At 62.5% G+C, this 56,751-nt stretch carries 51 protein-coding genes and 2 pseudogenes (2 of these 53 running past the window's edge); 24 read left to right on the plus strand and 29 right to left on the minus strand.

What is annotated here, in order from left to right; all coding sequences use genetic code 11:
• The 4 genes and pseudogenes from THEVEDRAFT_RS08695 to THEVEDRAFT_RS08710 all read right to left on the minus strand — a co-directional run.
• A protein-coding gene (locus THEVEDRAFT_RS08695; protein ID WP_006584360.1) for a DUF3798 domain-containing protein crosses the window boundary here: on the minus strand, positions 1-70 show its 5' end (the start). The gene continues 1,124 nt to the left of window position 1, outside the view; 70 of the gene's 1,194 nt are visible here — the first part of the coding sequence; the start codon lies at positions 68-70; the stop codon falls past the left edge of the window.
• 191 nt (positions 71-261) lie between these two features.
• A pseudogene (locus THEVEDRAFT_RS08700) lies at positions 262-1,456 on the minus strand (DUF3798 domain-containing protein).
• A gap of 291 nt (positions 1,457-1,747) precedes the next feature.
• Positions 1,748-2,287: a type 1 glutamine amidotransferase domain-containing protein gene (locus THEVEDRAFT_RS08705; RefSeq protein ID WP_006584362.1), complete on the minus strand. Its 540-nt coding sequence runs from the start codon at positions 2,285-2,287 to the stop codon at positions 1,748-1,750.
• A 36-nt stretch (positions 2,288-2,323) separates the two neighbouring features.
• On the minus strand, positions 2,324-3,211 hold the full coding sequence (locus tag THEVEDRAFT_RS08710) for a DUF2156 domain-containing protein (protein WP_006584363.1): 888 nt from the start codon (positions 3,209-3,211) through the stop codon (positions 2,324-2,326).
• Positions 3,212-3,756: 545 nt separating this feature from the next.
• On the opposite strand from THEVEDRAFT_RS08710, the gene THEVEDRAFT_RS08715 reads away from it, so the two are divergent.
• Positions 3,757-5,067, plus strand: coding sequence for a tetratricopeptide repeat protein (locus THEVEDRAFT_RS08715; RefSeq protein WP_006584365.1), 1,311 nt, complete (start codon positions 3,757-3,759; stop codon positions 5,065-5,067).
• Positions 5,068-5,108: 41 nt separating this feature from the next.
• Positions 5,109-5,786, plus strand: coding sequence for a deoxyribose-phosphate aldolase (gene deoC / locus THEVEDRAFT_RS08720; RefSeq protein WP_425358261.1), 678 nt, complete (start codon positions 5,109-5,111; stop codon positions 5,784-5,786).
• Positions 5,787-6,000: 214 nt separating this feature from the next.
• On the opposite strand, the gene THEVEDRAFT_RS08725 is transcribed toward deoC, so the two are convergent.
• The 6 genes from THEVEDRAFT_RS08725 to THEVEDRAFT_RS08750 all read right to left on the minus strand — a co-directional run bounded on the left by THEVEDRAFT_RS08725 (position 6,001) and on the right by THEVEDRAFT_RS08750 (position 11,208).
• Positions 6,001-6,795, minus strand: coding sequence for an HAD-IIB family hydrolase (locus tag THEVEDRAFT_RS08725; RefSeq protein ID WP_172634040.1), 795 nt, complete (start codon positions 6,793-6,795; stop codon positions 6,001-6,003).
• 349 nt (positions 6,796-7,144) lie between these two features.
• Positions 7,145-7,828 carry an HD-GYP domain-containing protein gene (locus THEVEDRAFT_RS08730; RefSeq protein ID WP_006584368.1) on the minus strand — a complete coding sequence of 228 codons (684 nt, stop codon included), beginning with the start codon at positions 7,826-7,828 and terminating at the stop codon, positions 7,145-7,147.
• A 25-nt stretch (positions 7,829-7,853) separates the two neighbouring features.
• Positions 7,854-9,866, minus strand: coding sequence for a ferrous iron transport protein B (gene feoB, locus THEVEDRAFT_RS08735; RefSeq protein ID WP_425358262.1), 2,013 nt, complete (start codon positions 9,864-9,866; stop codon positions 7,854-7,856).
• The gene (locus THEVEDRAFT_RS08740; RefSeq protein WP_006584370.1) at positions 9,854-10,153 is read right to left on the minus strand and encodes a FeoA family protein; all 300 of its coding nucleotides are present in this window, start codon (positions 10,151-10,153) and stop codon (positions 9,854-9,856) included. Before THEVEDRAFT_RS08740 ends, feoB begins: the two co-directional genes overlap by 13 nt.
• Before the next feature lie 77 nt (positions 10,154-10,230).
• Entirely contained in the window at positions 10,231-10,461 is a 231-nt protein-coding gene (locus THEVEDRAFT_RS08745; RefSeq protein ID WP_006584371.1) for a FeoA family protein, read from the minus strand.
• A gap of 84 nt (positions 10,462-10,545) precedes the next feature.
• The gene (locus tag THEVEDRAFT_RS08750; protein ID WP_040825961.1) at positions 10,546-11,208 is read right to left on the minus strand and encodes a metal-dependent transcriptional regulator; all 663 of its coding nucleotides are present in this window, start codon (positions 11,206-11,208) and stop codon (positions 10,546-10,548) included.
• Between the two features lie 145 nt (positions 11,209-11,353).
• On the opposite strand from THEVEDRAFT_RS08750, the gene THEVEDRAFT_RS09600 reads away from it, so the two are divergent.
• The 3 genes from THEVEDRAFT_RS09600 (at position 11,354) to THEVEDRAFT_RS08760 (ending at position 12,655) form a co-directional block, all read left to right on the plus strand.
• Complete coding sequence (locus THEVEDRAFT_RS09600) at positions 11,354-11,524, plus strand: hypothetical protein (protein ID WP_006584373.1); 171 nt, start codon at positions 11,354-11,356, stop codon at positions 11,522-11,524.
• Positions 11,525-11,606: 82 nt separating this feature from the next.
• The gene (locus tag THEVEDRAFT_RS08755) at positions 11,607-12,101 is read left to right on the plus strand and encodes a TlpA family protein disulfide reductase (RefSeq protein ID WP_040825455.1); all 495 of its coding nucleotides are present in this window, start codon (positions 11,607-11,609) and stop codon (positions 12,099-12,101) included.
• A 107-nt stretch (positions 12,102-12,208) separates the two neighbouring features.
• Positions 12,209-12,655 carry an Lrp/AsnC family transcriptional regulator gene (locus tag THEVEDRAFT_RS08760; RefSeq protein WP_006584375.1) on the plus strand — a complete coding sequence of 149 codons (447 nt, stop codon included), beginning with the start codon at positions 12,209-12,211 and terminating at the stop codon, positions 12,653-12,655.
• A 229-nt stretch (positions 12,656-12,884) separates the two neighbouring features.
• On the opposite strand, the gene THEVEDRAFT_RS08765 is transcribed toward THEVEDRAFT_RS08760, so the two are convergent.
• From THEVEDRAFT_RS08765 to THEVEDRAFT_RS08790, 6 genes are all read right to left on the minus strand, one after another.
• Positions 12,885-14,582, minus strand: coding sequence for an FAD-dependent oxidoreductase (locus tag THEVEDRAFT_RS08765; RefSeq protein WP_006584376.1), 1,698 nt, complete (start codon positions 14,580-14,582; stop codon positions 12,885-12,887).
• 235 nt (positions 14,583-14,817) lie between these two features.
• Positions 14,818-15,309, minus strand: a complete 492-nt coding sequence (locus tag THEVEDRAFT_RS08770) for a rubrerythrin family protein (protein WP_006584377.1) — start codon at positions 15,307-15,309, stop codon at positions 14,818-14,820.
• A gap of 206 nt (positions 15,310-15,515) precedes the next feature.
• Positions 15,516-16,769, minus strand: coding sequence for a glycoside hydrolase family 5 protein (locus tag THEVEDRAFT_RS08775; RefSeq protein WP_006584378.1), 1,254 nt, complete (start codon positions 16,767-16,769; stop codon positions 15,516-15,518).
• Positions 16,770-17,402: 633 nt separating this feature from the next.
• A complete protein-coding gene (locus tag THEVEDRAFT_RS08780; RefSeq protein WP_006584379.1) occupies positions 17,403-17,783 on the minus strand; it encodes a hypothetical protein in 381 nt (126 codons plus the stop codon).
• 131 nt (positions 17,784-17,914) lie between these two features.
• A complete protein-coding gene (locus THEVEDRAFT_RS08785) occupies positions 17,915-18,682 on the minus strand; it encodes an adenosylcobinamide-GDP ribazoletransferase (protein WP_050802108.1) in 768 nt (255 codons plus the stop codon).
• The gene (locus tag THEVEDRAFT_RS08790) at positions 18,667-19,203 is read right to left on the minus strand and encodes a bifunctional adenosylcobinamide kinase/adenosylcobinamide-phosphate guanylyltransferase (RefSeq protein ID WP_006584381.1); all 537 of its coding nucleotides are present in this window, start codon (positions 19,201-19,203) and stop codon (positions 18,667-18,669) included. Before THEVEDRAFT_RS08790 ends, THEVEDRAFT_RS08785 begins: the two co-directional genes overlap by 16 nt.
• Positions 19,204-19,271: 68 nt before the next feature.
• Here THEVEDRAFT_RS08790 and THEVEDRAFT_RS08795 point away from each other — a divergent pair, with 68 nt between their 5' ends.
• Positions 19,272-20,276 carry a threonine ammonia-lyase gene (locus THEVEDRAFT_RS08795; RefSeq protein WP_006584382.1) on the plus strand — a complete coding sequence of 335 codons (1,005 nt, stop codon included), beginning with the start codon at positions 19,272-19,274 and terminating at the stop codon, positions 20,274-20,276.
• A 12-nt stretch (positions 20,277-20,288) separates the two neighbouring features.
• Here THEVEDRAFT_RS08795 and THEVEDRAFT_RS08800 read toward each other — a convergent pair whose 3' ends face one another.
• Positions 20,289-23,837: a translocation/assembly module TamB domain-containing protein gene (locus tag THEVEDRAFT_RS08800; RefSeq protein ID WP_006584383.1), complete on the minus strand. Its 3,549-nt coding sequence runs from the start codon at positions 23,835-23,837 to the stop codon at positions 20,289-20,291.
• A gap of 89 nt (positions 23,838-23,926) precedes the next feature.
• Here THEVEDRAFT_RS08800 and THEVEDRAFT_RS08805 point away from each other — a divergent pair, with 89 nt between their 5' ends.
• The gene (locus THEVEDRAFT_RS08805) at positions 23,927-24,769 is read left to right on the plus strand and encodes an adenine nucleotide alpha-hydrolase family protein (protein WP_006584384.1); all 843 of its coding nucleotides are present in this window, start codon (positions 23,927-23,929) and stop codon (positions 24,767-24,769) included.
• 3 nt (positions 24,770-24,772) lie between these two features.
• Here the strand turns inward: THEVEDRAFT_RS08805 and THEVEDRAFT_RS08810 are convergent, their stop codons facing one another.
• The 3 genes from THEVEDRAFT_RS08810 to THEVEDRAFT_RS09515 form a co-directional block, all read right to left on the minus strand.
• The gene (locus THEVEDRAFT_RS08810) at positions 24,773-25,561 is read right to left on the minus strand and encodes a thermonuclease family protein (RefSeq protein ID WP_006584385.1); all 789 of its coding nucleotides are present in this window, start codon (positions 25,559-25,561) and stop codon (positions 24,773-24,775) included.
• Positions 25,558-26,271, minus strand: coding sequence for a hypothetical protein (locus THEVEDRAFT_RS08815; RefSeq protein ID WP_006584386.1), 714 nt, complete (start codon positions 26,269-26,271; stop codon positions 25,558-25,560). The genes THEVEDRAFT_RS08810 and THEVEDRAFT_RS08815 overlap by 4 nt, the downstream gene beginning before the upstream one ends.
• Before the next feature lie 140 nt (positions 26,272-26,411).
• Positions 26,412-27,008, minus strand: coding sequence for a hypothetical protein (locus tag THEVEDRAFT_RS09515; protein ID WP_006584387.1), 597 nt, complete (start codon positions 27,006-27,008; stop codon positions 26,412-26,414).
• 1,589 nt (positions 27,009-28,597) lie between these two features.
• On the opposite strand from THEVEDRAFT_RS09515, the gene THEVEDRAFT_RS08830 reads away from it, so the two are divergent.
• The 4 genes from THEVEDRAFT_RS08830 to THEVEDRAFT_RS08845 all read left to right on the plus strand — a co-directional run bounded on the left by THEVEDRAFT_RS08830 (position 28,598) and on the right by THEVEDRAFT_RS08845 (position 31,531).
• Positions 28,598-29,353: a ParA family protein gene (locus THEVEDRAFT_RS08830; protein ID WP_006584388.1), complete on the plus strand. Its 756-nt coding sequence runs from the start codon at positions 28,598-28,600 to the stop codon at positions 29,351-29,353.
• Positions 29,354-29,421: 68 nt separating this feature from the next.
• Complete coding sequence (locus tag THEVEDRAFT_RS08835) at positions 29,422-30,378, plus strand: ParB/RepB/Spo0J family partition protein (RefSeq protein ID WP_006584389.1); 957 nt, start codon at positions 29,422-29,424, stop codon at positions 30,376-30,378.
• A gap of 12 nt (positions 30,379-30,390) precedes the next feature.
• On the plus strand, positions 30,391-30,873 hold the full coding sequence (locus THEVEDRAFT_RS08840) for an HIT family protein (protein ID WP_006584390.1): 483 nt from the start codon (positions 30,391-30,393) through the stop codon (positions 30,871-30,873).
• Positions 30,874-30,877: 4 nt separating this feature from the next.
• Positions 30,878-31,531: an IMPACT family protein gene (locus tag THEVEDRAFT_RS08845; protein ID WP_006584391.1), complete on the plus strand. Its 654-nt coding sequence runs from the start codon at positions 30,878-30,880 to the stop codon at positions 31,529-31,531.
• 300 nt (positions 31,532-31,831) lie between these two features.
• On the opposite strand, the gene THEVEDRAFT_RS08850 is transcribed toward THEVEDRAFT_RS08845, so the two are convergent.
• Positions 31,832-32,320 (minus strand): putative metallopeptidase, encoded by a 489-nt coding sequence (locus THEVEDRAFT_RS08850; RefSeq protein ID WP_040825967.1) that lies wholly within the window; start codon positions 32,318-32,320, stop codon positions 31,832-31,834.
• Between the two features lie 2,944 nt (positions 32,321-35,264).
• Between THEVEDRAFT_RS08850 and THEVEDRAFT_RS08870 the strand changes: the two genes are divergently transcribed.
• The gene (locus THEVEDRAFT_RS08870) at positions 35,265-37,418 is read left to right on the plus strand and encodes a methyl-accepting chemotaxis protein (RefSeq protein WP_006584393.1); all 2,154 of its coding nucleotides are present in this window, start codon (positions 35,265-35,267) and stop codon (positions 37,416-37,418) included.
• Between the two features lie 408 nt (positions 37,419-37,826).
• Here the strand turns inward: THEVEDRAFT_RS08870 and ftsZ are convergent, their stop codons facing one another.
• Positions 37,827-39,035, minus strand: a complete 1,209-nt coding sequence (gene ftsZ / locus THEVEDRAFT_RS08875; RefSeq protein WP_006584395.1) for a cell division protein FtsZ — start codon at positions 39,033-39,035, stop codon at positions 37,827-37,829.
• Between the two features lie 191 nt (positions 39,036-39,226).
• Here ftsZ and THEVEDRAFT_RS09250 point away from each other — a divergent pair, with 191 nt between their 5' ends.
• From THEVEDRAFT_RS09250 to cysK, 3 genes are all read left to right on the plus strand, one after another.
• Positions 39,227-40,411, plus strand: a complete 1,185-nt coding sequence (locus THEVEDRAFT_RS09250) for an AI-2E family transporter (protein ID WP_006584396.1) — start codon at positions 39,227-39,229, stop codon at positions 40,409-40,411.
• Positions 40,412-40,726: 315 nt separating this feature from the next.
• Complete coding sequence (epsC, locus tag THEVEDRAFT_RS08885; RefSeq protein ID WP_006584397.1) at positions 40,727-41,410, plus strand: serine O-acetyltransferase EpsC; 684 nt, start codon at positions 40,727-40,729, stop codon at positions 41,408-41,410.
• On the plus strand, positions 41,407-42,312 hold the full coding sequence (gene cysK / locus THEVEDRAFT_RS08890; RefSeq protein WP_006584398.1) for a cysteine synthase A: 906 nt from the start codon (positions 41,407-41,409) through the stop codon (positions 42,310-42,312). Before epsC ends, cysK begins: the two co-directional genes overlap by 4 nt.
• On the opposite strand, the gene pgsW is transcribed toward cysK, so the two are convergent.
• Genes pgsW through THEVEDRAFT_RS08905 form a run of 3 tightly spaced genes read right to left on the minus strand, consistent with a single transcriptional unit; the run spans position 42,299 to position 44,778 of the window.
• Entirely contained in the window at positions 42,299-43,324 is a 1,026-nt protein-coding gene (gene pgsW, locus THEVEDRAFT_RS08895) for a poly-gamma-glutamate system protein (protein WP_006584399.1), read from the minus strand. The genes cysK and pgsW overlap by 14 nt on opposite strands.
• A 10-nt stretch (positions 43,325-43,334) precedes the next feature.
• Entirely contained in the window at positions 43,335-43,787 is a 453-nt protein-coding gene (locus THEVEDRAFT_RS08900) for a poly-gamma-glutamate biosynthesis protein PgsC/CapC (protein ID WP_006584400.1), read from the minus strand.
• A complete protein-coding gene (locus THEVEDRAFT_RS08905) occupies positions 43,774-44,778 on the minus strand; it encodes a hypothetical protein (protein WP_006584401.1) in 1,005 nt (334 codons plus the stop codon). Before THEVEDRAFT_RS08905 ends, THEVEDRAFT_RS08900 begins: the two co-directional genes overlap by 14 nt.
• Before the next feature lie 207 nt (positions 44,779-44,985).
• Between THEVEDRAFT_RS08905 and THEVEDRAFT_RS08910 the strand changes: the two genes are divergently transcribed.
• The 3 genes and pseudogenes from THEVEDRAFT_RS08910 (at position 44,986) to THEVEDRAFT_RS08915 (ending at position 48,104) form a co-directional block, all read left to right on the plus strand.
• Entirely contained in the window at positions 44,986-47,004 is a 2,019-nt protein-coding gene (locus THEVEDRAFT_RS08910; protein ID WP_006584402.1) for a PAS domain-containing sensor histidine kinase, read from the plus strand.
• 52 nt (positions 47,005-47,056) lie between these two features.
• Positions 47,057-47,236: pseudogene (locus tag THEVEDRAFT_RS10015) on the plus strand (response regulator); the annotation flags it as partial.
• 70 nt (positions 47,237-47,306) lie between these two features.
• The gene (locus tag THEVEDRAFT_RS08915) at positions 47,307-48,104 is read left to right on the plus strand and encodes an HD-GYP domain-containing protein (protein ID WP_245522664.1); all 798 of its coding nucleotides are present in this window, start codon (positions 47,307-47,309) and stop codon (positions 48,102-48,104) included.
• 255 nt (positions 48,105-48,359) lie between these two features.
• Here THEVEDRAFT_RS08915 and THEVEDRAFT_RS08920 read toward each other — a convergent pair whose 3' ends face one another.
• Positions 48,360-48,803 (minus strand): Hsp20/alpha crystallin family protein, encoded by a 444-nt coding sequence (locus THEVEDRAFT_RS08920; protein ID WP_006584404.1) that lies wholly within the window; start codon positions 48,801-48,803, stop codon positions 48,360-48,362.
• A gap of 170 nt (positions 48,804-48,973) precedes the next feature.
• Between THEVEDRAFT_RS08920 and THEVEDRAFT_RS08925 the strand changes: the two genes are divergently transcribed.
• From THEVEDRAFT_RS08925 to THEVEDRAFT_RS08940, 4 genes are all read left to right on the plus strand, one after another.
• Positions 48,974-49,900: a cation diffusion facilitator family transporter gene (locus THEVEDRAFT_RS08925; protein WP_006584405.1), complete on the plus strand. Its 927-nt coding sequence runs from the start codon at positions 48,974-48,976 to the stop codon at positions 49,898-49,900.
• A 49-nt stretch (positions 49,901-49,949) separates the two neighbouring features.
• Positions 49,950-50,585, plus strand: a complete 636-nt coding sequence (locus tag THEVEDRAFT_RS08930) for an HAD family hydrolase (RefSeq protein WP_245522665.1) — start codon at positions 49,950-49,952, stop codon at positions 50,583-50,585.
• Positions 50,586-50,649: 64 nt separating this feature from the next.
• Positions 50,650-51,903 carry a diphosphate--fructose-6-phosphate 1-phosphotransferase gene (pfp, locus tag THEVEDRAFT_RS08935; protein ID WP_006584407.1) on the plus strand — a complete coding sequence of 418 codons (1,254 nt, stop codon included), beginning with the start codon at positions 50,650-50,652 and terminating at the stop codon, positions 51,901-51,903.
• 154 nt (positions 51,904-52,057) lie between these two features.
• Positions 52,058-53,140: an HD domain-containing phosphohydrolase gene (locus tag THEVEDRAFT_RS08940; protein ID WP_006584408.1), complete on the plus strand. Its 1,083-nt coding sequence runs from the start codon at positions 52,058-52,060 to the stop codon at positions 53,138-53,140.
• 101 nt (positions 53,141-53,241) lie between these two features.
• Here the strand turns inward: THEVEDRAFT_RS08940 and THEVEDRAFT_RS08945 are convergent, their stop codons facing one another.
• The 3 genes from THEVEDRAFT_RS08945 to THEVEDRAFT_RS08955 form a co-directional block, all read right to left on the minus strand.
• The gene (locus THEVEDRAFT_RS08945; RefSeq protein ID WP_245522666.1) at positions 53,242-53,646 is read right to left on the minus strand and encodes a macro domain-containing protein; all 405 of its coding nucleotides are present in this window, start codon (positions 53,644-53,646) and stop codon (positions 53,242-53,244) included.
• A gap of 273 nt (positions 53,647-53,919) precedes the next feature.
• Entirely contained in the window at positions 53,920-54,780 is an 861-nt protein-coding gene (locus tag THEVEDRAFT_RS09255) for an exonuclease domain-containing protein (RefSeq protein ID WP_006584410.1), read from the minus strand.
• A gap of 12 nt (positions 54,781-54,792) precedes the next feature.
• Complete coding sequence (locus tag THEVEDRAFT_RS08955; RefSeq protein WP_172634041.1) at positions 54,793-55,512, minus strand: LmeA family phospholipid-binding protein; 720 nt, start codon at positions 55,510-55,512, stop codon at positions 54,793-54,795.
• 161 nt (positions 55,513-55,673) lie between these two features.
• On the opposite strand from THEVEDRAFT_RS08955, the gene THEVEDRAFT_RS08960 reads away from it, so the two are divergent.
• Both THEVEDRAFT_RS08960 and THEVEDRAFT_RS08965 read left to right on the plus strand, forming a co-directional pair.
• A complete protein-coding gene (locus THEVEDRAFT_RS08960) occupies positions 55,674-56,096 on the plus strand; it encodes an RrF2 family transcriptional regulator (protein ID WP_006584412.1) in 423 nt (140 codons plus the stop codon).
• Position 56,097: 1 nt separating this feature from the next.
• Positions 56,098-56,751, plus strand: the 5' portion of a protein-coding gene (locus tag THEVEDRAFT_RS08965) for a 4Fe-4S binding protein (RefSeq protein ID WP_006584413.1). Its footprint extends 90 nt past the window's final position; 654 of the gene's 744 nt are visible here — the first part of the coding sequence; the start codon lies at positions 56,098-56,100; the stop codon falls past the right edge of the window.

Raw genomic sequence — 56,751 nt, forward strand, 5'->3', positions numbered from 1 at the left:
CGAAGGCCGGACAGGCCAGCAGCGCCGCGAGGGCCGCAACCGCCAAAACCGCAAGAAGCCGCTTTCGCATGAAACTACCTCCCCCTTTTCTTGTGGATACTTAAAGCTCCCGATTAAACCTATCACCACCGGGACACGGCGTCAACGGCCTTGCTAAATAATTCAACAGGAAACCCATGTAAACCCGGGGCCTCTCCTTTGTTTAAAAAGAGAGACCCCGGATTAACGAAACAAAAATTGCAGTGCTCCGATCAAATGTTCTTACTTCTTGATCAAGAAGTACTTCTCCGGCACCTTCACGGACGTGGCCTTCATGAACCCCTTGCCGAACACGTAGGTGTCCTGGTAGACCAGCACGAAGTTCTTCATCTTGACCCCGGTGTTCACGTCCCGGTAGAACTGGCCGTTCCACTTGGCCCCGGGGGTGTACTTGTCGTAGCACTTCCAGAGGTCCTCCAGGTTCCCGAGCTTCGCCTTCTTCTCCACTATGCGCTTCCCGTACTCCGCCAGGGCGCACACGGTGCTCCAGCCGTAGCTGTAGGCCCAGGTGCCCATGCGGCCCTTGCCGCCCGCCTTGATGACCGCCGCCTCAACCTTCTTGAGGATCGCGGGCCAGTTGCCCTTCTCCTTGGAGAGGTCTATGCCGAAGGCCCCAGGGTAACCCATTATCGGGGAGGGCAGGTCGGGCTCCACGAAGATGGCCCCATAAGCCGCCACCTGCTTCAATAGGGGCTCCGTCTGGGCGTCGTTGGTGCAGAAGAACGCGGTGTCCTTGCCGTACTTCTTGACCCACGCGGGCACCTTCTCCAGGATGAACTGCTGGGCCCCCGCCACGCCCACGTCGCTGGTGGGGTCCGGGGCGGTCTCGAAGGCGAACTTGAGCCCCAGGTCCTTGCAGGCCTCCTCCATTATGGCCCGCCGGCGGGAGAGCAGCTCGTAGCTCATGTGCCGGGGGAAGGAGATGTGAACGAAGGTCTTGGCCCCCAGCTTCTTTGCGGTGTGGATGATCAGGTAGCCCCGGGCTATGTTGTCCACCCCTATCGCGAAGTCCGCCACCGAGGAGATGACCCCCGGGTCCTCCTGGGGCTCGCCGGCAAGGCATATTATGTCCGGCCGCTTCTCCTTTATGCGGCGGAAGGCCTCTGTGGTGCCCGGTATGGCGTCGTCCACCACCACCACCTTCATGAGGGGATCGTCGGCGAACCCGGCGATCTGGGATATGGTGGTCTCCATCTCGGACATGAAGTTGTCCGGCAGGGTTATGTGCTTCACCATCGCCCCCCTTGGCCACGTCCCCGTACTCCTGAACCATCCTCTCCGCCCCCCGGAGCGTGTCCTCCGCCTGGGAGACCGTGAGGGTGGCTATGCCTATGTGGAACTTCGGCGCACCGAACGCCGCACCGGCCCCAAGCACAAGGCACGAGATGACGCCCGCAAGCAGCAACAACCTCTTCAAACTCCATACCCCCTCCGCATAAAGGTTTAAACGCCACGCATGGATAAAATATATTTCACACCCCTCCATGTCAAGCTCTGATATACCATTGATATGTCTTGGCGATCCCCTGTCGAGCAAAAGGTCACGATTGGTCTATTCATTCCAACCCCATAGAACCATGCATAACCAGGGACAACGGGGGATCCGTGAAGCCGAGGGGGCAGGGTAGGACAAATGAAACGGGCCCGTGCCCCGGGTGGAGTTCCCCGGGGCCACGAGCCCGTCTAAAACCATCCCCCTTGAGGGGGGCTAGAACGGCAGTATCGAGGACTCCAACACCTCAAGGCAGGCCCCCATGAACAGGGGCAGGTCGTCGGGGCGGCGGCTGGAGACCATGTTGCGGTCCACCACCACCGGCTCGTCCACCCACAGGGCCCCGGCGTGAACCAGGTCGTCCTTTATGCCCGGCGTGGATGTCATCCTGAAGCCGGACACCACCTCTGCGGAGGCGCATATCCAGCCCCCGTGGCATATGTGGGCCACCAGCTTGCGGGCCTGCATGAACTTCCTGGTCAGATCCAGCACCTTAGGGATCCGGCGCAGCTTGTCCGGGGCGAAGCCCCCGGGGATTATGAGCCCCAGGAAGTCCCGCTCCTCCAGGTCGTAGAAGGACGCGTCGCTCCTGGCGGGGTACCCGTGCTTCCCCTGATAGGTCCTCCGGGCCTCGGGCCCCGCCAGCACCGGCTCAAAGCCCGCCTCCTCCAGCCGGTACTTGGGATACCAAAGCTCCATCTCCTCGTACAGGTCCTCCACGAAGATCATGACCCTCCTCAAATCCCTTACGTCCACCGTTTGAAACCCCCTTTCATCTACGCACCCCACAGGCTAGAACCCGTTGGCGTTCCAAAAGACCCGGTACTTCTTGACGAACCCCATGGGCAGGTACGACATCTTTGCCTCCCGGAGCCCCGGATCCCCCATGTCCTCCTCCCGGTTAATGACCTTGAACCTGTCCAGGTTGTGAAGGGCGAACTCCCGGTTTATCACCTGGTAAGCGCTGGCGTAGGAGGGGTCCGCCTTCTCGAAGTGGACGTAAAGCACGTCCCCCACCCCCTCTCCCATGGCGTAGGCCACGATGGAACCCGACACCTCCACGTATCCCCCCACCAGGGATGGGAAGCGCTGGTAGTTCTCGAGCAGCCTCATCACCGCCCGGTTCTCCCCTTCCAGCATGAAGGAGCTCCCGCAGTCCCGGAGGGCACACCACCGGCGCTGAAAGGCCAGGAGCCTCGGCACGTCCTCAGGAGTCATCTCCCGGTAGGAGTAGTCAAACGTTCGGGCGAAACGGTTCACGTGGTTCCGTTTCTTCATGTACCGGTTGCCCTTGAGGTGCGCCAGATCCTCCGCCCTGTGCAGATACTCAAAGGCGTCCCGGTCCTCCTCTACCCTAACACGACGGGGCACGGCCCGCTGCCACAAGAGGGCGACCTCCTCGGGCACCGAGACTATCTCCCCCTGCTCCCCCACCGCCTCCCGAAGAAGGGCCTCCCAGTCCCGATCCTCCAGGCTCCCCAGGGGGGACAGGAAGAGCCTCCGGGGCAGCTCCTGCCTTATCCAGCACATGCGGTCCCCAAAGGCCAGGCTGTACCTAAGGGCCTCGTGCCATCCGAACAGCACCGGGAAGAGGTGGTCCGCCGTCACCGAAGGCGAAAGGGCCAGAAGCTCCTGGTATCTATCCATCATTGAAAGCTCAAGCGGCTCGTATGAGATCATCAACTCGTCCTCCTTTAGCTTTCCATATTATCTCATCATAACGGGCCTGGGACCAAACCCTAAAAAACCCTTGTCCCTCGGGGCGCGGGCCGGGAAATTCAACTAAAAACAACCCGAAGATCCCAGGGAAGTTAAAAAGATGCTATTGACAGACAATAAACCCGGCTGTATTATTCGTTCACGAAAAGAGAGAGATGTCGCGGAAGTTCCAAACCGTATCCCAGGAGCACAGACAGGAGGTTGATGCAGCCATGATATTCGATCCCAAGTACATCATAAAGATGGAGATGGTTCTGGCGGGCAAGGATAAGATCGACAACGAGATCTACAAGCTGCTTAGGTCCGTGGCCATGTAGGCCATCCGGGGAAACCCGGAGATCCACTTCCCCCTCTATCGGTGCGGTACGGCTTGCCTAAACAAGCCCTGCCGCACCGTTTATATTTTTGTCCTACCTCCCTCTGGGGTCTTTTGATAAAATAAAAATAAACTCTATAGGGGACCTGGGTCCCCTTGAGATGCTGAGCGTTTAGGCGGGAGGGTGGACATGGCAGACACGGGATCAGGGGAAAACCCCATGGGCAAGGGAGATACGAGGGCCCCAGGGGGGGAGCAGACGGAGCTTCCGGGGGAACCTCTTACGGGTCAGACCCCGCAGGAGCTCAACTTCACACCTCCACCCCCCAAGACGGTCTCCAGGGGGGTGATCCTTTGGGTTCTGCTGGCGCTCCTGGGGGCCTTCTTCGGGGGAGGGGTCTGGTACTACAGGACCAAGGTCCTGCCGGAAAGGCTGTTCCTCGAGGCGGACAGGCTTTACGAGGCCAAGAGATACGATAAGGCCCTGGAACTGTACCAGCGGGTGCTTGAGCTTCGGCCGGAGCGGAAGGACACCATGCTGATGATCGGGCTCTGCCAGGAGAGGCTCGGGCGCTACAACGAGGCCATGGACAGCTTCGGCAGGCAGGTGGTCCTTTCTCCCAAGGACCCCAGGGCGTTCCTTGGCATGGGGCGCATCCTGCTGCAGCTGGGGCGGCCAGAGGAGGCCCTGGGCCCCCTTAAGAAGGCCCAGAAGCTCTCCCGTTCATCCCCCTACTCCAACCGGCTTCTAGCCAAGGCCTACCGGGAGGTTGGAAGCCGGGAGCTGGCGATAAAACACCTTAGGATGGCCGCGGAGGGGGAGGAGGACCCGGCACAGCTGCTGCTGGACGGCAAGGAGCTGTTTCGTCTGATGGATTACGAGGGGGCCAGGGGGGTCTTCGAGGAGGTGCTGGCCAAGTCTCCGGATGACAACGCCGCCAAACACGCCCTGGGGGCGGCGAACTCCATGCTTGGTATACCCAACGACCCCAACCTTCTTGCGGTACCCGGCAAGTCCATCGGCCCCGTGGAGCTTGGGATCACCAAGGACCAGGCCCTCGAGCGGTTCGGGGAGCCCTCGTCCGCCGAGGGGCTCCAAGCGGGGGACAGGACCTTCGAGGTTTGGACCTACAACGTGATCCGCCTCAAGGACAGCGGAAAGACATACCCGGGCGTGCGGATACTCTTCGACGAGGACGGGGAGGCGGTGCAGGCGGAGAGCTCATCGGAGCGCTACAAGACCCAGGACGGCATAGGGGTGATGAGCTTCCTCAAGGAGCGCTACCGGGACCGGTTCGAGGTGTGGCAGGAGAACACCCACGAATACGTGGGGTACCGCTACTGCCTCAAAGGGGGGGGACTCACCCTTTACGTGTCCGACCTTGGGGGCATCACCGACCAGGGGGAGCGGCGGGCGATGGTGGTCCACCGGGGCTTCCTGCCCGCGGACGACTCGTCCCCCGGGGACCTTTGGATACGGGTGGAACAGGGAAAGCAATGACGGGGCCGTCGGAGGAATGGAGATGTAAAATAGGATCGGAGGTGGTTGAGTTGGATCGCAAGGAGCTGGCTTCCAAGATAGAACACGCGTTCCTCAAGCCCGACGCGGAGATCGGCGTCATAGAGCGGGGCTGCAGGGCCGCCGAAGAGGCCGGAATAGGGGCGGTGGTGGTTCAGCCCTGTCACGTAAGGGCCGTGTCCTCGCTGCTTGAGTCCTCCCCCACGAAGGTGGTGGCGGTCATCGGCTTCCCCATGGGGGGCACCTACACGGAGGCCAAGGTGCTGGAGGCTAGGATGGCGGTGGAGGAAGGGGCGGACGAGCTGGACCTGGTGATGAACCTGAGCCTCTTCGCCTCCGGCAGGTACCAAGAGGTTCAGGAGGATCTGGAGAAGGTTATTCAGGCGTCCCACGGAAGGCCCGTCAAGGTCATCCTCGAGACCTCCTTGTGGGACGAGGGGGCCATAGTTAAGGGCTGCCACATCGCCAGGGACGCGGGGGCCTCGTTCGTCAAGAGCTCCACCGGCTTCTTCGGGGGCGCCGAGGAGTGGTCCGTGCGGCTCATGAGGAAGACCGTAGGCAACCGCATGGGGGTCAAGGCCTCGGGAGGCATAAAGGACCTGAGCAAGATGCTGGCCATGCTCTCCGCCGGGGCAGACCGCATAGGCACCAGTTCCACCTTCGAGATACTGGACCAGTGGGATAAGCGGTTCAAGGGCTGATCCCCATGGGCCGTCGGGAGGGGCCGCAAAAGGCCCGCCGGGCGGCCGGGGATAGTGAAACAACAGGATGGGGGAGACAGGGGAGTAGGACGATAAGGGCTTTAAGGTTCACAAGGCCCTCCGGGGAGGCGGTCCTCCGGGGGGCCTTGTACTTTTTTGCTCTTTCGTCCTCGTCCTTATCTTTTAATTCCCCAACCTCCCCCGCACGGCGGGATCACGGGACCTCCAGGGGGCACCGGTCATGGGGGAACAGCAGGTTATCCGCGATCCAACTAACCGGGTCTATCCCCTCTGGAACGTGGAACCTGGCGGCCTCCTTGGCCCCCTTCGAGGCGGAGGCCACCGCCACCGACGTGGGGAAACGGCTGAGCATGTGCCGGTCGTTATCCCCGTCCCCCATGACCAGGACCTCCTGGGGCTGGAGCCCCAAGAGGAGACACAGCATCTCCAGGGAGCTCCCCTTGTTCACCCCACGCCTCATGACCTCCAGGAAGTGTCCCTTGGAGGTGTAGAACTCGAGGTCCGGGAAACGGGACGCCGCCTCCTTGATGATCCGTCCAAGCCGGGATGAGTCCTCCTCCACCGCCAGTATCTTGGTGGAGGCGAAGGGTTCGTCAAAGAGGGCCTCCCCCATCTCCAGGGGGCTGACACCGGATAGCTCCGTGTAGTACCTGGCCCTGGTGGAGGAGGCCTCCTCCACCAGGAGCTCCTCGTCCCGGTAGGCCTGGACGTAGACCCCAAGGGACTTGAAGAACCTCAGCACCTCCAGGGAGGTATCCGCCGGTATCGGGTCGTGATACCAGGTTATCCCCATCTGATCCACGATCATGGCGCCGTTATAGGCCACCACCGGAGCCCCCAGGGGGACCCGGTCCGCAAACCTCATGGCGGACCGGAACATCCGGCCGGTCACAAAGGTTATCCTCATGCCCCGCTCCGCCAAACCCCGGAGGAGCTCCTCCCTAGTGGGGGGGCAGGACTCCGTGGTCATCCAATATGGTCCCGTCAAGGTCAAAGGCTAAAAGTCTTATCAATTGGCTTCCTCCATTTAATTTAAATCTAAAATCAAAGACCCTGTTTCATAGGGAAGGGTACAACCTGGTGGGGCTTATGGCAACCCCTTACATGAATACATAATTACAGGTAGGTGGCAGGTGAATAAAAAAAGAGGGGCGCCGGACCAGATCCCCACGGAGACGCCTTAACCGTGGCCCGGCGCCCCGGGCCCCAGGGCCCCGAAGCGAAGGAAGGAGGAAGGAACTTGCCAAAAGCTGTTGAAACTTGCTAGATCATGCTAAAGTTTGTTGTTTCACGTGAAACAACCATGGACAGGGCAGCTCTCTAGCCTTAATCTATATTCAATGGACCTCCGGCACCCGGATGGAGTGCATGAGGTCCCCGTGGGGCATGTTCGGCGTATCCGGCAGCTCCGTGAAACAGGAACCCTCCGGACGGACGAAACCGCAGACCTCGGCGAAGGCCTCCGCCAAGGCCGGGTCAAACTGGTCAAAGCGATGATGAAGGATCTCCTCCAGGGCATCCCGATGACCCATGGCATTCCTGTAGGGGCGCCGGGACGTCATGGCCTCAAAGGCGTCCGCCACGGCTATGATCCGGGCGAAAAACGGGATCTCCTCTCCCCGAAGCCCCTCCGGATAGCCCCAGCCGTCGAACCGCTCGTGATGATGCAAAGCCCCAAGGACCACCTGGTCACAAAAACCCTCGGCCCTAAGGATGGCCGCCCCGGCGGACGGATGCATCTGTATCATGGACCTCTCCACGGGGCTCAACGGCCCCCTCTTTTGGAGCACCCAATCCGGGACCTTCACCTTCCCCACGTCATGAAGGAGGGCGGAGAGCCCCAGCAATCCCAAGGACTCCTCCGGCAGGTCCAAAGCCCTCCCAAGGGACAGGGAAAGCCTCATGACCCGGATGGAATGGGCCCTGGTCCCCGGGTCCAGCAGCTCCAGGACCCCGCAGGAACGCTCCAACCCAAGGGAACCGAACGAACCCGGCGAAACTCCGCAAGCCGTAAGCCCCATTTCGGCACCTCCTATCAAACAGGGGCTAAAGCCCCGCCGCCAGGGCCAGCCGGTACGCCACAAAGGCCCCCAGGTAACCCACGGAGGTGCTGTAGAGCGCGGCGAACAGGGTCCACTTGATGCTCTGGGTCTCCTTGTACATGGCGCTCAAGGCGGCCACGCAGGGAACGTACAGCAGGGACATCACCATGAACGCCAGGGCCGCAGGGGTGGTGAAAAGCCCCTGAAGGGCCGCGGCCAAGCCCTCGTCCCCAACCCCCATTATGGTGCCGAAGGCCCCTATCACCACCTCCTTGGCCAGGAACCCGAAGATCAAGGACACCCCGGCCTGCCAGAACCCAAAGCCCAAGGGACTAAGGAGCGGAGCCAACAGAGACCCGATCCTGCCGATGAGGCTCTCCTCGGAGGCGTACTCCACCCCAAAGGGCAGGTTCCCCAAGGCCCAGATTACCAGCACCGTGCCCAATATGAAGGTCCCCGCCTTCCGCACGAACTGGGAGGACCGGAGAAGCGCCGTGGACAGGACCCCGCTCCACTGGGGAAGCCTGTAGGGCGGGAGCTCCATTATGAACTGGGAGGGCTCCCCCTTGAAGATCGTCTTGGAGAAGAGCTTCGCGGAAAGCACCGACACCACGATCCCAAGCAAGTACATGCCAAAGACCACGTTCCCCGCGACCCTGGGGAAGAACGCCCCGGAGAACATGACTAAAACGGGGAGCCGGGCGGAACAGGAGATGAATGGGATCGACAGGATGGCGATCTTCCGGTCCCTGGGGCTCTCCAGTATCCTGGTGGCCATCATGGCGGGGACCCCGCAGCCAAACCCCAGGAGCATGGGGATGAAGCTCTTCCCGTGAAGCCCCATGGCCCTCATTATGCGGTCCATCACAAAGGCCCCCCGGGCCATGTAGCCCGTGTCCTCCAGCACCCCTATGAGGGCGAAGAGGATGAATATGTGGGGCACGAAGACCAAGACCGACCCCACCCCGCCGATCATGCCGTCCCCCACCAGGGATCCCAGCAAGGCGGGGGCCCCAAGGGACTCCAAATAACCCGCCGCCAGCTCGCCGGCGGAGGCGAAAAGCCCGTCCAGCCAGTCCGCGATAGGGGTCCCCAGCGCAAAGGTCACCTTGAACATGCCCCAAGCCACCAGGAGGAATATGGGAAGCCCCAGCAGACGGTTCGTAAACACCCTATCCAGCCGGTCATCTAAGGTCGCCACCGGCTTGAAGGACGGATCGAAGCTTATCACCCTGGAGGCCAAGGCGGACACCCAGCTCCACCGCCTCTCCATGAGGGCGGACTGAAGGTCCATGCCCAGGGCATCCTCAAGTCGACGGTTCTCCTCCGCCAGCACCGCGTCCAGCCCGCCGGACCGATCCCCCAGGGCCACCCATACCCGGGGATCCCCCTCCGCGGCCATCAAAGCCCCGGTCCTGGCATCGAAGGGCATGGGGCCAAGGGATGACAGGAACCCCTCCAGCCTCCTCAAGGAGGCCCCCACAGCTTCCCCGTAGTCAACCGCAAGGGGCTCAGAAGCAAGCTCCGCCTCCTCCATGGCCCGGATCAAGTCCTCCACCCCCCGGCCGCTCCTGGCCACGGTCTGGACCACCTGGACCCCCAGGGCCTCCTCCAGCCCCTTAACATCCACCCTTATGCCCTTCTGCTCCGCCATGTCCACCATGTTGAGGGCGCAGAGCACCCGCTTACCCCGCTCCCGAACCTGAAGGGCCAGGTACAGGCTCCTCTCCAGGGCGGCGGCGTCTAAAACCAGTATCACCCCGTGAAGGGGCTCCTCGGAGATGAACTGCGAGGCTATCTGCTCGTCCACCGACGAGGCCCCAAGGCCGTATATGCCCGGCAGGTCCACCACCAAGGCCTCCCCCCGGGAGGTCCTTACCCGACCCTCCTTGCGCTCCACGGTGACACCGGGCCAGTTCCCCACCTTCTGGCGGGAACCGGTTAGGCAGTTGAAGAGGCTAGTCTTCCCCACGTTGGGGTTCCCCGCCAGGGCCCACAGGGCGCTCAATGCCCACACCCCCCGGCACAGCAGCAGCAGGAGCCCCCGCAGGAGGAGAGGATCTCAACCCGAACAACCTGGGCCTCCTCACGCCTCAAGCTCACGTCCATCCCCCGGAAGCGCACCGATATGGGATCCCCCATGGGGGCCGGCTTCCCCACCTGAACCACCGTGCCGGGCACCAGCCCCATCTGAAGGGCCCGGGTCTTGAGGGGACCTGCGCCCTCAAAGCCAACCACCCTGCAGAGAACCCCCTCCTTAGCGTCGCCAAGGGAAATAAAACCCTCCAACCTAGAACCACTCAACTCGATTACCCCCGTTCCTTCAAGAGATGCCCTTTGTTTGGCGGATAAAACTTTACGGCGGGCAAAAAAACACCGCCCTACGCTCCCGGCACCGGGGCCACCCATATTCGAGAGGCCACCTGCCCTCCTAGGGCCAGCCGGGACCCTGCGGCATCAACCACCACGGAGAACCGGTCCCTGCGGACCAACCTCAGCCTCATCCCCGGGGAGATCCCCATCTCACCCAGCTTTTTAACCTCCTGGGGCTCAAGCCGCACCCGCAAGACCGAAAGGACTTCCCCCTCTGATGCAGAGCTCAATGGGCACATGACAAACCCCTCCGTCGAACTAGATATGAACTCCCGCACAAACGCCCCTCATAACCCTGGCTCACAGGTCCCGGCACCTCAACCTCAACGGATCGGCACCACCCATATGCACCGGGCCTCATCGGACCGGAGCCCCACCCGGCGCCCCAACACCTCCACCTCCAGCGGGTCGTCCCCCCAGGATCTCCCCTTAAGCTCCACCTCCATCCCCGGGACCATCCCCATCTCAAGAAGGCGCTTCCTGAGGGCCCCCTCGGCGGTGATCCGGACCACCCGGCACCTCCTCCCATCGCCCCCAAGGCACATGGGATGAGGCAGCTCCATGGGGCTCTCAAGACGCCGTTTAAGCTCCATCGCCCAGGGCTCCCCCCGCCTTAACCCCTCGCATATGTAGTCCGACAGGGCAAAGAGCCTCATCTCCACCTGGTCATCTAAAAGGTGCTCCATCTCGCAGGCCACCTGCTGGGCCCTCTCACCGTGGACCCCAAGGAGCCGAAAGAAATGAGCGAGCTCCTGATGACGCCGGTAGATAGAAAGCGCCCTCTTCCGCCCCTCCTCGGTGAGGGAAGGGTTGCCGTACCTCTCGTGCTCCAGAAGCCCCTCGGCACAGAGCTTCTTAAGCACCGAAACCACAGTGCCCTTGGTGACCTCCAAGGCCCTTGCAAGCCCCGTCACGGAGGGCAGACGCCCCTCCATCTCCTCCAGGAACATCTCCTCCAGATAGTCCTCAGAACGCTTCGACGACATACCCACTGCTCCCCGGGGCCAAGATGTTTTGTTCATCAAACACACCGGGAGCATAAAACAACCGCCCCCGCAAGTCAAGGGGGGCTTGATTTATGGCCCTTAAAGTACGATAAACTAATCGGTAAACCAAACGGAGGTGATGCCCATGGAAACGGTCTCCGCAGTTCAGTCTCAGAAGGAGCTCATGACGGGGCTGAAGATCCAGTACGCGGCGGCGAACAAGATAATGAAGACCGCCGCGGATCTCCAGCAGGACATGCTCCAGAAGCTGTTGGGGAGCATGGGGATAGGCAACGGCGTGAACATTGAGGCCTAGGGGCTCCTCAGGGGGGCGGCCCGTGACCGCCCCCTCTTCAGCCAGGGCGTGCGGATCACCAGCGGGAGGGCCTGGGAGGCTCATGAGGATCCTGGTGCTTTTGAGCGCGATGCTGGCATTCTGCCCATCCCAGTGCATCGCCAAGGCTACGGATCGGCTCCCTGACGTGGAGCTCCTCCCCCTCTCATCGGGGGAAGCGCCGATGAGGCTCTCAAAGGCGTTTCAAGGGGACCTGGCGCTCATCGTCCTATTCTCCCCCGGGTGCCCCTCCTGCGAGGCCCAGATAAAAGGGGCGGAGGAGCTGCTGGAGAGGTTAGGTCCAAATCCCCCCTTCACGCTGGTGCCCATAGCCACCTCCTACTACCCGGTGGGGTTCACCCAAGCGGTCTGGGACTCCTGGACCGTCAAGTCCAAAGGATACGCGGAAAAGGAAGAGGGGCTGTTCAAGCACCTCAAGGTCCGAAACGTACCGGTCCTCATCTGGGCCTCCAAGGACCTCGCCGTGAAGGGGATGCGCCGCTCACCCACGTCCCAGGGGGAGCTCCGCCAGGACCTCAAGAAGCTCACGGGGCTTTAGCACCCGGGCCCCTTCCTTTCAAATGACGGGCTCTTCCATGGAGCCCGTTTTTTTGTTAATCTATCTGTCGCCATAAAAGGGACAAAGGCTTACAAGAGGAGGTTCCCATGGATCAATTGGACTTGAACCTGCTGGAGGATCTCACCGCGGACGGCAGGGTGAGCTACGCGGAGCTGGGCCGCAAGTACAACCTCACCAGGGTGAGCATAAAGGAGCGCATAGACCGGTTGAGGCAGGAGGGGATAATAGAGGGGTTCACCATCACCATAAACCCCGAGGCGGCGGGGAAACACGTATCCGCCTTCTTCGAGATCGACGTGGAACCCTTCTACCTTGACTCGGTGGCCCACGCCCTGGCGGAGAAGCCGGAGGTGGAAAACCTATACCTCATGACCGGCTCGAGCACCCTCCACATGCACGCCCTCCTGAACGACATGGAGGACCTGGAGCGCTTCGTGCTGAACCACATCTACTCCCTCAAGGGCATAAGCCGGGTGCAGACCCACCTGATACTCAAGCGCTACAAGAGCCGCAACGGGGGGCTTAGGCTTTAGCCCAGGGCTAAGCCTGAAAACGCCCAAACCCTCTCAACGCGCCGCGGGGCACTGGCCCCCTTCGGGGGGATGAATAGGGATCAAAGGAGGGAGCGGGGGAAATCAAAGGCGAAGATCCCCATGAACGGACGCAAGCCATCCCGGGCGGTGTGAGACCATCACCGTTCGGCAGATGCCCTTAAGGAAGCCCGGTCCCTCCCCATGGGGAGGGACCGGGCGGTTCAGCCCCCTACTTCTTCAGCTCAAAGGGCCAGCCCAGCACGCCGCCCTCCAAGACCGCCAGGTCCTCAAACCCGTGCTTCCTGAGCACCGCCACGGCATCCCATCCCCTAAGGGATATCTTGCAGTACGGGACCACCTTACGCCCCCTTGGAACCTCCGCGATCCGCTTCTCCAGCTGCCCCAGGGGTATCTCCAGGATGCGGTCGAAGGGGAGCTGCCCTTGAACCTCCTTCTCCCCGGGACCCCGGACGTCCAGGAGGACCGCCCCCTCCTCCACAAGCTTGGCCAGCTCCGAGGGGCGCACGGTGTCCACCAGCCCATCAAGCCGGTTGCGGAGGTGGTTCGCCCCGTGGGTCATCACGTCCAGGGCGGAGGAGAACGGCGGTGCGTAGGCATGATCCATGTCCGCCAGCTCGTCCACCCTCATGCCCGAGTACACCGCACAGGCCAGCACGTCAAGCCGCTTGTCCGCCTGTCCGGTGCCGAAGACCTGCCCGCCTAGGACCCTTCGGGTCTTCCGGTCCGCCAGGATCCTCATCACCACCGTCCCAGAGCCCTTCATGAAGTGGGGCTTGTCGGACCCGGTCACCGTGACCCCCACGGGATCGAAACCCGCCTGCCTGGCGGCCTCCTCGGAAAGCCCCGTACGACCCACCGTGTGGTCGAAAAACCGCATGATCGCAGTGCCTATGACCCCGTGGAACTCGCTGTTGAAGCCCGCTATGTTGTCCGCTATGACCCGGCCATGCCGGTTGGCGGTGGATCCCATGGGCTGTCTCACCGGGAGCCGGCTCACCCGGTTGTAGGTGTCGACGCAGTCGCCGCCGGCGTATATGAAAGGATCGCTGGTCCTCATGGACGCATCCACCTTGATGCCCCCAGCGGGACCGATCTCGAGCCCCGCGTCCTTGGCAAGCTGGACGTTGGGCCTTACCCCCACGCTCACCAGGGCCAGCTGGGCCTTTATAACCCCCTGGTCGGTCCTAACGCCGGACAGGACTCCGCAGTCTCCCTCGAAACCCTCCACCTTGCAGGAGGGGATGAACTCCACACCGTAGCTCCTTATGGCCTTGGCCAGCAGGGCCCCGAACTCCCCGTCCAGAAGCGCCGCCAGGGGGCGGTCCAAAAGCTCCACCACGGTGACCTTGATCCCCCTCTTGGCCATGGCCTCCGCCGCCTCAAGACCCACCAGCCCAGCTCCGACCACCACCGCCTCCTTCACGTTGCCCCCGTCAAGGGCGGAACGGATCTCCAAGGCGTTCCTGGGGGTCCAAAGGGGACTCACCCCGTTCAGATCTATCCCGGGCAGGTCCGGGATCACCGGGGAAGCTCCAGCGGCGATCACAAGGTAATCGTAGGAGAGCTCCTGAGAGGCACCGGTCTCCACGTTTACCAGCGACACCGCCTTCCGGGACCGGTCTATGCCCGTGGCCATATGTCCGGTGAACACCTGGATCCCCTTCACGTTCCGGAAGAAGTTCACATCCCTTATGACCCCCGCTGGGGTTGAAAGGAGCTCCTTAAAATCCGGAACGGCCCCCTCAAGGAAGAAGGGCATCCCACACGCCGCATAGCTCAACGTGTCGGACTTTTCCACTATGGTTATCTCCCAGTCTGGCCTAAGACGCCTCAGCCTGGACGCCGCCTTTGCCCCACAGGCCACTCCGCCTATCACCAACACCTTCTTCACCCCAGTGTCGCTCACTCAGAACACCTCCCCTAGCCTTACACCCCAGAAGCACAGGACACGCCTGCATACCCCAAGGGGTATGCCAACGAGAAGATAATAAGACCTAGGCTGAGGGATGTAAAGGGGATCAACTGAAGCTCCAAGGCACCACCGGAAAACAACGAAGGCCCGGGGGAGCACCGGGCCTTCCGCAAGCCGCAATAGGCGAGGAAGCCAATAGGGCCTGTTAATCAGACCGTAATATCTCCGCCTAAACCATCTTGTAGGCTCCGGACTTGGAGTGGCATATGGGACACTCCGCCGGGGCCTCCTTGCCCTTGTGAACGTGGCCGCAGACGGTGCAGACGAAGAACTCGTCACCGTCGTCGGTGCCGAGCTTTTCCAGCACCTCCTGGAAGAGCTTGGCGTGGACCTTCTCCGCCTCGTTGGCGTAGGTGAAGGTCCTAACCGCCTCGTCGTTCCCCTCCGCCTTGGCGTCCTCTATGAAGGGTGGGTACATCTGGGTGTACTCGTAGGTCTCACCCCCAACCGCGGCCTTGAGGTTCGCCGCGGTGTCCCCAATGCCCCCCGCGGCCTTGAGATGCCCGTGGGCGTGTATGGTCTCCGCCTCCGCGGCGGCAAGGAACATCTTGGCCGCCAAACGGTGCCCCTCCTTCTCCGCCACCTTGGCAAAGGCCAGGTACTTGCGGTTCGCCTGGGACTCCCCCGCAAACGCGCTCATGAGATTATCGTGGGTCTTCATTCCTTCCATCCTCCTCCTCTTCTCCTCAACTCGAACTGCCCATCCCATTCTACCCCATGCCAGGCTGGGGGGACAGGCCAAATTGAAACGGTTTTTATTTACACCAACTGCCCAGGCCTGTCAAGCCCCCTAAAAAACCCTAAAAAGGCAGGGGGGCCCTGAGGCCCCCCTCGATCGCACTGCCCATCCGTACCGGAGCTAACCGGCTAATTCCTCCTAAACTCCCCTCTTATCACGTCGAAGATCCGATTGTCCCTCCTTGGAGGATTGGGCTTAAGACCCTTTTCCACCGCCTTCCAGTAGGCCTCCCCAAGCCCCCCGGGACCTATCTCATAGTCCATGCCGTCCCACCGGTCCTCCCGGAAGGCGTAGAAGGCCCAGTGGACCTTCCAGCGGTTCATGAGGGAGATCAGATCCTTAAAGTACCTTTCCGCCCCGGGGTTCCTCCTGTAGCAGCCGAACTCCGCCACCACTATCCTGTTCGGAGCTATTCGGTTGTCCCCGGCCCAGCGGAGGAAGGGGGCGAAGTACTCCTGGATCCTGCCTCGATCCCACCTCTCGATCCCGCCGCCATAAGGGACCTCACCGGGGTAGGAAAAGCCCCTCCGCTCCTTGAAGTTCCGGTGGCTGGTGAACTCATAGGGCTCGTACATGTGAACCGCATATAGCACCTTCCGGTCCTCAAGCCCTGCGGGCCAATAGGTAAAGGCATCGGGCCTGGCAAACCACCCGGAATCCACCATTATGGGGGTGTCCTTGTCCACCTCCCTTATGGCGGCTATCACCCCACGGTAAAACTCAAAGAGATCCGCGGCGGTTCCCCGGTGCTTCCGGTACCAAGCCCTGTACTCCTCCACCGAGGCGGTCTCCTGAAGGCCGGTCCGGAACTCCGGCACCGGCTCGTTTATTATGTTGTACCCCACCACCGCGGGGTTGCCCTTCAACTCCATTGCCAGGTCCCTCCAAAAGGCCTCCGCCTGAGCCCAATAGGCCCTGTCCCTCCAAAGCCTCACGTCCCTCTTGCCCCGGTTGTTCTGAGCCCAGCGGCTGCCCGGGAGGGTAAGGGGGGCTATGACCACCTTCATCCCCCTCTCGTGGGCCCAGCCCAGCACCCGCTTGAGCTTCTCGAGATCCCGCCGGGACAGCCCGCCGTAACGGTCCGCGTCCTTCAACAGGAAATCCCGACCCTCTCCGTCCCACTTGTCATAGGCCAACCTGACCCAATCAACCCCCAGGGCCTTGGCGGCGTCAAACCACTCCTCCGTGGGCTCATGGTTGAAGAAGTTGGTCCCCTTCCTCTGGACATCCCAAAAGGATATCTTGTCCTCCCCCCATGCGACACCGCAAAGGACGCCCCCGGGAAGCCAAAGCAAAAACCCCAGGAAGCACAAGATCCAAGACATCCTGACAAACCTCAAGGGCATCAACCACCAACCCCGATCCCTGAAGGCCATACCCATCTAGCACCACCTCCCACATGTCCTGTGCCTCTACCGCCGTTTCACATCCCAAGCAAAGCCTTCAAAGGATCCCACAAGGCCCAGGGGACAGAACCACCATGGGCCCCTGGGAAAAGGGCCCATGGAATTTAAGATAAAACCCCTCATCAGCCCCAAAGGACCGATTGGGATTATATATTTCATCTTTCATTCGGCTTGATCGCCGGTTACCCCGTGCTTCCTGCCGCTCCCCACCAAACGCTGTGGGGCTCTTCCAAGCTACCGTTTACCAAAGCTTCCCCGCCGTTCATCTAAAACCCGCGGACGGGGAAAGGTTCTACGTGACCACCGGTCTCAACCATTAACCCCTTTCATCCTGCAACCGCACACACCATTCCCCCACAAGGGCCCCAAGGATCCCCCATGCGGACCGGATCCAGAGGTCTACGCCATGGGCACCGGCGTCTCTCCCCCATGGGCATCCACCGTGGGACCCCAACAGAGACCATCCCGGGACATCGATGGGGGTGACAAACCTCCACCGCCGAAACGGCCCCCCGCGGGGGCAAGGCCCGCAAGACCTGCCTAAGTCCTGCTCAAACACCCAAGGCAGCTCAACGCCCGGCGGCGAATCCAAAAGCCACGACTGCGGAGCTATTTCTTCTTGAAGAGGATTGGCTTCTTGTCCTTGTTCTTATCCTTCTCCTTACCTTTTTCCAACACCTTCTTCAGCTTGTTGAGCTCCGCCCGGGAAAGCCCCTGGGAACCGCAGGTCCCCTCAACTCTCCCCATGACCTCCCCGTCATCCCCGCAGGGCCCCAGGTGATCCGCCATGGCGGCCCCACCGCTCACGCTGCCGGAAAGTCCCGGGGACGAGAACACGCCATCAAAGGCCCAAAGCCCCCCGAAGGCCCCGCTGAAGACAAGGCTCAAGGACCATACACCCAGGCCCCAAAGGACGGGACGAAGCCATGCGAGCTGCAAAAACCGCCCTTCTCTGGTCTTGGAGCGCAAGAAACCCAACTTCAATGACACTTCAAAATCCCCCTTCCCACATTTGGGCCCCAGGATTTAGTTTAATTTTAATTTTGGATAGACCGTAGGGGCCAGTGGGAAATTATATGGCATTTACGGATGAATTGCCATATGTGATTTGAATTTAAGGGCTATATAAATTTAGCCAGGATAGCCAAAACCCCTATCTCTCCCAGGACCTCGCAGGCCCCGAGCACATCTCCGTTAACTCCTCCCATCCTTTGGTTCATCCAAATCGCCATGAGGGCCCCCAAAAGTCCGGAGAGCCCCAGTAGCCCCAGGAGGAGCGGCCATGGGAGGACGATTGCGAACGGGGCGCACCAAAGGGCCCCGAGCGCCAGGTGGGGCCCTTTCAACCTTCCAACGAACACCCCGCCTAGCCCTGATACCCAGGGGTACCTGCCGAGGAAGGCACATGCCAGCAGGGAAAACCTACCCAATGCACCAGCCAGGGCAAGCCCCAGGGGCAGGTGAACTCCCCGCAGATCCCCGCAGGCGGAGCACCAGGCCAGAAGGCCCAACACCATGCCCATAACCCCGAAGGCCCCGGAACGGCTGTCCTTCATCACCTCCCTCATGGCATCACCCCTTCGACCGGACCCAAGGCCGTCCCAGAGGTCTGCAAAGCCGTCCAGATGCAGGGACCACCCCAAAAGGGAGTAGGCGGACCCGCAAAGAGCTCCAGTCAGCAGGCCAGGCAGCCCCTGAAACGCCACCAGCCCCACCGTCCCCACCATAAGACCCATCACGAGCCCCACCAGGGGGCCCAGGGCGAGCACCCCGGGGCTATCCGTCGTGGGATACGAGTCCCCAAGCCTTGGCAGCCTGGTAAGGAGGTTCCACATGACCATGAAGCCCCGGGGGACGAAGACCAGGTACTCCTTCAACCCTTTAACCATATGGGCATCCCCGCGGCCACCAAGGCCACCCTATCGCAGAGCCCCGCGGCCCTTGAGTTGGCCATCCCCTGAAGCTCCTGGAAACGCCTGCCCATCCGGTTAGGGGGCACCAGGGAAAAACCCACCTCGTTTGACACCACCACCATCCGGCCCTTCACGGGGACGCGGAAGAGCTCCTCCACCATGCCGAGGGCCCTCTCCAGGAGCTCCCTCCAATCCTCCAGGGGCCCCTCAAATGCAGGGTCCCCAAGGCAGATTCGGCTCAGCCAAACGGTAAGACAGTCCACCAACAGGTCCCCATCAAAGGACCGGACCGCCTCCGCCAGGTCCTCGGGCCTTCCCTCCCAGGTGAGCCAGTGGTCCGGACGCCTAACCCGATGAAGCCTTACCCGCTCCTCCATCTCACGGTCCAACAGCTCCGCGGTGGCACAGTAAAGAACCCTGCGATCCCCGGACAGCAAGGACTCCGCAAAGCGACTCTTACCGCTCCTCACCCCTCCCAAGATCAATACCCTCTCCACTGGAACAACACCTCCGTTTAGGTTATTATCATCATGAAGACACCCTAAGTCAAAGGAGGTCAATCCAGTTGGCAAAGCAGCTCAACATAAACCCCTCCATCACCGACTCCCTGATGGCCTATCGGTTTCTAAAGGGCAAGGTAAGGCACACCCCTACGGAGCTATCAAGCCCCTTGAGCGCCCTTTCGGGGGCCGCGGTCTACCTCAAGTGGGAGAACCAACAGATATGCGGGGCCTTCAAGGTTAGGGGGGCCCTGTTCAAGATGAACAGCCTGGACCCGGCAAAGCGGGCGAAGGGGGTGGTGACCGCCTCCAGCGGAAACCATGCCCAGGGGGTCGCCATGGCGGCCAGCGCCCTGGGGGTCAAGGGCATCATATGCGTGCCCTCCACTTGCCCGGAGACCAAGAAAGAGGCCATCTCAAGGCTAGGAGGCCCTTGGATAACCCTCAAGGTGGTTCAGGGCTCCTACGACCAGGCGGAGGAGGAGGCCTTGAGGCTCTCCCGGGAGGAGGGGATGGAGTTCATCTCCGCCTTTGAAGACCACCATATCGTATGCGGGGCCTCCACCATAGGCATCGAGATGATGATGGACCAGCCCGACCTGGACGTTATAATCGTCCCCGCCGGCGGAGGGGGTCTCATGAACGGGGTGGCCCTGGCGGCCTGCCACCTGCGCCCGGGCATCAAGGTATACGGGGTCCAGTCCGAGGCGTCCAACCCTTACGTGGTCTCCTGGGAGGACGGGATAGTTAAGGACGTGGAATACCTTCCCACCCTGGCGGACGGCCTGGCGGGGTACATCCCCCAGAGCCTGTTGGACCTCGCCAAGACCCGCATGGCGGGGATGGTCCAGGTCACCGAGCGCTCCATCGGACGGGCCATGGCGTTCCTGCTGCATCATCACCACCAGGTGGTGGAGGGCTCCGGCGCGGTCGGGGTGGCGGCCATCCTGGAGAAACGCCTGGACCTAAGGGGTCTTAAGGTGGGGATAGTGATCTCCGGGGGGAACGTGGACTCCCACCGCCTCCGGCAGGTGCTGGACGAACACCTGGAAGGGGTGAAGAACCTCTAGCCCCTGCCCCTCTCACTCCTCTTGATCCTGCCCCTTGGGCACGAATATGTTGAGGAGGTTGTCTATGATCTGCTCCTGCAGCTGACCTCCCACGTTGTCCCCGCTGGAACCCCCGGTGGGGACTTCTATGTTTAGCCGGATCTCCCGCTCCTCCTTCTTGGTTCCCCCGGAGGGGCCGGTCTCCCTGGGCCGGTTGGGGGAGTAGACCTTGAGGTTGCTTACGGTGGGGTTCGACACCGTGCCCCTCACCTGGAAAGATACGTCCCGGAACTGTCCGCTGGCCCATCCACCGATGGCACCGCTCAACACGTTCCTCAAAAGCGATTGGGTGTTCAAGCCGGAGGAGATGACCCCGCCTATCACGCCGGTCACGGCGTTGAGCCCCCTGGAGTTGAGGTTGCCGTAGCAGTTGAGGTTTAAGGCCCCGCTCCCCAGGACGGACCCATCGAACATCATGTACCGATAAAGCCGATCCCCCGGAGGAGCGGATATCCTGCTCCCGGGCAGCAAGAAGAGATCCGCCCCCTCAAGCTCATAGGAGATCCCCACCTCTTTGAAGGAAACCTTCTTGGCCCCCATGGCGGACTCCATGGGGGGCTCAAAGCCCCAGAAGCCGCCGTCCCGGAGGGACAGCTTCCCCCTGCCCCGCTTCGTGCTGGTCCTGTTCACATCCCCCTGAAGCGATAGGGTTAGGGATCCCCTTCCCGACCCCTTCAGCTTCTTGCCAGGGTATAGGTCATCCCATACCTTCGAGAGGTCGAAGTCCTCTACGGATAGGTTGCCCCCGTACTTGGTGGAGGCCATTTCCCGGGAAAACTGAAGCCTCACGGAGCCTCCGTAGGCGCTCCCCCGCCCGTCCTCCACCACCAGGTAACCGCTGCCGTAGTAGAAGGGAAGGGTGAGTTGGTCCAGCTTCAACCCCTTCACCACCAGGGGGCTGAAGGCCATGACCCCACCTCCGGAAAGCCCCTTGCGATACGAGATCTCCGCGGAGATATCAACCTGCCCGGACAGAGGTGCCCCCCCGAACCGGATCTTCCCAAGCAAATCGGAGACCTCAAGCCCCTTTCCCCTCACCGACAGGGCAAGGGAGGGGACATCCCCATCCATGCCAACCCTTCCCTTGGCGGATATCCTGCCCCCGCCGATGGAGGCAGAGGCGGAATCGATAACCACCCCGTCACGGCCCCCGTGGGCGGATATCTCCACGACCCCAAGGTAGACGCCGCTGAAGGTCAAACCATCGGTCCTTCCCTTAAGGGTCACCGCCTCCTCCCCCTCGCCAGACCCGTAGCCCAGGGTCACCTCCCCGGAGAACCGGCCCCTCGCCAAACCCTCCAGGGGAGAGCCCAAGGCCCCCACGGATACGTCATGAATGGCCCCCCTCAACCGAACCTCCCCTCCCCTGGACGATCCGGAGAGGTTGAAGCGGCCCCCAAGGGCCCCGCCCGTCATGGCGGGAACCTCCCAACCGCTCGGGGAGATCCGGACCTCCCCCGCAACGTCCTTCAACGGAAGGCCATAGGCGGAGATGGACCTCCCGGACACCCGGACAAGGGCCTGAAACGCATCCCCGCCCCCGCTAACCCTAAGCCCCAGGGATAAGGCCCCCTTAAGCTTCGAAGCCATGTCAAGCATGGGGCTCAGGGCCTCCAAGGACACCGACGGGACGCTCCCCGAAAGTTCCACCGCTCCATCCCTGACCGCCCCCCGCATGAGGACCCGGGTCCCGAAGGCAGTCCCTCGAACCTCCAGGTTGTCGACCCTGCCGGCCCCGGGGCTTACGCCGGTCACCCTGAGGTCCCTCACATCTATACCCCTGAAGGAGACCGCCCCGGAGGCATCGAAGGACACCACCGGAGCCCCCTTGGTGCCCCTTACGCTGAAAGTCCCGGACAAGGCCCCCGACGCTCGGTCCCCCAGGAAATGCTTGGCCGGGACCCCGCTGAAGGACCCCTGGGCGGTGACCTCCCCCCTACCCAGAAGGTCCGCTATGGACCCCGCCAAGGAGAACCTGCCGCCCATCAAACCAAAGGACAGACCGGACACCCGGAGCAAACCCTTGGAGCTCAAAAACGCCCCGTCCATGGATACCCGGTCCATCTTCAACCGCTTCCCCCCAAGGGAGATCTCCAAAGCCCCCCCGGAGGAGGAGAGACCCACGCCTAGCCCCTCCCCCTTGGAGTACGTGAGCTTGAAAGAACCGTTCAAAACCCCCTTGGGGTCCAACCTGCCGAGGTCGGGGAAGCGGTCCTTCAAAGCCCGAAGGTCCAACCCCCTGAAGGGGCCCCTGATGGACAGCCCCTTGCCCGTAACCGCCCCGGAGAAGGATGCCTTAACCCCCATCCACGAGGCGGATCCCTCCAGGCCCGTGCCGGACTGGGACAGGACCGCCTTGATGTGCAGGTCCTTGAGATCCTCCCCCGCCACCTGAACGCTTGCCCCAACTGCGTCCACCGTGCCGGACAACCGATGGGCCGAGTAGACCAGGTCCGTGGATACCCGTTCCATCACCCCCCTGGAGCCCTCAAGCCAAGGGAACGTGTCATCCCAGGACTCCAGCCGAAAGGGCCCCCCGGAAAGCCTAAGCCGCAGGGACCAATTGGCCCCCACGTCAAGGTAAACCCTCCCGGAAAGGGTGGTGCCGTTAATCTCCCCCCTGTCCACGATAAAAGCGAGCTTCCCCTGGGACAAGGTCCAGGAACCCCGGAGGGATTTTATTAAATAACCATTTATATTCAGCTCCTCCCCGCGGCCCTTGCCGTCCGCCACAAGGGCTGAGGGGGTACCCTTGAGGTCGAAAACCGTCCAGACCCGCCCCTCCAGGGAGTCCATCCAATGGTACCTCCTGCCGAGGGCCCCCAGGAGGTCCCTGAGCCTTCGGATCTCCATTCCCTTCAACGATCCCGTGAGCTCCAGCTGGTCTCCCCCGGCCCCCTTCAGCTCCAGCTCCCCATCCGCCAGCTTAAGCCGAAGGGACAACTCATTCTTTGGGGCCTTAGGGTTCCAAAGCTCCCCCCGGGCGAAGAGGGGAGCCCCGGCGAAGGTCCCATCCAAGGAGAACCGGTACCCCTCATCGGGGAACTGGATCCGTCCAGTCTCTAACGTGATGACCCCCCGGGATGTGGTTATGACCCCGTCCTTCACCCTTATCTCGTCGAAGGGCATCCTCTCCCCGGACTTCCCCTTGGGCTTCAGGGATCTCATAACGTCTAAATCCCCCTCCAGGGAGTAAAATTGTACCGTCGAGAGCCTGGGCCTGCCCCGCAGGAGGTCCAGGAGCGACAGGGAAAGCCGGACGTTCCGGGCCCTGAGGACGATCCGGCCCTCGGGGTCCCGGATGACGAGGTCCGCGGCGTCGTAACCCACAAAGGGGTTGCCGGAGAAAGACCCGGCCTCCATGGATCCACCTATGGAGTCCTTAATACCCTTGGAGAGGGCATCCTGGACGTTGCGGCTGTAGAGGTCGCTATTTCGAAGCACCGTCGCCAGGGGGACCGTGGCAAGGGCGATGGCGGCAAAGGCACCTACCAGGACGGCCAGGACCTTGATGCCCCTCATGGGATCACCTCTCGTTCTTTGGTATAAATTGCAAAATCCCCATTTATACGGGACCATCCGATTTTATCACGCGGGAGGCGGGTTTAAAATTGGAAACCAGGCTGGCAAAAGGGATTGAAGGCATAAGGATGGAGTTGGGATCCGCCCGCTTTAGGGGGATTGGGATCATATTCTCCGGGAGCCCCGGAAGCGTGCTGCTGGCCAGGATCGCCGGGGAGGTGATGGGAAGAGATCGGGTCAAACTGATCCTGGTACGATCCCCCCTTTGGCACCGGGAGGCCCTTGACTTCGCCGCCCGATGGGCGGAGGAGTTCAACTTCCAAGTCCTCACGGTTGAGATCGAGGAGGAAGGGCTTCAGGAGGTCCTGGAGAACCGGCCAGACCGCTGCTACCTTTGCAGGAAGCTCATGCACCGCATCATAGCCGGGGCGCTGCCGGACCGGTGGGGCATATGCGACCCCCTCACGGTGGAGACCCTTATAACCCAGAAGTACGGGACCAGGGCCTGCTCAGAGGACCGGATCATGCTGCCCCTTGGAGACCATGGCATGGGGAAGTTCGAAGTGGTAAGGGCTCTGTCCGCCATGGGGCTCCACTGGAGGGGCTATCGGGGGGTGAAATGCCTGGCCCAAATGGCATACCCGGGGCTTAGCCTCAAAGACCGAGGGATGGAGAGGTTGAAGGTCCTTGGGGAGGTCCAGCATTGGGTCCTTGGGAGGTACGAGCTTAAGCTGCTGGACCATGACACGGCGGTGCTGAAGCCCCTCTCGGACAAGCCCTGGGGATGGGAGGCGGTGAGGGACCGCCTCCTGGCCGAGGGGTTTAAAAGGGTGCTCATGGACGTTACACACCCGGCCCAGCCTCAAATGGGAACCCCCATGCCGGAACCGCCGGTCCCCATAAGGCTCCTGCATCAATCTCCGTTTGAATAACCCCTAGTTCATCTTCTGGGCGGGGTCTATCCAGCGGACATGCCAACCCCTGGAGGAAGCGGTGAGACACCCCCATATTACAAGCCGGTCCCCGGGCTGCAGGGATGAGAAGTCGTAGACCCCCGGGTAGCTCAGGATATGCAGGAAGCCCCGGTCCCCCCATATCCGCACCGTACCACCCTTTGACTGGGTGATCTTCTTCACCTTGATCTCCGCACGGATCCAACGGCCTCGAAGCTTACCCGCGAAGGCCTTGATCTGGGCCTCGGAGAAACCCCTGGACCTGTCCCTGCTGGGCCCCCAAAGGCCGAGGCCCTTCTCCTTGGCCTCCATGACGGCCCCCCTCACCCGCCAGGCACCGGAATCGTTAGGGGGTACTACCATGCTGAGTCCTAGCCCCCGGGCAGCCAAGGCCTCGCTTACCCGCACCCACCGGCCCTCAAGGTTGACCATAGGGGTCCCAAGAAGCCTTCCGTACTTATCCTCCCTCTCCGCGTCGAACTCTATCCTTATCGCCCGACCCATGACAAGCTTCCGGTTGAGCTCCGCCGCGGCCTCCCCAAACTCCTCCTCCCCCCGTTGGGGATGATGCAGCTCAGGTGTGTCTATATATAGGTAGCGAAGGGTCTTAACATCCCCGGACAAGCGGACCTTAACGGTGTCCCCGTCCGAGACGTCCACCACAACCCCCTCCGCGGAAGGCCCCGCCACACCGGCACCGCGGAGAACCCCCAGGACCGCCAGCGCCAGCCCCAGGAGAACCCCCAGTCTGTTCCCGTGGAACTTCCTCACAGAAAGCTCACCTCCAAAGAGTATCCGTCCATGTCCATGAGATGCCCACCCCGGACCATCCAGGAGAGGGCATCCCGATCCCGGCCCCACCGGTGGAAGACCCATCCGGTGACCCCAAGGGAACGATACAGCTCCCCCGCGGGGGGATAGGGTTCCGGCCCCAGGATGACCTCCTCAAAACCCTCAAGGGCACCAGGGGGAAGACACCAGGGCATCCAGGACACCGCCTCCGGCAAGACCCAGAGCATCGGGGCCCCGAACCGCAACAACCGCCCCCACCACTGCCCCACCTCGTCATCCCTGCTGGGACGATCCACCACTACACACTCCACGGAAAGCTCCATCCGAAGGAGCGCGGTCAGCTCAGACCTCCCGAGCACCACCGCCCCCCTACCGCGCCGGGACGCCAAGTAATCCGGCAAAGGGATCCCGCCAGCGGGCCTGGGCAACAGGGAGTCCATGGCCGCAAGGCCCAGGGCCCTCCTTCGGGAATCCCCCATCCCGATAAGGGGCATCAGGGCGGACAGGGGCACCCTGGGGGGCAAAGCCTTGAACCAGCGCCTCCCCGCGGAGCCATCGCCCCCCAATGCCCAGGCGGCGCCAAGGTGCCTTGAGGAGACCCAGGAGTGGTTCACCCCAAGGCCGAACACCCCATCCACCCCCTCCGCCAGCGGGGAGGCGAAATCACAGAACCGCCCGAGCCAACCCATCCGACACCCCCATTTCCTGGGAAATAACCCCCTCAGGCCCAGGGCGAAGGGCCCGAGGTTTCACGTGAAACCCCGCGGGGGCCGCCCCAACCCCAAGGTCTTAACCCTTACCGCGCGCACAACCCACAACCATCGCCATATCACCGCCTGGACTTTAGCCGATGCACCGCCCCAAGTCGATGCGAGCTTCCAACACGACTCGCGGGGAAGAGCCACAAGGCAGCGACAAGGTCCACAGGGGGAATAAGACGCAACACCCCCGGGAAGGGATCAACGGACAAGCCCCATTGCTCCTTGCCCCAGACCTTCGTCCTCCGCCCTACTCCAAAGCCTGCCACCCAGCAACCCATGGACCGGCGCCCAAAAACCTCCGCCGATGTCATAGGGGCGCCCTGCCGTGGGATAGGAAACGGAGAAACGCCACGGGGCACAATGTGGGCCATGCCCCTTGCCGGCGGCTCCTGGCTAAGACCAACCTCATGAGGACGATAAGTCCATGGGCAGAAACGCTCGGGACGACACGGACCTCGACGAAATCGCCCACCGCGCAGGGAGCGCCGAGCCAACACAGGAGTAAATGATACTAAAACCCCAAGGCCCGGTAAACCCATGGCGGCCAAGGGCCAAGGGCTCACGGACTCCCAAGGCCCCCGAAGGTCCGCCGCGGGGCATGGAACACTGGAATAACGGGACAAGAGACCGCCGCGGCGCACTACCTCCAGATCGACTAAGACCATGACAACCCCTGCCCCACGCCACCGGACCCACCGGCACGACTGGCAAGGCCGGCAAGGCCTGGCGCGCCACCGGAACCGGACTCGTCACAAGCATGTGACGCAAGTGGCACGCGGGGTACATCCCCAAGCCAAACCACGATGCCCCGCGGGGGGCGGTGAGCGCCGCCGGGACGGGGCCTGGCGGGAGCGATGACACCGGGGGAAAGGGTCTGCCGATGGATGACCCGTGGAGTCCTCAGGGAGGGGACATCGAGGGTGGGGCCCGGAAGATCGGGGTGGGCACATGAACCTGGAATGCCGCCTCGCTGTTAGTGGTTGGCGGACATGGGGGGAACGGAATAAAGCCCTCCCCAAGCCCTCCTGGGTTGCCCATACGCCACCTGCGTCCCCAAGCTCCCAAAAGCCATCCCGAATGCAAAATGCGAACCCAGGGGACAAGGATGCCCGTCGTCGAAGACCGACCTCCCGAGACCACCATCAACGCTCAAAGAGGCGGCGCGCAACACGCCGCATCGTGGGGCACAAAACCCCAAGGGGTCCAAGCCCCATCGGAGCACCCATCATCCCTCCTTGGGAAATGGGTTTTGCAGACCCGGCGACAGCGGGTGGCCCGGGGATAATCCTACCGGACCACCCGCGATAGATCCCTCGTGGGGGTGGGGCGCTCAAGGGGGCACCACCCCCACGAGCGCCCACGAAGCGGGAGCGCTTTGTGTTTAATGCCCACGGGCACTCCCTCGGCGTGACCCAACGGGGGGTCTATCGGCTCAGCCTCGCCGCCCCAGGCTTCCATCGGGGCCCGGAGAGACCCGTGGTGGCAAGATGGCGGGACAGTGGAATGGTGAAAATGGGAGGCATGGATATAGCCCTGAGGTTGGCGGGCAGGACCAGCCGTGGGGGGCGGACTGGGTTCACCCTTGGGGCCAACGAGATGTTGGGGGTGATTAAGATGATCAAATACTGGACTGGGCCCCCTGGGACATCGACGCCATGGTGCCGTATCTCCCCAAGGCACACGGATATGGCCTTCACTCCCTCCCATCGGAGCTCGGGGGCATGAACTTGCGGCCCACCCCAAGGGTGAACCAGGAGAATGAGCCCCGGCAATGAGCCCCGGCGATCCCGCCCCTTAGATGCCCCAAGGCTCATGCCCGCGCCAACCCCTGGGAGTCCATGACATTCTGGGTCACCCCGCAGCGCTTGTCCCCAGCCCCCAGCTATTCGAGGCACGGGGGGGCATCCAGCCCTTCCGGATCCCCCGCGGCGCTTACCCCATGGGGGCCATCGAAAGGCCTCCCGGGTTGTGCGGGAAGCGCCTCAACACCACCAGGCTCAGATCACCCGATGAACCAGCAAATGACCTCCTTGCGATGACGTTGCGCAGGAAGCAGTACCCTGGATGCCGCCGGGCCTCTTGTCCCCATCCCCCAAGGGGCGAACGCCGCGTCCCCGCTGGCCAAGATCGGCGCCCCTATTTCCCGGGAAATGGCAAGGGTGTCCAGGGATTTTTTGGGGAGAGCGCCTCGTCCGCCCTTGGGTTGGTTTATAATGTTTCACGTGAAACCATACCCAGCGGGGAGGGTTGCGAGATGAGCGTATTGGCCCTTACTAACCAAAAAGGTGGGGTGGGCAAGACTTCCTCCTGCGTGAACCTGGCGGCAGCGATCGCCATGCAGGGGAAGAGGGTTTTGATGGTGGATATGGATCCCCAGGGTAACGCCACCTCCGGGATCGGCATCGACCGGTCTTCTCTTTCCAGGAACGTTTACGAGCTGCTCCTTGGGGACGCCCAGTTCGATGACGTGGTGGTGCCGGCGAACATTGAGAACCTGTGGGTTCTGCCCGCCACCATAGACCTGGCGGGGGCGGAGATCGAGTTGTCCTCCGCCATAAGCAGGGAGTCAAGGCTAAGGAAGTTCAGGGACCGATTTGAGTCCTACGACCTGGTCTTGGTGGACTGCCCCCCATCGCTTGGGCTTCTCACCCTGAACGCCCTGGTGGCGGCGGACAAGTTCGTGGTACCCATTCAGTGCGAGTACTACGCCTTGGAGGGCCTGTCCCAGCTGCTCAAGACCATAGACCTGGTGAGGCAGTACCTGAACCCCTCCATCGACCTCTTCGGGATCATCCTGACCATGTACGACAACAGGACCAGGCTGTCCCGGGACGTGGCGGAGCAGGTGCGCCAGCGGTTTCCCCAGGAGACCTTCGAGACCATAATACCCAGGAACGTGAGGGTCAGCGAGTCCCCCAGCTACGGCATGCCGGTGGTCACCTACGACCCTGGCAGTCAGGGGGCCCAGGCCTACTTGGAGCTGGCCCAGGAGGTCCTAGGCCGCCTGTGATGACGTAGGGTTTGTCGGAGGTTGTGTCTTAGATTCGAGATCAACAAGTCATGAAGGAGGTAGCGCAGATGGCAAAGCAAGGAGGACTCGGCAGGGGGCTTTCCTCCCTGATACCCACTAACAACGAGGCGGTTTCGGCGGAGGCCCCCCGGGAGCCGGTGGCGGTCCCTCAAAAGGACCCGATCAGGCCGGAGCCAAAGAAGGAGAGGCGGGGATCGGAGGGCAAGGAGTCTCACGTTCCATGCTCTGCCCTGGAGCCCAACCCCTTTCAGCCCCGCAGGGTCATAAGCGAGGCCTCCATTGAGGAGCTCGCGGCGTCCATAAGGGTCCATGGGGTCCTTCAGCCCCTGCTGGTGCGCCCCAAGGGGGACGGCACGTATCAGATAGTCGCGGGGGAACGCCGGTGGCGGGCCGCCATGAGGGCGGGGGTGCAACAGGTGCCGGTCCGGGTCATAGAGATGGACGACCGGGCCATGAGGGAGGCGGCGCTGGTGGAGAACCTCCAACGGGAGGACCTGTCCCCCCTGGACGTGGCGGAGAGCATAAACGAGCTCATCCAGCAGTTCTCCTCCACCCACGAGGCCATAGCGGAGAGGTTGGGATGGAGCCGCTCCGCGGTGACCAACAAGCTGAGGCTGCTGCAGCTCCCCGCCTCGGTTAAGTCCCTTCTTTCCTCCGGGGCGATCACGGAGGGGCACGCCAGGGCGCTCTTAAGGCTCCAGGACCAGGATAAGATCGAGGAGATCGCCCGGCTGGTGGTCCATAGGGGGCTGAGCGTAAGGCAGACCGAGGAGATGGTGCGGCGCATGGAGGCAGATGCCCAGGGGGGCGAAAGGGGGGAGCGGACCCCCAGGGCCATAAACCACTACCCCTACGAGTTCGCCGACCAGTTCGGGGTGGAGATAGGCATGTCCGGCAAGGCGGACTCCCTCACCCTGCACCTGAGGAACCTCAACAAGTCCCAGGCCCATAAGATCCTGGCCCTCATAGATCAGCACCGAGGGCTCATATTTCCCGGGAAATAGGGGGTGCTGACCTTGGCCAATAAGGACGTGATATTCGCCCCTTGGCGGATGGCGTACATAAAGTCCGGCGGAGTCCAGGATGAGGGCTGCTTCCTATGCAACGCCGCCGCAAAGGGGGATCCCCTCTTGGTTCATCGGGGGGATCGGTGCCTGGTGATATTGAACCGCTTCCCCTACAACCCGGGACACCTCCTTATAGCCCCCATAAGGCACGTGGGGGATCCGGAGGACCTGGACGCCCTGGAGGCATCGGAGATGTGGGGTCTGCAGATCAAGTGCCTCAGGGTGATCCGAAAGGTCATGAACCCCCATGGGTTCAACGTGGGGATGAACCTTGGGGCCACCGCGGGGGCGGGGTTGCCTGGGCATCTTCACCTCCACCTGGTCCCCCGTTGGAACGGGGACTGCAACTTCATGCCCGTGATAGGGGGCGTGAAGGTCATACCGGAGGCCCTGGAGGAGACCCGGAGGGCCCTGGTGGAGGCTTGGGGGTGACGAGGTGGAGGCCATAGAGTCCCCCTTGGAGCGTCACGTCGAGGAGGTGGTCATAAAGCGCTCCCGCTTCATCGGGGTGGTGCTGCCCTTCGACCACTCCGCCCCCATGAAGGAGCTCTTGCGGGAGGTCCAGGAAGATTACCCTCGGGCCACCCACTATTGCTGGGCCTACAAGACCCATTTCCCCAGGAGGGACGAGGGATGCTCCGACGGGGGGGAGCCCTCGGGAACCGCGGGGAGGCCAATACTCAACGCCATCCTATCGTCCCGCATGTCCCAGGTGGCGGTGGTGGTGGTCCGCTATTACGGGGGCATAAAGCTGGGGGTCCGGGGGCTCATAGACGCCTACAACCTGGCCGCCAAGGCGGCGCTTAATGGATGCAAGCGGACGGTGCTGGAGCGGTGCATCCCAGTGACCTTCAACCTGGACTACTCGAAGGAGGACCAGCTCAGGCACTGGTGGGGCCGCATGGGACTCCGGGCCGATGCGATCCGATGGGACTACCGGGAGAGGCTCGAGGCCCAGGGTATAATACCGGAGGAGCTGAAGGGAGCCCTGGAGGAGTTCCTGGACCACGTCTCCCATGGGGACATCATATGCCGCATGGGGGAGGTTCAGCTGTCCCTTTCACCTCTGGAGAAAAACCGCCCAGCATGAGGATCCAGGGCCACGGGCTAATGGGAAAGCAGAGGTCGCCTCGGGCTTTTAAGTTTTTTAAGCAAAACAGGAGAACCGGTATCTTTTTTTAGGCCCATCTCCGTTATACCGGGGATCATGTTTAATAACCCTCGAAACATGGGCGATTAGGGGCACGAGGTCAACACGCTAGGTCAACATAGATCAACCCCCGGATACGCTGTAGCGTCGGCTTAGCGTCCGGGGGTGTTGTATTCCCAAGGAATGACTTTAAGGCCATGTGTTTTCTTGATGTAATCCTATGCCCCTGGGGCCCCGGGGTTACTCCGGCGGCAAGGGGGGTTCGTAAGCGGACCCCATGAGCTTCTTCCAGTCCACGTCGTCGCTCAAGAGGTTCGGGCAGGTGGCATCGGGGTAGAACCAGCGCCTTCCAAGCCCCATCAGGACGTTGTACCACTCGTGGACGTCCGGGGGCGCCACGTCACCGTTTTTCCCTATCCTTCGAAGCTCCCGGTACACCAGGGCTATCATCTGGTTCTCGTCCAACACCGACGTGGTCTTCTCGAAGAACTCCATCACGTACTGGTACTCCACCGCCCCCAGCTGATAGAGTATTTCCCGCCACTTGGCCGGCATCCGGGTGGTCCTTGCCAAGACCACCCGCTTCTTGCTGCCCCGGGACTTCCGGTTGAGAACGAAGAGGATCTTGTCCACCTCCACGTGCCCCAGCTCCGGGTATTTCCTCACCAACGCCTCCGCTATGGGCCTTATCCGATCGGAACAGATCACGTGCCCCGCGTCCTTGTCCATATCCAACGGATCTCACCTCCCACTCTGGTATACCTGATTCCCTTCACCGGTTCCATAATCCTCAAACCAAGGAGGAACGAAAGAAGATTATACTACCAAGCACCCCAAGGTCTTTATTGGTCAAAGCAATTGACCACTCAACGGCGCGCAAAACCCGGCCACCGTGGGGCAGAACGGGGCCCATAAGGGGCTCCCGCCGCCCCTTCAGGGGTTCCCAGGGCTTCTGAAACCTAATAAAAAAGCAGTTCACCCCTGACATCTGCGGCTTGAAGCTGATCACCGCCGTCGGTCCCGGGGCCCCGAGATGGCAAAGGGGCCACATCCACCAGGGCCCTGGGAGCTCAAACGGCACAGCCCGACGGGCACGATAAGCCCATAAAGCCCGTAAAGCTCACAAAGTCCATGAAACCCGTAGGACCCGCAAACGAGCTAGGATGAGTCCGCTTCACTGGCCCATAAAAACCGCGAGGGCCGCACAGGTACCACCATCCAAGGCGGGTAGGTTCAAATTTTGATAGAAACCAAGGGAGCCAAGAACCCCTTGGCGGGGACAGGGGGCCCGTCAAAACCACATGCCAAAGGGGATATATATCAGGAGGGCTAAACGCCAAATAGCGGACTAAACAAAATATTCCAGGGAAGGCCCTTGGCGTTTGGATCTTAGCGGCTAACTATCCCATATAGGTCATTATAAGCTATCAGCTCTTAGAACCCTGGGCACGAAACGCACCTTCTAGAAAAGGCTAGAAAAGGGGCCTCAATGCTCACTGGATGCCCACAAACCCGTCAAAGCACCTCGCCTAGAAGCACAAGACACCACTGGCCTCAACGGGATCGAAAGCCCACCCATACCCAAACTCATCTCCCCTATCGTGACACCGGATGAGGCAGCGGGGGACACCGCACCTATCGGGAACCCTGGGGCATAGGCTCATCCCCGGCAAGGCCCGCAATGAATCCCAAGGCGGGAAGGCTCCATGTCTTCAAAGCCGCAGCAACACCGGTTACAAAGGCCTAAGGCCCGCTTACCAACCATGAAAAGCGGCTAAAACCACCCAAAAACCTTGAACATCCCCTGGAATTTCCATTTTTAAAATGCATAGACCCGCGTAAGCTCCATCCCCAACATCCCAAAGTTCAAACCTCGATCGCAGGCACGGCGCCCCAAGCCCAGCGACAGGGAAGCACCAAAGGCTCCAACCCCGACCGGCGCTCTTCATGGGCCGGGGCTTGCCGCAGGCCCCGGCAGCCATATCACCCCTACGCACGGGGAGGAATGGCTCCACACTAGACAAACCCTGAGATATGACCCGCATGGGAGCGCAAGACACCAATTCACACGACAAGACCGGCGAATGTTTCACGTGAAACACCTAGAGCCCGGCGTCCAAACGGTGAGGACCAGATCCAACGGTCAACGCTCGGCGGCAGAGCATTATATTGCCATCCCGCAAAACCAGCGGGGTCCGGGGGGACGACCGCGGTGGATCCTGGTCCCCCTGTGCGTTCCCCCGTCCCCTGGGGCTGGGGCTTGGATCTCCTGGGGCGTCCGCCCCATGGGGTCCAAGGACCAAATCACCCCCGGTGGAGCAGGCCCCTGCCCCCTGGGGCTCCGCCGTGCCCCGTGATCCGCCCAGGCCCAAATGACCAAGGGCCCGGGCCGCTCCCGTCCCATTGTCCCGTTGCGCCGCCTCCCGGGTGGAGGCCACATGCCCCACGATCGATCACCCAATTATATAATTATCTAATTACTCAATTGCCCAACGACCCCAACGCCGGCCTCGACCCTCAAGGAACCACCCAGGATCCCCAAGATCACCCCGAAAGCGGGGCTCTGGAGAGTCTATCAGCATTGACCTAAACTGATCTTTCTCTGCCCGCTCCGGGCCCGATAGGGCCTAAAACCCGCCGGGGCCCGAAGCCACGGGCCTGCCCTTGGGCATCGCCCCCTGCCGCCTCAAGGTCCCCCAAAGCCAGGCGCCGTGCCGCTTCCCGCTAGCCCCAGCTCCCAAGTCACCAAGTGCGGCCTAACCCCTTAGCTCCAAATTCAGCCCCCTCTAGACCCGCGGGCCCTCCAAAGAGGGTAAGGATCATACCCTCCTGGGGGCCCTAAGGCCCGCCCCCTACCGGCACGAAGGCGGCCCCCTGGGCCCGGCGGGCCCAGGACGAAGCGCTTAAACGGCAAGCGGCAATGTATCGTCCCTCAAGGATCAACTCCCATCTGTAAACACCTAAGGGCGACAAACCCAACTTACGCTCCCTCAACAGTCAACCACCAGCGGAAGCAAGGGGGGGTAGAACCCCCTAAGGGCCTTGGTCTCTGGGGACTGGGGTTAGGTGGTGTTGGAAGATGCGCTTGGGCAAAACGGCAAAAAAAGATCCCCCGGAAGCTACGGGCGGGAAGCGGAAGCGCGGGGGCACCCTGGCACGGGGCACGACGAGGGCCCCGGGGGGCTAAGTCCCCATCTCGCCATCTACCTCCTGCCCTGTTGCCCTATCATGGGGCGTGGCTCTCCCCTAGGGGAGGGAAGGCCAGCGGATCCCACGGCTAGTTACATTTCAATATGTGATATCGTGATATTCATAGGTTGTGAGTATGTCTCGCATCTAGCTAGCGCCTTACTTGCATCAAAACCACGGGGCACCCCAAGGAACCGGTGGGCACAACCCCGCGGGGGTGCTAACCCTAGGGGAAGGCAGAAGGGGGGGAGAAGAAAGGTTCAGCAACCCTTATGGCTTGGATTAACACAACCCATTGTAAGGCGGCGGGTTTTGCGTTTTAATTCACATCACCTAGCCCCAAGGGGATCTGCGGCGATCGCGGCAAGCGCAAGGCGGAAGCAGGCCGCCCAGTCCGCCTGAAGGTCTCGGGGATGTTCCCACCGGGGGCAAGGGGTACTAGGGTTTAGAGGTCCTAGGGGCTTAAAAAACCGGAGGTGGTTCGATGATCAAACGCAGCATAAGAACCAAGCTCATAACCTCGATCCTTGGGGGGGTTATCTTAATCTTAGGAGGCCTCAGCACCGTTACCGCCTTGAGCGTCCGGAAGGCCGCAATGGAGGCGGGGCTGAAGGAAGGGATGTTCCTGGCAAGGGCCGGCGCCAGGGTCGTGGAAAAGGAACTCCAAGGGGCCATGGACGTGGCGTACGAGGTGGCCCAGGTTTTGGGGTCCATGGTGGAGTCCGGGAACCCAAGCAGGGAGGGGGCTCGAAACATGCTGGTGCGCACCCTTAGGGCCCACAAGGAGTTCTTCGGCATGTCCTGCGGGTTCGAGCCCAACGCCTTCGACGGAAGGGATCAGGAGTTCGTGAACAAACCTTGGCACGACGGCACCGGGCGGCTCGTGCCCTACGTGTACAACGACGGGGGGACCATCAAGACCGAGCCCCTGGTGGGCTACGACAAGGAGGGGGAGGGGGACTGGTACCTGGTGCCGGTGAGGACCGGGAAGCTGTTCCTGGCGGAGCCCTACGAATACTCCGCCGGGGGGAAGAAGATCCTCATGACCACCGTGGCCGCCCCCGTGACGGCCCACGGCAAGGTGATAGGGGCGGTCACGGTGGACATATCCCTGGACAGGATCCAGGAGATAATCTCGGGTCTTCGCCTCTTCGACTCCGGCTTCGGGCGCCTCATCTCCTACAACGGGGTGGTGGCATCCCACAAGGACAAGGATCGGATAGGCAAGCCCATGGGGGAACTCAAGGAGCCATCGGGGCAGCAGGTACTGGAGAGCATCCGCCGGGGGGAGGAGTGGCACGAAAGGGCCTGGAGCGAGTCCGCCAAGGCCTACACGTTAAAGGTCAACACCCCGGTCCGGGTGGAGGGGGTTGATACCCCCTGGAGCCTTGGGTCGGTCCTCTTCGAGAAGGAGGTCTACGCCAAGGCGAACCGGCTCACCTGGAGCTTGATCCTTTTCTCCGCATTCGGGGCCCTGGCCCTGGGGGTCGTGGTGTTCCTGGTGGCCACCAGGATATCCGCCCCCATAACCAGGCTTTCGGCCCTGGCGGACCGGGCGGCTTCGGGGGACCTGTCCATGGGGGAGGAAGAGCTGGCAATTAAGACCGGCGACGAGACCGAGGCCTTGTCCAGGTCCATCTACGGGATGGTCAGCTCCCTAAGGCAGGCCTTGGGCACCATAACCCATGCGGTGGCGGACCTCTCCCACAGCGCCGGCTTGGTGTCGAGCTCATCCCAGGAAGCGGCATCCACCATGGATCGGTGTGCATCCCTCATGGCCGAAACATCCAGCAGGATAGACCGGCTGGCGGCGTCCCAGGAGGAGATAACCGCTTCCTCGGAGGAGGTGGCTTCGGGGTCCCAGATGTCCGCCCAGCGGGCCACCGATATGGCCTCATCGGTGGAGGACGCCCGGTCCTCCGGTGAGGACGGGGCCAGGGCGGTGGTCAAGGTGACCGAGACCCTTAGGTCCGTGGCCCAAGAGGCAGATAGGGCCAGCTCCATGGTGAGGACGTTGGGGGAGAGGGCGGGGAAGATACAGTCCTTCGTGGCCCAGATAGGACAGATCGCGGACCAGACGAACCTGTTGGCGTTGAACGCCGCCATAGAGGCCGCCCGGGCGGGAGAGGCGGGCAAGGGATTCGCGGTGGTGGCGGAGGAGGTCCGCAAGCTGGCGGAGGAATCCAACCAGGCGGCAAGGCAGATAGCGGAGCTGGCGGACGGGATAGCCCAGGACATGCTGAAGGTCCAGTCCGCATCGGACGGGAACGCGAAGATGTCCCAGGAGGCCTTTGCCGCCGCGGAGGAAGCGTCCTCCATGATAGAGCGGATAATGGAGAGGCTAAAGGCCATATCCACCGCCACCCAGGACTTGGCGGCGGTGGCGGAGGAGCAGGCCGCCTCCAGCGGGGAGATAGCCCGGGCGGTGCAGGACATAGCCTCCGAGTCCGCAGAGGCCCAGGCCTCCGCCAGGGAGGCGGAAGCCATAGTTAAAGAGGCGGCATCCCACGTGCAGGGCTTGGAGGATAGCGCCCGGGATCTCACCAGTCTGGCGGAACGGCTTAAGGAGCTCACCAGGGGGTTCAACCTGGGCTCCCGCTCAGGGGAACAGGAGCCCCCAAGGGCTCTCAAGGGTTAGGGGATATATACCCTCCAGAGAGGCGGGCACGACCCATGAAATTCACAGTCAGGAACGTGGCCCAGACAATGGAGGACCTGACCGTGCTGTTTGGGGAGGTATGGGATACCAACCACATGGAAGGACTGAGCGATCGATGAGGACCTCCGTGTCTCCGGGTGGGGAGGCATAGCCTCGTACAGCGAGAGGGTGTCCGAGACAGTGGCCCGACTGGTCCAATTGACCAGATAGAAAAGTTGATAGGCACAAGAACAGCGGAGGTCCCGCGTATCCCCGGGACCTCCGCTCGTCATCTCAAGTCACCCTCGGTCCCGCCCTCCGCCGTTCTCCCATCCCCCCAAGAAGGCCCCACGGGTCCCTTGGAGGCGGCAAAAAGCGCGGTCGGGGGACAGGGGTGGTAAAAGGCCCCTAGGATCTGTGGGTGTCCCTGCGCCTTAGGATGGACGGCATGTCCAGGTCGCTCGAGCTGCCCTCGAAGAGGCTGTGAACCTGTAGGTCCTGGCTGGGTCCGCCCGGAGCTGCCTGGGGCTTCTGCCGTGGGGCCTCCTCCCTGGACGGGGCTGGACGGCTGGATGCCCGATGGGCGGCGAGGGTTGAGTCGCCCTGGGCCTCGAAGCCCGCGGCTATCACCACCACCTTCACGGTCCCCTTCAGGTCATCGTCCTGCCTGTATCCCCAGAAGAAGAGGGCGTCCTCTCCCAGGTATCCCTGGAAGGCCTCCGCCGCCTCGTTGAGCTCGTGGATCCCTATGTCCGGCCCGGCGGTTACGTTTATGAGCCCCCCGCTGGCGTCCTTGAGGCACACCTCCATGAGGGGGCTCTCCATGGCCTTGCGTAGGGCCTCCAAGGCCCGGCCCTCCCCCTGGGCGGAACCTATGCCCATGACCGCCCTCCCGGAGCGGCTCATGATCGCCTTAACGTCCGCGAAGTCCACGTTCACAAGGCCGGGGTTAACGATGAGGTCCGTAACCCCCTGGACCGCCTGGCGGAGCACGTCGTTGGCCATGGCAAAGGACTCCTCTATGGTCATCCGGGCGTTGGACAGGTCTATGAGCCGGTCGTTGGGGATCACTATGAGGGAGTCCACCACCGGGGCGAGCTCCTCTATGCCCTTGAGGGCGTTGTTCATCCTCCGGCTCCCCTCGAAGGTGAAGGGCTTCGTCACCACCGCCACGGTGAGTATGCCCATCTCCCTGGCCATGGCGGCCATCACGGGAAGGGCCCCGGTGCCGGTGCCCCCTCCCATGCCGGCGGCGAAGTAGATCATGTCCGCCCCCTCCAGGACCCGCCTTATCTCATCCTTGGACTCCACCGCCGCCTGCCGGCCAAGCTCCGGCCTAGCCCCGGCCCCCAAACCCTTGGTGAGCTGGCGCCCAAGGATTATCTTCACGTCCGAGTCCACCCCCTCAAGGGCCCTCACGTCCGTGTTGGCCGCCACGGAGACCACGCCCTTAAGGCCGCTCTTTATCATGTAGGAAAGGGCGTTCCCGCCGCCCCCCCCAACTCCGACCACCTTTATTACCTCCTTGGGGGACCTGCTCTGCAACCGGTCGCTCCCCTGAGGGCCACCCTGGAGATCCCCCCCGGGGGGCACTATGCCAAACAACGGATACGTCAAAACAACCCCCTCCTCCAACGACCAAGGATGCCCCTTGGGGTGTCAAAGTTAAAGAAATTTTACGGGATCTCATCTACAAAAACGGACTAAAAGAACTATTTCCAAACGATCCCCGAGGATTATACTTTGATTTAAAAGCTTCTCCTTGATGATATACTTCTATGGTGCGTCAAGTCAAGGGAGAACCGCCTATGGCAGCGGACGGGATGGGGGTGTGGAAACTGGGACACGGCGGCAGGGCAGGATCCCCTAAGGGGATCAACGGGGCGGATAGGTCCAGAACGATGGGTACCCCTGGGTGGCCCCTGGCGGGGTTCCTGCTGATCCTGTTCCTTTTGGCCTACCCGGTGGTATTGCCGGTGTTCAAACCCCTGTGTCTTGGGTGGATCTTGGCGTTCTCCCTTAAGGGGGTTCATCGGCGCATCTGCGGATGGATCAACATGCCGGGGCTTACGGCGGGGCTCCTGGTGATCCTGTCGGCCCTGGCGGTCACCGCTCCGGTGGCTTACGGGGCATACCTGTTGGGAGGGGAGATACAAGGGCTGCTTGGAGCCATGGCAGGGATGGGCCCGGTTGATGCAAGCTCCCTTTACGCCGAGCTGCTCCGCCGCATGGGCCCTTTGCTGGGGCTTTTGCCCTGGGGAGGGGACCTAGGGGCCTTGGAGGGGTATCTCAAGGACCTGGCGGTCTTCCTGGTCCAACAGGGGGTTCGACTCTCCGGGGCAATGGTGTCCGGCATCTCGTCCCTGGTCTACGACGGGGGCCTTGGGGCCTTCATGGGCTTCTTCATGCTGAAGGACTGGGACCGGCTTGCCCTCGGGGTGCGAAACCACCTGCCCCTGCCGGGTCACCGGAGGGATCTGTTCCTGCTCAAGTCCTCCCGGGTTATGAGGTCGGTGATCGTGGGTTCGATCCTCACGGGGCTGATCCAGGGGACCCTAGGGTGGATCGGCTGGCACCTCTCTGGGCTTCCCAACGGGGCCGCCGCGGGATTAGGGATGTTCGCCGCCAGCTTCATACCCCTGGTGGGCACCGCCTTGGTGTGGCTCCCGGGAGGGCTGTACCTGCTGCTCACCGGTTCCCCCAAGGCGGGCATATTCCTGCTCCTCTGGGGGGCCACGGGGGTCTCGGGGCTCGACCAGTTCATCCGCCCGGTCCTCATGTCCAGCAACCGGGAGGACGGGACCTCCACCCTGCTGATGATAACCGGGGTCATCGGGGGCCTCAGCGCCTTCGGCCTGCCGGGGCTCTTCCTGGGCCCCGTGGCGCTGCACGCCCTCATGCTGGGGATCCAGATGGGGCTTTCAAACCTTCCCGATGGAGGTTGCAAAAAAGCCAAAACCGATTTAGAATCACCCCATCATGAGGACGATTGAATACCGCAACCCAAGCCGTTCCAATTCAAACGCCTGTTGTTGTCGCCGGGGGACCTCAAAGACCCGGTGACGGTGCCGTGGCGCCCTCCCGGGACATACCGGGCGGACCGCCTTCAGGAACCCATGAGGCTGCTAGGGGAAGGCAAGGGTAAAAACCTAAGATACTAAGAAGATCAAAGGGTCCGCCCAGATGGGCGGGCCCTTTTTGTTTCTTGTTCTTAAGTCTTTGCAGCTTCGCTGCCTTGCGATCTCCCCGGCCGGACCTGCATGTCCGTGGGGCGGGGGGCAGAACAATAGGGAGGTGTTGCAGTTGGGGTGTTCAAGGAGATAGCGGAGGACTTCAAGGCCTTCAGGGATCGGGATCCGTCGGTGCCGAAGGGAATTAAAGGGGCACTGGAGGTGGCGCTGTGCGCCCCGGGCTTTCACGCCCTCCTGGGGCATCGGATCGCCCACCGTCTGCACCGATGGGGGGTGCCGGTGCTGCCGAGGCTCCTCTCGGTGATCTTCCGCTGGTGGACCGGCATAGAGATCCACCCGGGGGCTCGGATTGGCAAGGGAATACTGATAGACCACGGCTCCGGGGTTGTAATAGGGGAGTCCGCGGTGGTGAGGGACCGGTGCGTCATATTCCAGGGGGTTACCTTGGGGGCCACAGGGAACGAGCGCCAGTGGCAGAGGCATCCCATCCTGGAGGAGGAGGTGGTGGTGGGCAGCGGGGCCAAGGTTTTAGGCCCCATAACGGTCGGCAGGGGGGCCAAGATAGGGGCCAACAGCGTGGTCCTATCCAACGTGCCCCCGTTCAGCACCGTGGTGGGCCCCAAGGCCAGGGTTGTCAAGGGTCCCGGGGCGGTGAAGGGGGTCTCCCAGTCCTCATCGGAACGGGGGGAGACGGAGGATCTGATGCGGCGCATCGAGGCCCTGGAGAGGGAGTTAAGGGCCCTGCGGTTGGAGATGAGGCTTCGGGAGGATAGAGATTCCGTCAGGGAGGTGGCGATATGACGAGACTGCAGGACACGGCCCTTGCGGGGCTGGTGGGGAGGACCCCGCTCTTCCCCATAAGGACCCGGGGGGCCACGGTTTACGTGAAGCTGGAGGGCAACAACCCCGGGGGGTCCGTGAAGGACCGGGCGGTGCTGGGGATGCTGATGAGGGCGGAGGCCCTGGGGCTCCTCCGGGAGGGGGCGGTGGTGGTGGAACCCACCAGCGGCAACACCGGCATAGCCCTGGCAATGTTCGGCGCCGCCATGGGCATAAAGGTGATACTGACCATGCCGGATACCATGTCGGAGGAGCGCCGGAAGGTGCTTAAGGCCTACGGCGCCTCGCTGGAGCTCACCCCCGGTTCCGAGGGCATGCAGGGGGCGGTAAGGCGAGCGGAGGAGATCCTAAAGGGGGAGCCCAGGGCCTTCACCCTGGACCAGTTCTCAAACCCGGGCAACCCCTGGGCCCATTCGGTGTCAACCGGTCCGGAGATAATCGAGGCCCTTGGTTACCGCCCCATAGGGGCCTTCGTGGCAGGGGTTGGAACCGGGGGGACCATAAGCGGGGTGGGCAGGATCCTCAAGGCCTCGTGCCCTACCGCCCAGGTGATCGCGGTGGAGCCCGAGGAGTCCCCCCTGATATCCAAGGGCACCGCGGGCAGGCATGGGATCCAGGGGATCGGGGCAAACTTCATCCCCGCCAACCTGGACATGTCCCTGGTGGACCGGGTGGAGACGGTCAACACCGAGGAGGCCAAGGAGACCGCCCGGTGGCTCAGCGCTTCCCACGGGCTCTTCTGCGGCATATCCACCGGGGCCAACGTCCTGGCCGCCATAAGGACCGCGGAGCAGATGCCCCAGGACCAGGCGGTGGCAACCATCCAGTGCGACCGGCAGGACAAGTACCTCAGCGTGCTCTAGCCTCGATCCTGACCTCCGCCCCGTCTCCCCCGGGAGGCGGGGCGCTCCCCGCCATTGCCTGCCCCCCTTCGTGCCCTTCAAGGAGGACGAACCGCCTGTTGACCCCCAGGACCGCAAGGAAGAGGGCCAGCCCTAGGGCTGGGACCCAGCTCCTCCCCGCCCCAAGGCCCTCCCGCCGGTGGAGCCCCTTGAGATCTATCAGGTAGAGGACCGGGGTACCCATCCTAAGCACCTCCCCCACCAAGCCGTTGCCGGCATCCGGCCTTGGCATCACAAGACCGGAAGGCACTTCCAATACGGCGGGGTCATCACCCAGGTTTGCGGCGGAGCCCCCGATGCTCACCACCAGCTTTGGCCCAGCGGATCGGACCAGCTGGAGCTTCCTCTCCAGGATACGGTCCCTCCATATGGGCACCCCTGCGGACCGGGCGGACCGGATAAGGGTCTCCAGACCCTTCGGGGGGATCCCTCCTCCGGTCTCACCCTCGCCCCCCAGGGTGTAGGCCAGGGCGGGCCGCTGGAGCACCCGGGATCTCAAGAGGCATCCCTCCATGACCGGCCAAGGGGCCTCGGGGCGGTTAGCGCCGTAGCTGGACGCCCCAAGGGACACCACGCAGGTGACGTCCAAGCCCGCCTCCTGGGCGGCCAGCAGAACGGACACCAGTAGGGCGGGGAACGAGGAGGACGAGAAGACCAGGACCCTGTCCCCGGGATGAAGCCCCGCTCTTTCAAACCACCGAAGGGCCCTCAGGGCCCAGACCGAACGGGCGGAGAGGGTCTTGGACTCCAAGTCCCCCTGGGTGGTGGTGATCTCGCTCCACTCAACCCCTAGGAACGGAAGGTGTTCGTCGAAGGGCACCCCCCGGCGGGCCATCTCCTCCCCCAGGGCCCTACGGGCCGATTGGACCCGGCAGAGGGTTCTGATCCCAGGGGGGCCCTGGAGGACCGCCAGGGAGTACAGGGCGGACATGACCATGGACAGGGCCAGCAGGATCGGCGGGAACCTCCTCATGGTTGGCATCTCACCCCCACAGGAGAACCGCCGCAAAGGCGGTTGCGGCACCCACGGCGGCGGTCCCGGCCATCACGGGGAGAAGTCCATGGGAGTCCGCCTCCGCAGCCACTATGCCGGGCACCACGAAACCCGCCCAACCGGGGTGGATGAGCGCCTGGGGGGTCAAATGGGGAAACCGAAGGGCCATAGCTGAAACCACCCCTTTAAGGAAGAGGGCGAGGAGCAGCGCCGTTCCCACCTTTTCCCGGCCGTAAAGGCCGAACCGGAGGGCCAGGCACCGAAGGGGCAGGAACACCAGCACCGAGGAGCCCAAAAGCAGCAGCATGGACAGGGGGTTACCCTGCAGGGCCATGAGACCCGGGGACATCAGCCCCCCGCAGGGCCAACCGGTGCGACGGTGATACCACATGGAAAGGGCAACCCCCATGGCCATCACCGACAAATCCTTAACGTCTTGCATCCCCCTCACCTCCGATCAATCCAACCAGCTCAAGGGGCACCCCCACCACGTTGCCGCACCCGAACACCCTGCCCAGGGAACGAACCATGTTCAGCCCGTCCGCAGGGCTGCGGAGGTGCACCCAGCGGCCCGGGACCGGGGGGTTAAGGACCTTCACCCTGGAACCGCCGGTGAACACCGGGTCTTTAAAGCCCATGCGGCGAATCCAATCGCAGAACCATCTAAGCCTCTTGGGCCTGTCCCCTCGGTGGTTGTACCAGACCGCCGTGTCCCCGGGCTCCCATCCCAGGGACTCGAAAAGCCCCTGGGTGCTCTCCACGTCGTTGGCGGTGAAGGCGAAGGCCAGACAGTATCCGTCCCCCTTGAGGACCCGGAAGTCCCAGAGGTCATCGGGGGGGGAGTACGAAAGGAGCAGGTCCACTGGGACCTTCACCCCCAGGGCATCTAGGGCTCCCACCGCCAGGGACAGGTTCCTCCGCCGGTGGAAACCCAAGGGACCCCGCCCGGGGAGATCCTGGAGATCCCGGACCCCAAAAACCTCCCCGGGACGTCGGAGCTTGCCCCTAAGGATCCGGGATGCCTCCGCCAGCTCCGAGGGCACCACAAGGGGCACCCCTTCGGGGACCCCCAGCATGAGCACCTCCAGGGGGTCCATATCAGCCCACTCCTCCTGGTGATCCACCCCCGCGGAGGTGAGGACCACCAGGCTGGGCTTGAGCCATCTAGCCCCCAGACCTTGAAGGTCCGGGCTAACCGCGCTGTTCTCCATGACCGCCCAGGAACCCCGGGGCAGCCGGTCCGCCCACCACCTCATCTCCTCCACCGAAGGGGGACAAAGACGACGGATCTCCCTCGTACCCCCCGATCCTATCTCCCTGGGTACCACCCCGGTCACCCGACCCAGGGCCTTAACCCCAATCAGGCCAAGCAGGTCCGTGATTATCCTCACCACCGAGCTCTTGCCCCTGGTACCGGTGACCAGTACCCTCAAGCTACCACCCCCCTCGGGCTTAACAGGATAGTACGGGATAACCCGCTGTAGCCAGGGGGTTCATATCTTTTCTCTATCCCATATCTCATGCCCTGGGGGGACCAGCTTCAGAATGGGCCATTAAGATCACCAAGCCGGGAGGCCCGTAATTTGGTATAATTTGCAAAATTACAGTTCTCAACTCGGGGCCCAAGGGGGGTGAACCCCGTGACGATCGACAAGAGAAGGCTTTCGCATTTCAAGGCCCGGGCGGCTGCGGCGGTAGCGGTTTACCTCTTAGGGGCCCTGGTCTTCGCCCGCTGGACCTACGTCCAAAACGTGAAGACCCAGATGACCCAGGTGGACAAGCAGATGCTGATCGCCGCCAATGCCCTTAAGCACATGCTCACGGAGGACTTCCACGACCGGGCGGTGGGGCGGGACAGCATATCCCTTGAGGAGGAGATGCTCTACCGGCGGCGTTTCAACCGTTTCGCCCAGGAGGGGGGGTTCATATACGTATACACCCTGGCGGAGAAGGACGGCAAGTTCTACTTCTCCGCCCCCACGGTGACGGAGGAGGAGGCCAAGGAGCGTAAGCGGTGGTACTTCCACCCCTACGAGGACATCCCCAAGGAGTTCATGGAGGCCTTCCGTTCCGGGAAGCCCGCGTTCGTGACCTACCACGACCAGTGGGGTTCCTTCAGGTCCGTGGCGGTGCCGGAGGTGTCCCCGGGGGGAAGGCGGTACCTGGCATGCGTGGACTACGACATCACCGGACTTTTGGCCATGGCCCGGCGGGAGGCCCTGAAGGCCCTGGCGGAGGCCCTCTACTTCTCCCTTCTGTTCCTGCCGGCCCTTTGGGCCATCCTGTCCCTCCTCAAGGGGATGAGGGAGGAGATGGACCACATCGAGAGCATGAAGGAGCGTCTCCGGATGGCGGTGGAGAGCACTGACCTTGCCATATGGGACATAGACCTAAGGAGCGGCAGGTGGACGGTGAACGATCAGTACCGGCGGATCTTCGGTTACGACCTGGACGATATCCCAAACTGGCTTGACACGGTGCATCCGGAGGACCGGGAAAGGGTGTTCCGGACTTGGGAGGACCACTTGAACGGGCTTACGGAGAAGTACGAGTGCGAGTTCAGGAAGAGGTCCGCCTTCAGCGACTACCTCTGGGTGATGGATCACGGGAAGGTCTTCGAGCGGGACGATAAGGGGCGTCCCTTGAGGGCGGTTGGAGCCGTGAAGGACGTGACCCCTAGGAGGTTGGCGGAGCAGATGCTGCGGTCCGCCAAGGAGCAGGCGGAGGCGGAGGCCAAGAGCCGAAGCAGGTTGGTCTCCCGGGTTTCCCACGAGATAAGGACCCCCCTCAACTCCATATTGGGCTATGCGGACCTCCTAAAGGGGAGGGCTCAGGCCCTTGGGCTCTCCCCGGAGGTTATGGAGTGGGTGGACACCATATACCGCAGCGGCTACCATCTTCTGTCGGTGGTGGAGGAGATACTGGACATGAGCGCCGTAGAGGCCGGGAAGCTCAAGGTGAACTCCGAGGCCTTCGACTTGAGGGACCTGCTCTCAGACGTGGAGCGGATGATGAGCCTTGGGGCGTCCAAGAAGGGGTTGGACCTTAGGGTTAGGACCCTTCGGAGCCTGCCGGAGAGGATATCCGCCGACCGGGGGAAGCTGCGCCAGGTGATGATAAACCTCCTGGGCAACGCGGTGAAGTTCACCTCCGAGGGAGAGGTGGTCATGGAGGTATGGATGGAATCCATCCTGGACAAGGGGTACAGCAAGGCCGGCACCCTGTGCGTGCGGGTCAAGGACACCGGCCCCGGGGTGGCCCCGGCTATCCGGGACAGCCTTTTCCAGCCCTTCGAGAAGTACGGTTCCCAGGGGGGGGCGGGTTTGGGGCTCGCCATAAGCTACAGCTTCGCCGCCGCCATGGGTGGTAGCCTCTCACTGGAGGACAGTCCCAAGGGGGCATCGTTCCTCCTGAAGGTGCCGGTTGACATCCTGGACCATTCGTCGATCCCCCAGGAGGTGGACGTAACGGAACCGGAGCTTACCGAGGAGGAGAGGGCAAGGCTAATGGATGCGCTTAAAAGCGGCGACAGGGACGAGATCCAAAGGGCGGTTCAGGGGGTAGGAAACGAAGCCACCAGGAACCTCTTGATGGGTTTTTTCGCCTCCTACGACCACGCGTCCATGATGGAGATAGCGGAGGGCAGCGGCGGTGACTAGCGGGCAGCGGGCCACCATAGCGGTGGTGGACGACACCCCCTCCAACCTGAAGGTGCTGGATCAGATCTTAAGCCCCCTGGGACACCGGATTTTGCTGTTCCCCCGGGCGGACCTGTTCTTGGAGGCGATACGGAAAACCCCGCCGGATCTGGTTATCATGGACATAAACATGCCCGGCATGGACGGGATAGAGGCCTGCCTGGCCATGCGCAAGCTGGAAGGCATGGCGGACGTGCCGGTGATGTTCGTGTCCGCGGTGAACGCCGAGGAGGAAAAGGTCCGGGCCTTTCGAGGCCGGGGGGGTGGACTACATCACAAAACCCTTCAGCGTAAAGGAGCTCCTGGTGCGGGTGGACACCCACCTTTCGATCCTTCGGCTCCGGCGGGAGCTGGAGGAACACAACCGAAAGCTGGAGGAGCGGGTGAGGCGGGAGGTCCGCAGGTCCGAGGAGGCGCAGCTCGCCATGATAAGGGCCCTTGCGAAGCTGGCGGAGCTGCGGGACGACGAAACGGGGATGCATCTGGAGCGGGTCCGGGGGCTCTGCAGGGTTTTAGTGAGCAAGATGGCTAAGGAAGAGCCCTTCCGCGGCATGTTGGACGAGCAGTTCGTCCGTTACTTCCCGGAGGCCAGCGTGCTTCACGACGTAGGCAAGGTGGGGCTTCCGGACAGGGTGCTCTTGAAGCCCGGACGCCTGAGCCCCGATGAGTTTGAGATGATAAAGCAGCACGTGGAGATAGGGTCCGCCACGCTGGAGGATGTGGCGAGGAGCTTTCCCGGCAACCCTTTCCTAGAGCTAGGCATACAGATAACCCGGTACCATCACGAGCGGTGGGACGGAAGGGGTTATCTAAAGGGGCTCAAGGGGGAGGAGATACCGCTTCCAGGGCGTCTCATGGCGGTGGTGGACGTTTACGACGCCCTAAGGTCTAAAAGACCCTACAAGCCCCCGCTGAGCCATCGCGACTCCATGAGGATAATGACCGAGGAATCGGGGGGGCACTTCGACCCCCAGATCTTGGGGGCCTTCGCCCGGATCTCCGCCGAGATCGACCAGGTCTACCAGAAGTTCAGCGGCAAAACCGATCGGGGAGGGGCTTAGCGGGCAAGACATTCGGCCCCCATAGGCCATGCAGCGGGGCGTTCACTTATGAAGGACCGCTGAGCTTGATGCGGCCGTACCCGCCAGGTCCTTGCGGCTAAGCCCAGGGGTACGAGGGGGAGCGCCCGGGTTGCGGCAAGGCGGTAAAACGCCAAAGAGCGAGCCCCGCCGGAGCGTGCCGGCGGGGCGGGTTGTTTACACCGCTATGCTGCGCCTCGAAAGCCCAGGCGGTTTACGGGAGGTGACGGGGAGCCATTAGTTGCCCGCCTCAAGCTTGAGAACCCGGCCTTCCACCGCCCCCTCCTTGGGGAGCACCAGCTTGATCATGCCGTTATCGAAGGAGGCAGAGGCCTTCTCCGGATCCACCTGGAAGGGAAGGGCTATCTCGTAGTTGAGGCGCCTTGAAGTCCTCCTGCAGTAGTAGGTCTTGCCCTCCTCCTTTCGCTCCTCCGCGTCCTCTCCGGAGCTCAAGGCCACCCGGTCCTTGAAGACCTTTATCTCCACCTTGGAAGGATCCACACCGGGGGCCTCCACGGCCAGATGGAGCTTGCCGTCCTCTTCGTACATCTCCACCCCCCTCATGCCGGAGACGCTCCCGAAGAAACCGTCAAAGAGCCGGTCCACGTCATCGAAGAAACCCTCGGGATCCACCAACCTCCTGACCCTCCTGTTGAAACCGTAAGGCGCTATTCCCCACATGGATACACCCCTCCTTCGCTTTCTGATCTATGCTGACCTTCTTTGCAGTTAGGATTCTACAACTAAGGTCACAGATTGTCAACACCATCTGGGCGGGGAAGCAAGGGGGTTGTTATCCCCCGGGGCAGTTGAAATAATAGGGGGATACCTAGCTTTGGAGGGATCGTGTGATGGCCCCAGGGTTAACGGGCAAGATCACAAGGGAGGAGAAGGTGAGCTGGGTTGGCCTTGGGGTCAACGGGCTTTTGGTGATGATCAAGTACGGGGCCGGTTTCCTTGGGCACAGCGCCGCCATGGTGGCGGACGCCACCCATTCCATGTCGGACCTTCTAACCGACGTGCTGGCGGTGGTGGGTTTTCGCATCTCCGCCAAGCCGAGCGACAGCTGCCACGCATACGGTCACGGGAGGGCAGAGACCTTGCTGGAAGGTCTCTGCGGGATAAGCCTTATGGGGGCGGGGCTTTTCATCCTCCACGGGGGCATCGTTGGGATATGGGAAGCCCTCAAGGGGACCGCCTCCGCCCCGGAGGGTTTCGTGGTCCCCGTGGCCCTCTGTTCGGTGGTGGTCAAGGAGTGGCTTTACCGGTACACCGACCGGTGGGCCGCGAGGCTTGGGAGCTTCGCCTTGAGGGCCAAGGCGCTGGACCACCGGTCCGACGCCCTCTCCTCGGTGGGGACCCTGGTGGGCATAGGGGGGGCCTGGTTTTTGGGGGGGCGGTTCGCGGTCTTGGACTCCCTGGCCGCCGCGGCGGTGAGCTTCTTCATAATCAGGGCATCCATACCCATAATGGGTCGCAGCCTTGGGGAGCTCATGGAGGGGGCCCTGCCGGAGGAGGAGCTGAAGCGCATATCCAGGGCCCTGGCGGGGACCCAAGGGGTCATGGGGCACCATCACGTTAGGACCCGGCGGGTGGGGCCCACCTCAGCGGTGGAGGCCCACGTGCTGGTGGACCCGGACATGCCCCTCTGGGCGGCCCACGCCATAGCCACCGAGGCGGAAAGGGCGATAAAGCGGGAGCTTGGGGAGAGGACCCTGGTGACCATCCACGTGGAGCCCTGGGGCGGGGACGTTGACGAGGAGCAGGGTTTAAGCTAGCTTAACCACAGGTAGTTCCTGAGAACTACAAACTTAGATGAAACGGGGGTTGGCTTTGGATAGAGGGTGTTTTAACCCCTTGGGGTGTCCCGTAAAGGGGGTAATATTCGACTACGGGGGCGTTTTAGCGGAGGAGGGTTACGTGAACACCATCTCCGCCCTGGCGACTAGTCTTGGGAAGGACCCGGAGAGGACCTTGAGGGCCGCGGAGGAGGCGGTGTTCGCGAGCGGTTACATGGTAGGCAAGGGCACCGAGGGTGAGTTCTGGGGCCGTTTCCGGGAGCTCACGGGGATCACCTTGGACGACGGGACCCTGCGGGAGATGGTGCTAAAGGGGTTTGTCTTGAGGCCCCACATGGTGGAGGTGGTTAACAAGGTGAGGACCAGGGGCATCAAGACCTTCATCTTGAGCGACCAGACCGACTGGCTGGAGGAGCTGGACCGGCGGGATCGGTTCTTCCAGCTCTTCGACGGGGTGTACAACAGCTACAGGACCGGGTACACCAAGCGTCAGAGGGAGGCCTTTGAGAACCTGCTGAGCAAAGAGGGGCTGGAACCCCGGGAGGCCCTCTTCGTGGACGACCGGGAGGAGAACGTTAAGCTCGCGTCATCGCTGGGGATCCACTCGATCCGTTACGTGACCAAGGATCAGTTCCTGGGGGACTTCCTGGAGTTTTGGATGTAGGGGCCCTTTGGGCCCCTTTTTAAGACCCATAAGCTAAACCTGTCAAAGCCAAGGGGGGGTTGGGATGGACCGGAACGTCAACAGGCTGGCGATCCTTTGCGGAGGGGGGCCCGCGCCGGGGATAAACAGCGTAATAAGCTCCGCCGCCATAGAGGCCTCGAACCACCGTTGGGAGGTGATAGGGCTCCTGGACGGTTTCAAGCACATATCCAAGGGCAGGCTTGAACACGTGCCCCTCACCATAGACGCGGTAAGCCGGATCCACAACGAGGGGGGCAGCGTGATCCGGACGTCCCGGCACAACCCCACCGGGGACCCCAAGGACATGGAGCGGGCGGTGGACACCCTGGCGGAGGCGGGGATAACCCATCTCATCACCATAGGGGGGGACGACACGGCCTTCTCGGCCCTTAAGATCTCCAAGGAGGCCCTATCCAGGAGGGGTTACCTGCTTAAGGTGGCCCACGTGCCAAAGACCATCGACAACGACCTGCCCCTGCCGGAGGGGATGCCTACATTTGGCTTCGAGACCGCCAGATCCCTGGGGGCCACGCTGGTGTCGAACATCATGGAGGACGCCCGGACCACGGGGCGGTGGTTTCTGTGCGTCACCATGGGGCGTTCATCGGGCCACCTGGCCCTTGGGATAGGTAAGGCCGCGGCGGCCACCATAACCATAATCCCCGAGGAGTTCGACGGCAGGGTCTCGCTGGACCGCCTTTCGAACCTCATCGTGGGGTCCATAATAAAGCGGCTTTCCATGGGCAGGGCCTATGGGGTGGCGGTGGTGGCGGAGGGGCTCATGGGCAAGATCCCCCCGGAGGAGCTGGAGGCCCTCAAGACCGCGGACCGGGACGAGCACGGGCACATCAGGTACGGGGAGATCAACTTCTCGGACATCCTGAGGGACCGGGTCAAGGGGGCCCTTAAGGAGCTGGGGATCAAGATAACCCTGAACGACAAGGAGATAGGCTACGAGATCCGATGCGCTCCCCCCAACGGGTTCGACGTGGAGTACACCCGCAACCTGGGATACGGGGCCTTTGAGTACTTAAGGCAGGGGGGCACCGGAGCCATGGTTACCATCCAGAACAATCGGCTTGTGCCGATACCCCTGGAGGACATAATGGACCCGGTAACCGGCAGGACCAGGATAAGGCTGGTGAACATCAACTCCATACAGTACAAGATAGCCCGGCGCTACATGATCCGCCTGGAGAGGGAGGACTTCGAGGACCCGGAGCGCCTTGAGGCCCTTTGCGGGGCCGCCAACATGGACAAGGAGGCCTTCGTAAGGCGCTTTGGGGAGACGGTGTAGGGACAGCAAAAGTACGATTTGATTATTGTTAAAAAAACCACATGGATATATAATCCGAACCAGCCATACGGGATCTTAAGATCCCCATGTCCTTCGTTCCTGATCCGCAACCTTGGGGGTGTAAGTCATATTCAGGGGAAGACCTCGGGTCTACGTGGTGGACGACTCGATAATGAACCTCCAGATACTCGAAGAGGTCCTTAGGATACAGGGTTACGAGGTACGTACGTTTCCCAACCCCCTGGAGGCCTTGAGCAAGGCGGACCAGGACCCGCCGGACCTCTTCATCCTGGACGTGGTGCTGCCGGAGATGGACGGGTTCGAGCTATGCCGCCGGCTTAAGCAGCGGGAGCTCCTTCGGGAGATACCGGTGATGTTCGTGAGCTCCCTGGACGATCCGCAGCACATCTCAAAGGCCTTCCTGGAGGGCGGGGTGGACTACGTGCCCAAGCCCTTTAGGCCCGAGGAGATAGCCGCCAGGGCGAGGACCCACATAAGGCTCCGAGAGGCCCAGCGGGAGCTGTTGGAGCAGAACCGGGAGCTGGAGGACATCCTGCAGCGCAAGGACCAGGAGGTCATGAGGGCCCAGCTTGCCACCATAGAGGCCCTGTCGGAGCTGGCGGAGTCCAGGGACGAGACCACCGGGGGGCACATAATAAGGACCAGCCACTACTGTGCCCTGCTTGGCCGGGGGCTCATGGAGCTGGGGCTATACCCGGATCAGGTGAACGAGGAGTTCATCGAGCTCCTCAAGAAGGCGGCGCCCCTCCATGACATCGGCAAGGTGGCCATACCGGACAGCATACTTCTCAAGAGGGCCCCGTTGACCAAAGAGGAGTACGAGGCCATGAAGAACCACACCATCATGGGGGAGCAGGCGCTGCTCAAGGTGCTCAAGAAGTACCCGGGGCACCCGCTCCTCCAGATGGGGATCCAAATAGCCCGGTCCCACCATGAGAAGTGGGACGGCACGGGGTACCCGGACGGGCTCAAGGGGGAGGAGATACCCTTGGCGGCCAGGATAATGGCGGTGGCGGACGTTTACGACGCCTTAAGGTGCTACAGGCCCTACAAGACCCCGCTCAGCCATCAGGAGAGCATGTTCATAATACAGGAGGGCTCCGGGGACCACTTCGACCCCAAGGTGGTAACGGCCTTCGTGGCCCTGGAGAAGGTCTTCGAGACCACGTCGGACAAGCTGGTGTTCCCGGAGGAGATGGAGATACCGGGCCCCTAGGGAGCGGGGTGCCGCCGGTCCCCTAGGGACCCGGTGGTCTACTAAGCATATGGGCTCAGCAACGCTGGGATCTCCTTGAGGCAGCGGGGGGCCACAAGCCCCTAGCCGCGGGCCCGGTGGTCCAAGCCCCGGAGCTCCGGCAGGGCCCCTTCGCAGAACTCCCTAAAAGCCCCATCCCCCCAAAGGTAAAAGGCCACCAGTTCCAGGGCCCCGGGGTTATCAAGGACGAACCGCCTGACAACCCCTGCCATGACGGCCCCGCAGGCCCTCAGTGGGAACCCCCCCACGCCGGTGCCAAGGGCCGGGAAGGCCACGCGGCGGAAGGAGTTCTCGAGGCACGCCTTGAGGGACGCCTCGGTGGCCGAGGCTATGAGGTCCTCTCGGGTCACCAGGTCCTGTCCCATCACCGCGGCGTGAACTATGCCCCTCAGCGGCAGCATCCCGGGGGACGTGACCACCGCGGAACCCACCTGGATAGGGCCTTTCGAGCGGGCCTCCCGGTCCACCTGGTCCCCGGCGGCCCTCCTTATCGGCCCCCGCCACGCCGCTTCCCATCCATAGGTGATCGTTCGCGGCGTTCACTATCGCATCCCCCCGGAAGGAACATATGTCCCCCTGGAGGAACTCCACCGACGTCTTAAGATCCCCGGAACCCAACGAAAACCCAAGCTTACCCGCCAAGGGCGCCACCTCCCAAATAGCTTTATGCATTCCGTCGAAAGGCCCGGACTTGAAAACCCTTTGACCTCAAGGGGGCAAGGGGTGACCTCCCTCCAGGATCAGGATCCCTCGAGGAACTCGGGGGAACAGTGAGAATCTGGGAGATCGGGCAAGAGGATCTCCCTCAGGGCCCTCATGTGCTTGCACTCCCTGTAGGTGCTCTGATGGTAAGGGCAGGTACAGCTGTGGAGGGTGGTGAAGTAGATCTGGTTGGAAGAGGAGGATCGGAAGAAGCCGGACCGGCTCTCCACGTCCAGCTCGAGCATCTCTGGGGGTGCCCCGCATGCGCTCCGCCGCTTGCCCTTCCGGAAGGACCGCACCTGGTTTATCCGATCCTGCACCTGGGACAGCACCTGGCGATAGTCCGGAAACCCCTGTTCCTCCCACGGGGGCAGGTCATCCAGGTTATCCGCCTCCATCATGGCCGCCACGGCCACCTTGGCGGCCAGGCGGGCGTCCTCCAAGGGATCGTGGTGGTAAAAGGGTATCCCCAGGTATTCCGCCATGGAGGAAAGACCGCACCTTTTGAACCTGAAAACCCGCCTAGCAAGCCTTAGGGAGCAGAAGAACCTGAGATCCGCCGGGTCCATGCGGTAAAGCCCCATGGTGCGGAGCATGACCTCCCCGTCGAACCGGGCGTTGTGGGCCACCAGTGGAAGCCCCTTTACCATGGCGAAGAAGTCCTCGAAGACGTCGGGGAACTCCTGGGCCCCCTCCAGGGCCTCTAACGTGATCCCGTGAACCCTCACGTTCATGGGCTCGAAGAACCGGAAGTCCCGGTGGGGAAGGATGTGGAAGGAGGCCTCCTCCACGATCTCAAAGGACCTCACCACCACCACCCCCAGGGCACAGGGGCTCTCGTGGAAGCGGTTTGCGGTCTCAAAGTCCAGGGCGGCGAAGTCCGGGATCCCGAAGCGCACCGGCAGCACCCCTCAGCGAACCCGCCGGGCGGTGGGGCCACCCAGGGGGATGAGATCCGAGATCAGGGCAACGTATCCGTCCCCCATTTGGACCTGCTTGAAAAGCACCGGGAAAGGCAGGTCCGAGGTGGACAGTATGGGGTTCAAGGACCGAAGCACCTCGTTGGTGAAGAACTCGGGCTGACGGCGGCCCTCCACGAAGAAGCCCACCTGGTCCAGGTATATGCCGTCGGGCTTAAGGGCCAGGACACCGTTGGCCTTCAGGCGAACGGTTATGTTGAATATGAACTTGGCGGAGTAGATCCCCTGGGCCTCGAAGCCCGAGGGAGTGAGCCGGAACCGGAGGTCCCTGAAGCCGCTCTCCTCGTTCTTGGCGAAGTAGGAGTTGATGTCCTTCTCCAGGAGCAGCAGCTCCCCCCGGGAGAAGAGCACCATGGAGCTGAGGTCCTTGGCGGAGGGGTCTATCTTGGCATCCAGCCTTATCCGTTCCACCCTCACCCCGTCCAGGGACAAGCCCTTGACGGTCACGAAGGCCCTCTGGCCGTTCACCGTCACCGAAGCCTCCTCGGGGGAGAACCGGGAGAACAGGGCATCGCAAATCCACTGGGCGGTCTTGAGGTTATCCGCATCCCCCCCCATGGCGGAGTGGGGGCGGGCGAACAGGACCAGGGCCCCCAGGAGCAAGAGCGCCAGGGACCTCAAGCCGTCCCTCCCCCGGACGGGGCTTTTCATGCAGCCGAAATATCATGAAGCGCAACACCCCCAACGGCCCGTAGGGGCCTAGAGTCATACCGGTTAAACCATGCCACCATTCTACTCTCCCCGGGGCGGTTGACAAAACAAAGAATTTGGGTATTCTAATACCATAATATATCTACTTCGAGGGAGTGCAGATGAGGGACATCATAAGGCTTTCGGAGGCGGCGTCCCTGGGGCTTCACGCCCTGGTGCTGCTGGCCAAGCCGGGGACGGGAAGGTTGACGGTCAAGGAGATGGCGGAGCAGATGGGGGCATCGCCGGCACACCTTTCCAAGGTGGTTCAGCAGCTGTCGAGGCTTGGTTTCGTCAGGTCGAAGAGCGGACCTGGAGGCGGGGTGGAGCTCCAGAGGCCCCCTGGGGAGATAAGCCTTCTCCAGGTCTACGAGGCCCTGGAGGGGCCCTACCGGGTGGGGGGATGTCCCCTGGGACGGGAGGTCTGCCCCTTCCGGGGGTGCATATTCGGGGGTCTTTTCTCGAGGGTCCAGGAGCAGGTCACGGATTTTCTCGAGCACACCACGCTGGGGGATTTCTGGGGCGATGAAAAGGGGGACATGTGACATGCCGGTAAGACGGGTGATAAAGATCGACAGGGATAAGTGCGACGGCTGCGGCCTTTGCGTCTCCGCCTGCCACGAGGGGGCCATAGGTCTGGTGGACGGGAAGGCGGAGCTTTTGAGCGACTCCTACTGCGACGGCCTTGGGGACTGCATCGGGGAGTGCCCCAGGGGGGCCATAAGCTTCGAGGAGCGGGAGGCCCTGCCCTATGACGAGGAGGAGGTTAAGGCCAGGAAGGGGGATCTGGCTGGGGGCAGCCTTTCCGGCAGCCTGCCCTGCGGGTGTCCCGGCACCATGGCCAGGGCCCTTGGGGGAGGTGAAAGGCCCTCGAAGGCCCCGGATGCCACGGGACCCAGCCTTCTTAGGAACTGGCCGGTGCAGCTCCGGCTGGTACCCGCGAACGCCCCTTACCTTAAGGGGGGCAAGGTGCTGCTGGCCTCGGACTGCTCCGCCGCGGCGGTCAGGGACTTTCAAGGCCGGCTGCTCCAGGACCGGGTGTGCCTCATGGCCTGTCCAAAGCTGGACGACACCTCCACCTACGTGGAGAAGCTGGCGGAGATCATAAGCGGAGGGGTAAGGGACATTCGGGTGGCCATCATGGAGGTTCCGTGCTGCTCCGGCCTTGCGAGGATCGCCAGGGAAGCGGCGGAGGCGGCA

Origin of the sequence: Thermanaerovibrio velox DSM 12556, assembly GCF_000237825.1 — a bacterium.
Classification (GTDB): Bacteria; Synergistota; Synergistia; order Synergistales; family Synergistaceae; genus Thermanaerovibrio; species Thermanaerovibrio velox.

What these genes read in the sequence shown, in the direction of transcription:
- THEVEDRAFT_RS08710 (WP_006584363.1), bottom strand. Translation starts at nt 3,211, where the DNA reads ATGATCTCATACGAGCCGCTTGAGCTTTCAATGATGGATAGATACCAG.
- THEVEDRAFT_RS08715 (WP_006584365.1), top strand. Translation starts at nt 3,757, where the DNA reads ATGGCAGACACGGGATCAGGGGAAAACCCCATGGGCAAGGGAGATACG.
- THEVEDRAFT_RS08730 (WP_006584368.1), bottom strand. Translation starts at nt 7,828, where the DNA reads ATGGGGCTTACGGCTTGCGGAGTTTCGCCGGGTTCGTTCGGTTCCCTT.
- THEVEDRAFT_RS08745 (WP_006584371.1), bottom strand. Translation starts at nt 10,461, where the DNA reads ATGTGCCCATTGAGCTCTGCATCAGAGGGGGAAGTCCTTTCGGTCTTG.
- THEVEDRAFT_RS08750 (WP_040825961.1), bottom strand. Translation starts at nt 11,208, where the DNA reads ATGTCGTCGAAGCGTTCTGAGGACTATCTGGAGGAGATGTTCCTGGAG.
- THEVEDRAFT_RS09600 (WP_006584373.1), top strand. Translation starts at nt 11,354, where the DNA reads ATGGAAACGGTCTCCGCAGTTCAGTCTCAGAAGGAGCTCATGACGGGG.
- THEVEDRAFT_RS08755 (WP_040825455.1), top strand. Translation starts at nt 11,607, where the DNA reads ATGAGGATCCTGGTGCTTTTGAGCGCGATGCTGGCATTCTGCCCATCC.
- THEVEDRAFT_RS08760 (WP_006584375.1), top strand. Translation starts at nt 12,209, where the DNA reads ATGGATCAATTGGACTTGAACCTGCTGGAGGATCTCACCGCGGACGGC.
- THEVEDRAFT_RS08770 (WP_006584377.1), bottom strand. Translation starts at nt 15,309, where the DNA reads ATGAAGACCCACGATAATCTCATGAGCGCGTTTGCGGGGGAGTCCCAG.
- THEVEDRAFT_RS08775 (WP_006584378.1), bottom strand. Translation starts at nt 16,769, where the DNA reads ATGGGTATGGCCTTCAGGGATCGGGGTTGGTGGTTGATGCCCTTGAGG.
- THEVEDRAFT_RS08785 (WP_050802108.1), bottom strand. Translation starts at nt 18,682, where the DNA reads ATGGTTAAAGGGTTGAAGGAGTACCTGGTCTTCGTCCCCCGGGGCTTC.
- THEVEDRAFT_RS08800 (WP_006584383.1), bottom strand. Translation starts at nt 23,837, where the DNA reads ATGAGGGGCATCAAGGTCCTGGCCGTCCTGGTAGGTGCCTTTGCCGCC.
- THEVEDRAFT_RS08815 (WP_006584386.1), bottom strand. Translation starts at nt 26,271, where the DNA reads ATGGGTTGGCTCGGGCGGTTCTGTGATTTCGCCTCCCCGCTGGCGGAG.
- THEVEDRAFT_RS09515 (WP_006584387.1), bottom strand. Translation starts at nt 27,008, where the DNA reads ATGGTCTTAGTCGATCTGGAGGTAGTGCGCCGCGGCGGTCTCTTGTCC.
- THEVEDRAFT_RS08830 (WP_006584388.1), top strand. Translation starts at nt 28,598, where the DNA reads ATGAGCGTATTGGCCCTTACTAACCAAAAAGGTGGGGTGGGCAAGACT.
- THEVEDRAFT_RS08835 (WP_006584389.1), top strand. Translation starts at nt 29,422, where the DNA reads ATGGCAAAGCAAGGAGGACTCGGCAGGGGGCTTTCCTCCCTGATACCC.
- THEVEDRAFT_RS08850 (WP_040825967.1), bottom strand. Translation starts at nt 32,320, where the DNA reads ATGGACAAGGACGCGGGGCACGTGATCTGTTCCGATCGGATAAGGCCC.
- THEVEDRAFT_RS08870 (WP_006584393.1), top strand. Translation starts at nt 35,265, where the DNA reads ATGATCAAACGCAGCATAAGAACCAAGCTCATAACCTCGATCCTTGGG.
- THEVEDRAFT_RS09250 (WP_006584396.1), top strand. Translation starts at nt 39,227, where the DNA reads ATGGCAGCGGACGGGATGGGGGTGTGGAAACTGGGACACGGCGGCAGG.
- cysK (WP_006584398.1), top strand. Translation starts at nt 41,407, where the DNA reads ATGACGAGACTGCAGGACACGGCCCTTGCGGGGCTGGTGGGGAGGACC.
- pgsW (WP_006584399.1), bottom strand. Translation starts at nt 43,324, where the DNA reads ATGAGGAGGTTCCCGCCGATCCTGCTGGCCCTGTCCATGGTCATGTCC.
- THEVEDRAFT_RS08900 (WP_006584400.1), bottom strand. Translation starts at nt 43,787, where the DNA reads ATGCAAGACGTTAAGGATTTGTCGGTGATGGCCATGGGGGTTGCCCTT.
- THEVEDRAFT_RS08920 (WP_006584404.1), bottom strand. Translation starts at nt 48,803, where the DNA reads ATGTGGGGAATAGCGCCTTACGGTTTCAACAGGAGGGTCAGGAGGTTG.
- THEVEDRAFT_RS08925 (WP_006584405.1), top strand. Translation starts at nt 48,974, where the DNA reads ATGGCCCCAGGGTTAACGGGCAAGATCACAAGGGAGGAGAAGGTGAGC.
- pfp (WP_006584407.1), top strand. Translation starts at nt 50,650, where the DNA reads ATGGACCGGAACGTCAACAGGCTGGCGATCCTTTGCGGAGGGGGGCCC.
- THEVEDRAFT_RS08955 (WP_172634041.1), bottom strand. Translation starts at nt 55,512, where the DNA reads ATGAAAAGCCCCGTCCGGGGGAGGGACGGCTTGAGGTCCCTGGCGCTC.
- THEVEDRAFT_RS08960 (WP_006584412.1), top strand. Translation starts at nt 55,674, where the DNA reads ATGAGGGACATCATAAGGCTTTCGGAGGCGGCGTCCCTGGGGCTTCAC.